Origin of the sequence: Leeuwenhoekiella palythoae (genome assembly GCF_900130045.1) — a bacterium.
Lineage (GTDB): Bacteria > Bacteroidota > Bacteroidia > Flavobacteriales > Flavobacteriaceae > Leeuwenhoekiella > Leeuwenhoekiella palythoae.
Window position 1 is genome coordinate 1 of the sequence record NZ_FQXT01000004.1, and the last position, 57,671, is coordinate 57,671.

The 57,671-nt window shown below is 41.3% G+C and carries 36 protein-coding genes (1 of these 36 running past the window's edge); 21 read left to right on the top strand and 15 right to left on the bottom strand.

The annotated features are described in order from the left end of the window. On the bottom strand, nucleotides 1-25,772 hold a 25,772-nt coding region (locus tag BUA96_RS10500), incomplete at its 3' end, for an Ig-like domain-containing protein (protein WP_072982921.1). 488 nt (nucleotides 25,773-26,260) lie between these two features. Then, a complete protein-coding gene (gene brnQ, locus BUA96_RS10505; RefSeq protein ID WP_072982923.1) occupies nucleotides 26,261-27,535 on the bottom strand; it encodes a branched-chain amino acid transport system II carrier protein in 1,275 nt (424 codons plus the stop codon). A 39-nt stretch (nucleotides 27,536-27,574) separates the two neighbouring features. Here brnQ and BUA96_RS10510 point away from each other — a divergent pair, with 39 nt between their 5' ends. Together BUA96_RS10510 and BUA96_RS10515 are read left to right on the top strand one after the other, a co-directional pair. After that, nucleotides 27,575-28,339: an alpha/beta fold hydrolase gene (locus BUA96_RS10510; protein WP_072982925.1), complete on the top strand. Its 765-nt coding sequence runs from the start codon at nucleotides 27,575-27,577 to the stop codon at nucleotides 28,337-28,339. 202 nt (nucleotides 28,340-28,541) lie between these two features. Beyond that, entirely contained in the window at nucleotides 28,542-28,787 is a 246-nt protein-coding gene (locus BUA96_RS10515; RefSeq protein ID WP_072982926.1) for a hypothetical protein, read from the top strand. Between the two features lie 6 nt (nucleotides 28,788-28,793). Here the strand turns inward: BUA96_RS10515 and thiL are convergent, their stop codons facing one another. Next, complete coding sequence (thiL, locus tag BUA96_RS10520) at nucleotides 28,794-29,846, bottom strand: thiamine-phosphate kinase (RefSeq protein ID WP_072982928.1); 1,053 nt, start codon at nucleotides 29,844-29,846, stop codon at nucleotides 28,794-28,796. Nucleotides 29,847-30,092: 246 nt separating this feature from the next. Here thiL and BUA96_RS10525 point away from each other — a divergent pair, with 246 nt between their 5' ends. The 11 genes from BUA96_RS10525 (at nucleotide 30,093) to BUA96_RS10575 (ending at nucleotide 38,556) form a co-directional block, all read left to right on the top strand. Next, on the top strand, nucleotides 30,093-30,422 hold the full coding sequence (locus BUA96_RS10525; protein WP_072982930.1) for a HesB/IscA family protein: 330 nt from the start codon (nucleotides 30,093-30,095) through the stop codon (nucleotides 30,420-30,422). A 40-nt stretch (nucleotides 30,423-30,462) separates the two neighbouring features. Further along, on the top strand, nucleotides 30,463-31,908 hold the full coding sequence (sufB, locus tag BUA96_RS10530; RefSeq protein ID WP_072982932.1) for a Fe-S cluster assembly protein SufB: 1,446 nt from the start codon (nucleotides 30,463-30,465) through the stop codon (nucleotides 31,906-31,908). A gap of 51 nt (nucleotides 31,909-31,959) precedes the next feature. Beyond that, entirely contained in the window at nucleotides 31,960-32,712 is a 753-nt protein-coding gene (gene sufC, locus BUA96_RS10535) for a Fe-S cluster assembly ATPase SufC (RefSeq protein WP_072982934.1), read from the top strand. Nucleotides 32,713-32,810: 98 nt separating this feature from the next. Then, complete coding sequence (gene sufD / locus BUA96_RS10540; protein ID WP_072982935.1) at nucleotides 32,811-34,124, top strand: Fe-S cluster assembly protein SufD; 1,314 nt, start codon at nucleotides 32,811-32,813, stop codon at nucleotides 34,122-34,124. Nucleotides 34,125-34,169: 45 nt separating this feature from the next. Next, nucleotides 34,170-35,408: an aminotransferase class V-fold PLP-dependent enzyme gene (locus BUA96_RS10545; RefSeq protein WP_072982937.1), complete on the top strand. Its 1,239-nt coding sequence runs from the start codon at nucleotides 34,170-34,172 to the stop codon at nucleotides 35,406-35,408. 66 nt (nucleotides 35,409-35,474) lie between these two features. Then, on the top strand, nucleotides 35,475-35,870 hold the full coding sequence (locus BUA96_RS10550; protein ID WP_072982938.1) for an META domain-containing protein: 396 nt from the start codon (nucleotides 35,475-35,477) through the stop codon (nucleotides 35,868-35,870). A gap of 12 nt (nucleotides 35,871-35,882) precedes the next feature. Continuing rightward, nucleotides 35,883-36,311, top strand: a complete 429-nt coding sequence (locus BUA96_RS10555; RefSeq protein ID WP_072982940.1) for a SufE family protein — start codon at nucleotides 35,883-35,885, stop codon at nucleotides 36,309-36,311. After that, complete coding sequence (locus BUA96_RS10560) at nucleotides 36,311-36,664, top strand: SdpI family protein (protein ID WP_072982942.1); 354 nt, start codon at nucleotides 36,311-36,313, stop codon at nucleotides 36,662-36,664. Before BUA96_RS10555 ends, BUA96_RS10560 begins: the two co-directional genes overlap by 1 nt. Before the next feature lie 4 nt (nucleotides 36,665-36,668). Further along, the gene (locus BUA96_RS10565) at nucleotides 36,669-36,998 is read left to right on the top strand and encodes a DUF59 domain-containing protein (protein WP_072982943.1); all 330 of its coding nucleotides are present in this window, start codon (nucleotides 36,669-36,671) and stop codon (nucleotides 36,996-36,998) included. Nucleotides 36,999-37,010: 12 nt separating this feature from the next. Continuing rightward, nucleotides 37,011-37,514, top strand: coding sequence for a DUF2480 family protein (locus tag BUA96_RS10570; protein ID WP_072982945.1), 504 nt, complete (start codon nucleotides 37,011-37,013; stop codon nucleotides 37,512-37,514). A gap of 94 nt (nucleotides 37,515-37,608) precedes the next feature. Beyond that, nucleotides 37,609-38,556 carry a DUF3078 domain-containing protein gene (locus BUA96_RS10575; RefSeq protein ID WP_072982946.1) on the top strand — a complete coding sequence of 316 codons (948 nt, stop codon included), beginning with the start codon at nucleotides 37,609-37,611 and terminating at the stop codon, nucleotides 38,554-38,556. A 71-nt stretch (nucleotides 38,557-38,627) separates the two neighbouring features. Here BUA96_RS10575 and hflX read toward each other — a convergent pair whose 3' ends face one another. Beyond that, nucleotides 38,628-39,848 carry a GTPase HflX gene (hflX, locus tag BUA96_RS10580; protein ID WP_072982948.1) on the bottom strand — a complete coding sequence of 407 codons (1,221 nt, stop codon included), beginning with the start codon at nucleotides 39,846-39,848 and terminating at the stop codon, nucleotides 38,628-38,630. 78 nt (nucleotides 39,849-39,926) lie between these two features. On the opposite strand from hflX, the gene BUA96_RS10585 reads away from it, so the two are divergent. Beyond that, nucleotides 39,927-40,874, top strand: a complete 948-nt coding sequence (locus tag BUA96_RS10585; protein WP_072982950.1) for an endonuclease/exonuclease/phosphatase family protein — start codon at nucleotides 39,927-39,929, stop codon at nucleotides 40,872-40,874. Here BUA96_RS10585 and BUA96_RS10590 read toward each other — a convergent pair. From BUA96_RS10590 to BUA96_RS10620, 7 genes are all read right to left on the bottom strand, one after another. Beyond that, a complete protein-coding gene (locus BUA96_RS10590; protein WP_072982952.1) occupies nucleotides 40,871-41,185 on the bottom strand; it encodes a DUF1456 family protein in 315 nt (104 codons plus the stop codon). The genes BUA96_RS10585 and BUA96_RS10590 overlap by 4 nt on opposite strands. 99 nt (nucleotides 41,186-41,284) lie before the next feature. Further along, nucleotides 41,285-41,911, bottom strand: a complete 627-nt coding sequence (locus BUA96_RS10595) for a response regulator (protein WP_072982954.1) — start codon at nucleotides 41,909-41,911, stop codon at nucleotides 41,285-41,287. Next, complete coding sequence (locus BUA96_RS10600; protein WP_072982955.1) at nucleotides 41,908-43,770, bottom strand: sensor histidine kinase; 1,863 nt, start codon at nucleotides 43,768-43,770, stop codon at nucleotides 41,908-41,910. The genes BUA96_RS10595 and BUA96_RS10600 overlap by 4 nt, the downstream gene beginning before the upstream one ends. Further along, a complete protein-coding gene (locus tag BUA96_RS10605; protein ID WP_072982957.1) occupies nucleotides 43,770-44,348 on the bottom strand; it encodes a hypothetical protein in 579 nt (192 codons plus the stop codon). The genes BUA96_RS10600 and BUA96_RS10605 overlap by 1 nt, the downstream gene beginning before the upstream one ends. A gap of 69 nt (nucleotides 44,349-44,417) precedes the next feature. Further along, nucleotides 44,418-44,963, bottom strand: coding sequence for a peptide deformylase (locus BUA96_RS10610; protein WP_233430637.1), 546 nt, complete (start codon nucleotides 44,961-44,963; stop codon nucleotides 44,418-44,420). A 206-nt stretch (nucleotides 44,964-45,169) separates the two neighbouring features. Then, a complete protein-coding gene (locus tag BUA96_RS10615) occupies nucleotides 45,170-46,573 on the bottom strand; it encodes a DUF5689 domain-containing protein (protein WP_072982961.1) in 1,404 nt (467 codons plus the stop codon). A gap of 33 nt (nucleotides 46,574-46,606) precedes the next feature. Beyond that, a complete protein-coding gene (locus BUA96_RS10620; protein WP_072983817.1) occupies nucleotides 46,607-49,423 on the bottom strand; it encodes a carboxypeptidase regulatory-like domain-containing protein in 2,817 nt (938 codons plus the stop codon). Between the two features lie 110 nt (nucleotides 49,424-49,533). Here BUA96_RS10620 and BUA96_RS10625 point away from each other — a divergent pair, with 110 nt between their 5' ends. After that, a complete protein-coding gene (locus tag BUA96_RS10625; RefSeq protein ID WP_072982963.1) occupies nucleotides 49,534-50,592 on the top strand; it encodes an endonuclease/exonuclease/phosphatase family protein in 1,059 nt (352 codons plus the stop codon). On the opposite strand, the gene BUA96_RS10630 is transcribed toward BUA96_RS10625, so the two are convergent. Further along, nucleotides 50,589-51,593 (bottom strand): YihY/virulence factor BrkB family protein, encoded by a 1,005-nt coding sequence (locus BUA96_RS10630; RefSeq protein WP_072982964.1) that lies wholly within the window; start codon nucleotides 51,591-51,593, stop codon nucleotides 50,589-50,591. The two genes, BUA96_RS10625 and BUA96_RS10630, sit on opposite strands and share 4 nt — an antisense overlap. Beyond that, entirely contained in the window at nucleotides 51,586-52,032 is a 447-nt protein-coding gene (locus BUA96_RS10635) for a hypothetical protein (RefSeq protein ID WP_072982966.1), read from the bottom strand. The genes BUA96_RS10630 and BUA96_RS10635 overlap by 8 nt, the downstream gene beginning before the upstream one ends. 127 nt (nucleotides 52,033-52,159) lie before the next feature. Between BUA96_RS10635 and BUA96_RS10640 the strand changes: the two genes are divergently transcribed. The 4 genes from BUA96_RS10640 to BUA96_RS10655 all read left to right on the top strand — a co-directional run bounded on the left by BUA96_RS10640 (nucleotide 52,160) and on the right by BUA96_RS10655 (nucleotide 55,158). Continuing rightward, nucleotides 52,160-52,744: a HupE/UreJ family protein gene (locus tag BUA96_RS10640; protein ID WP_072982967.1), complete on the top strand. Its 585-nt coding sequence runs from the start codon at nucleotides 52,160-52,162 to the stop codon at nucleotides 52,742-52,744. A gap of 87 nt (nucleotides 52,745-52,831) precedes the next feature. Beyond that, nucleotides 52,832-53,272 carry a deoxycytidylate deaminase gene (locus BUA96_RS10645; RefSeq protein WP_072982969.1) on the top strand — a complete coding sequence of 147 codons (441 nt, stop codon included), beginning with the start codon at nucleotides 52,832-52,834 and terminating at the stop codon, nucleotides 53,270-53,272. Continuing rightward, the gene (locus tag BUA96_RS10650; RefSeq protein WP_072982972.1) at nucleotides 53,273-54,859 is read left to right on the top strand and encodes a S41 family peptidase; all 1,587 of its coding nucleotides are present in this window, start codon (nucleotides 53,273-53,275) and stop codon (nucleotides 54,857-54,859) included. Nucleotides 54,860-54,864: 5 nt separating this feature from the next. Further along, nucleotides 54,865-55,158: a hypothetical protein gene (locus BUA96_RS10655; protein ID WP_072982974.1), complete on the top strand. Its 294-nt coding sequence runs from the start codon at nucleotides 54,865-54,867 to the stop codon at nucleotides 55,156-55,158. Here the strand turns inward: BUA96_RS10655 and BUA96_RS10660 are convergent. Then, complete coding sequence (locus BUA96_RS10660; RefSeq protein ID WP_072982975.1) at nucleotides 55,153-55,383, bottom strand: hypothetical protein; 231 nt, start codon at nucleotides 55,381-55,383, stop codon at nucleotides 55,153-55,155. The two genes, BUA96_RS10655 and BUA96_RS10660, sit on opposite strands and share 6 nt — an antisense overlap. A gap of 9 nt (nucleotides 55,384-55,392) precedes the next feature. Next, entirely contained in the window at nucleotides 55,393-55,965 is a 573-nt protein-coding gene (locus BUA96_RS10665) for a MarC family protein (RefSeq protein ID WP_072982977.1), read from the bottom strand. A 204-nt stretch (nucleotides 55,966-56,169) separates the two neighbouring features. Here BUA96_RS10665 and BUA96_RS10670 point away from each other — a divergent pair, with 204 nt between their 5' ends. Both BUA96_RS10670 and BUA96_RS10675 read left to right on the top strand, forming a co-directional pair. Further along, nucleotides 56,170-56,751, top strand: coding sequence for a DUF3109 family protein (locus tag BUA96_RS10670; protein ID WP_072983818.1), 582 nt, complete (start codon nucleotides 56,170-56,172; stop codon nucleotides 56,749-56,751). Further along, nucleotides 56,741-57,671: the 5' portion of a methionine aminotransferase gene (locus tag BUA96_RS10675; protein ID WP_072982979.1), read on the top strand. 206 nt of this gene lie beyond the right edge of the window; the window shows 931 of its 1,137 coding nt (coding positions 1-931); the start codon lies at nucleotides 56,741-56,743; the stop codon falls past the right edge of the window. The genes BUA96_RS10670 and BUA96_RS10675 overlap by 11 nt, the downstream gene beginning before the upstream one ends.

The following is a 57,671-nucleotide window of genomic DNA, read 5'->3' on the forward strand; positions in this document are numbered from 1 at the left end:
AGTACATTACCCGGGATACCACCGTTTCTTCCGCTGATAGGTGTTGCGCTAAAGTCATCATCAGTAAGTGCAATATTAGAAGCTCCTACTAAAATAGTAGCACTATTAGTATCACAATTGCCTGGATTCAGATTCTCACAAATAGAATATGTGATCACATAGTTTCCGTTAGGTGTAAGTGGTGGGACGTTGATTGTTCCATCATTATTCAATTCAACACCATTAAGTCCACCGGTACTGATCAAACTAATATCAATATCATCATCATTCACTAATGCGCCGTTAAGAAAGTCATTAGCGGTTACATCGCCAGCAATTCCTCCGGTCTGACCATTAACTGCAGTACCTGTAAAGTCGTCTATAGTAGCGGTAATAGTAGGTGCTATAATTCGGAGTTCTACGGTAGTTGATGAACAATTTGAAGGATTAATCACACCACAAATTCTATACTGGAGTGTGTAATCTCCTGCCGGTACACCTGCCGGAACTGTAATCGTTCCGTCAGAATTCACCTGTAGCCCATTAATTCCACCAGAATTAATCAATCTGATCGTAACATTTGCTGGTGTAATAGGATCTCCATTTACTAAATCATTACTAATGATATTAGGTGTTGTACCGCCCACGAATCCATTGATAGGAGTGCCCGTATAATCATCCGGTACGGCGGTAAGTTCAGGAAGATCAACCACAATAGTAATTGTCGCGCTATCACATTCACCGGTATTGATTTGATCACATATTTGATAGATCACACTATATGAACCGGCCGCTGTTCCTGAAGGAACGGTTACGGTACCATCAGGATTAAGGGTTAATCCATTGATTCCACCATTGTTGATTAAACTTAGATTGACATTAGCAGTAGTGGCTGGATTTCCATTAATTAGATCGTTTACTAAAACATTAGGTAGTGTTGCTCCTTCATATCCGTCAACAGGTGTTAAACTATAATCATCATTATTAGCATTAACATCACCTCCACCAACATTAACAAGAGCAGTAGCGGTATCACAATTTGCAGGATTTAGGACGTCACAAATTTGATAGGTTACCGTGTATGTTGCAATAGCAGTACCAGCCGGTACTTCTAAAATTCCGTTACTATTAATTGTTACACCCGTTAATCCGCCTTCGTCGACCACTGTTACCGCTACATAAGTAGCGTTGGCCATGCGTGTATTTACAAGGTCATTGCTGAAGACATTTCCGGCTGAACCGCCATCAAGACCATTAATGGTTGTAGCTGAAAAATCATCATTCACCGCGTCAACAACCGGACTGTTGATCAATAAGGTTACTTGAGCGGTATCACAGTTACCCGCATTAAGGCTTTCGCAGATCTGATAAGTAATAGTATAGGTTCCTGGAGGAGTTTGCATCGGAATAACTAAAGTACCATCACTTAAAATATCAAGATCAGTAATGCCATCATTATCTATAATAGACGGAGTCACTTTAGTGTTACCGAATGAATTTCCGTTTAAAGTATCATTACTGTACACCGAAGCAGTGCTTCCACCATCAAAACCATCAACAGGGATTGCAGTAAAGTCATCATCAACGGCATCAATAGTTGCTGCTCCTACCGCTACGGTTATTGGTGCAGAACCACAGTTGCCCGGATTTAAATTCTCGCAGATTGTATATACAATGGTGTAAGAACCTGCCGGTGTATTTGGTGGAATTATTAAGTTTCCGTCATCATCAATACTTGCGCCGGCTAATCCGCCATCATCAGTAATAAAGATGTCATCGTCATTAACAGGAGCTCCGTTGAATGTATCGTTAGCCGTAACGTCTCCAGCGATACCTCCGGTTAAACCGTTGACTGGTGAACCGCTAAAATCATCAGGAATCGCTGCAATGGTTGCAGGATCTACCACTACCGTTGCAGTTGCAGTCTCGCAGTTGCTTAGATTTAGATTTTCGCAGATACGATAAACAATGTTATACGTTCCTGCAGGAGTTGCTGAAGGAATCATTAATGTACCATCATTATCAATGGTTACACCGTTTAATCCATCAGGATCTACAATAGAAATAGTGATATCACCATCTTCTACTGCAACACCATTAAGTGTGTCATTAATAGTCACGTCTCCTGCGTTACCTCCGGTTTGTCCTGCAATCGGAGTACCACTAAAGTCATCATCATTGGCAGTAATCGTTGCAGCATTTACAAGTACCGTAATGCTTGCAGTATCGCAATTGCCTGAATTTAAGTTTTCACAGATCTGGTATACGATAGTATAGGTTCCCGCAGGTGTCCCAGCCGGAATGATAAGTATACCGTCATTATCAATAGTTACTCCAGACAGGCCATCAGGATCTTGTACCGTAATTGTAATGTCACCATCCTCAACAGCCACACCGTTAAGCGTGTCGTTAGCAGTAACATCTCCGGCATTACCACCATTTTGTCCTGCAATTGGAGTAGCGCTAAAGTCATCGCTATTGGCTACTAGCGTAGCAGCATTAACCACTACCGTAGCAGTTGCAGTCTCACAATTACTAAGATTCAGATTTTCACAGATTTGATAAACGATATTATACGTTCCTGCAGGTGTGCCCGCCGGAATGATCAAAGTACCGTCATTGTCAATAGTTGCACCAGACAAGCCGTCTAGATCTTGTATTGAGATGGTAATATCACCATCTTCTACAGCTACGCCATTAAGCGTATCATTAGCAGTAACGTCACTAGCGTTTCCACCATTTTGACCAGATACCGGAGTAGTGGTAAAGTCGTCATCGTTGGCTGCGAGTGTTGCAGCACTTACGACAACTGTGGCGGTTCCTGTTTCACAGTTTCCTGAGTTTAGGTTTTCGCAAATTTGGTAAACAATGTTATACGTTCCTGCTACAGTACCAGCCGGAATAATTACGGTACCATCATTATCAATAGTAACGCCAGTTAATCCGTCAGGATCTGCTACGGTGATTGTAATATCTCCATCTTCAACAGCCACACCGTTGAGCGTGTCATTTGCTGTAACATCACCAGCGTTTCCACCATTTTGTCCAGAAACCGGAGTTGCGCTAAAGTCATCGTCGCTAGCTACCAGCGTAGCAGCATTAACCACTACCGTAGCAGTTGCAGTCTCACAGTTGCTTGGATTAAGATTTTCACAGATTTGATAAACGATATTATAAGTTCCTTCCGGAGTATTCGCTGGAATAATCACGGTACCATCATTGTCAATGGTTACACCGGTTAATCCGTCAGGGTCTGCTATTGAAATGGTAATATCTCCGTCTTCGACAGCTACTCCATTTAAAGTGTCATTAGTAGTTACATCTCCAGCATTTCCGCCATTTTGGCCTAAAATTGGAGTTGCACTAAAGTCATCGTCATTGGCTACGAGAGCTGCAGGATTTACAACTATTGTTGCGGTTCCTGTTTCGCAATTTCCTGGATTAAGGTTTTCACAGATCTGGTAAACGACATTATACGTTCCTGCCGGAGTACCTGCCGGAATAATTACTGTACCATCATTTTCTATTGTTAAACCTGCTAAACCATCAGAATCTGCTACCGTGATTGTAATATCACCATCTTCAACGGCAACGCCATTAAAGGTATCATTAGCAGTGACATCGCCTGCGTTTCCACCTGCTTGTCCTGTTATAGGAGTTGCACTGAAGTCATCGTTATTAGCTACTAAAGTAGCGGCATTTACTACTACAGTGGCGGTTGCGGTCTCACAATTATCTAGATTAAGGTTTTCACAGATTTGATAAACAATGTTATACGTTCCTGCTGGTGTACCCGCCGGAATCATAAGCGTTCCATCATTATCTATAGTCACACCGCTTAGTCCGTCTGGATCACTAATGCTGATTGTGATGTCGCCATCTTCAATAGCGACGCCGTTAAGCGTGTCATTAGTGGTTACATCTCCTGCGTCACCACCCGTTTGTCCGGTGATCGGATTGCCGCTAAAATCATCGTCATTGGCAACAAGTGTCGCAGCGTTCACTACTACTGTAGCAGTTGCAGTCTCACAGTTGTCAGGATTCAGATTTTCGCAGATTTGATAAACAATGTTATAAGTTCCTGCCGGAGTACCAACAGGAATGTTAAGTACGCCATCATTGTCTATGGTAATACCTGTTAACCCATCTGGATCATTTACTGTAATTGTAATGTCTCCATCTTCTACGGCAGCACCATTGAGCGTGTCATTTGCTGTAACATCACCAGCGTTTCCACCATTTCGTCCTGAAACAGGAGTAGCGCTAAAGTCATCATCATTTGCAGCCAAAGTTGCAGCATCCACAACAACTGTAGCAGTTGCAGTCTCACAGTTACTTAGATTTAGGTTTTCGCAGATTTGGTAAACAATATTGTACGTTCCTGCTGGGGTACCCGCCGGAATCATAAGCGTACCATCATTGTCTACTGTAATACCTGATAATCCATCTGGGTCTACAACGGTGATTGTGATGTCTCCATCTTCAACCGGAACACCATTAAGCGTGTCATTTGTAGTTACATCACCTGCGTCCCCACCAGTTTGACCTGAAATTGGCGTGGTGCTGAAATCATCATCATTGGCTACAAGTGCTGCAGGAGCAACAACTACTGTAGCTGTTCCTGTTTCACAGTTTCCTGGATTTAGGTTTTCACAGATTTGATAAACAATATTATACGTACCTGCTACAGTGCCTGCCGGAATGATAAGGACACCGTCATTGTCTACCGTCACACCTGATAACCCGTTTGGATCTGTTACTGTAATGGTGATGTCACCATCTTCAACAGCAACGCCGTTAAGGGTGTCATTAATGGTTACATCACCAGCGTTTCCACCATCTTGTCCAGAAACCGGAGTAGCACTAAAGTCATCATCATTAGCTGCGAGCGTTGCTGCGTTTACGACTACAGTAGCCGTCGCAGTTTCACAATTATCAAGATTTAAGTTTTCACAGATTTGGTAAACAATATTATAGGTTCCTGCCGGAGCATTTGCCGGAACTATAATAGTTCCATCATTGTCTACCGTCACACCTGACAGTCCGCCTGGATCTGTTACTGTAATGGTGATATCACCATCCTCAACAGCAACACCATTTAAGGTATCATTTGTAGTTACATCACCAGCGTTTCCACCGGTTTGTCCTGTTACAGGAGTAGCACTAAAATCATCATCGTTAGCTACTAGTGCAGCAGCATTCACTACTACTGTAGCAGTTCCTGTCTCACAATTATCTGGATTTAGATTTTCGCAGATTCGATAAACGATGTTATACGTTCCAGCCGGAGTACCTGCCGGAATGTTAAGTACGCCATCATTGTCTATGGTTACGCCAGTAAGTCCGTCTTGATCGTTTACGGTAATCGTAATATCTCCATCTTCAACAGCTACACCATTCAGTGTATCATTAGTGGTAACATCACCTGCATTACCTCCTGTTTGTCCTGTAATTGGAGTAGCGCTAAAGTCATCATCATTGGCTACAAGCGCTGCAGCATTGACAACTACTGTTGCAGTTGCCGTCTCACAATTACTTGGATTTAATTTTTCGCAAATACTGTAAACCAGATTATAGGTTCCTGCCGGAGCATTTGCCGGAATGATAAGCGTACCGTCGTTATCGATACTTGCTCCGGAAAGTCCATTAGGATCTACGATGGTAATTTCAATATCTCCATCTTCTACAGCAATTCCGTTTAGGGTGTCGTTAGCCGTTACATCACCAGCGGTTCCACCAATTTGTCCCGTGATCGGAGTAGCGCTAAAGTCATCATCGTTGGCTACAAGTGTAGCAGCATTTACTACAATAGTAGCAGTTCCGGTCTCACAATTATCAAGATTTAAGTTTTCACAGATTTGGTAAACGATATTATACGTTCCTGCCGGAGTTCCTGCCGGAATAACTAACGTACCATCATTATCAATTGAAGCACCGGTTATTCCATCAAAATCTTCGATAGTGATTGTGATATCACCATCCTCAACAGCAACGCCATTTAGAGTATCGTTTGCAGTAACATCGCCCGCATTTCCACCAGTAAATCCGTTAATTGGGGTAGTGCTGAAGTCATCATCGTTAGCTACAAGAGCTGCAGCGTTTATGACTACTGTCGCAGTTGCCGTATCGCAGTTATCTGTATTTAACTTTTCACAAATTTGATAAACGATGTTATAAGTTCTTGCCGGAGTATTAGCCGGAATGATCAGCGTACCATCAGCATCAATAGATGCACCAGACAGACCATCAAAGTCTTGAATTGTGATTGTGATATCACCGTCTTCAACAGCAACGCCATTTAGCGTGTCATTTGCAGTAACATCGCCTGCGTTTCCTCCGGTCGTACCTGTGATAGGAGTCGCACTAAAGTCATCATCATTTGCTACTATAGCTGCAGCATTTACTACTACTGTGGCAGTTCCTGTTTCACAATTATCTGGATTGAGGTTTTCACAAATCTGATAAACAAAGTTGTAGGTTCCTGCCGGTGTTCCCGCCGGAATGATCAATGTGCCGTCAGCATCTATTGATGCTCCGGTTATACCGTCAAAGTCTTGGATCGTGATTGTAATATCACCGTCTTCAACAGCAACACCATTTAAGGTGTCATTAGCGGTAACATCACCAGCATTTCCACCAGTAAATCCGTTCACCGGAGTAGCGCTGAAGTCATCGTCATCAGCTGCCAGCGCAGCAGCATTAACAACTACGGTTACGGTTGCAGTATCACAATTATCAGTATTTAGGTTTTCGCAAATAGTATAAACCAGGTTGTAAGTTCCTGCCGGAGCATTAGCCGGAATGATGACTGTACCATCATTTTCGATACTTGCACCTGAAAGTCCATCGCGATCAATCAAAATGATCGAAATATCTCCATCATCTACTGCAACACCATTGAGCGTATCGTTAGTAGTTACATCACCTGCGTTGCCACCCGTTTGTCCTGTGATAGGAGTAGCGCTAAAGTCGTCGTCGTTAGCTACAAGAGCAGCCGCTTCTACAACAATAGTAACTGTAGCGGTATCACAGTTTGTAGGGTTTAAGTTTTCACAAATTCTATAAACGATGTCATACGTTCCTGCCGGAGTATTAGCGGGAATGATAACCGTACCATTTGTCTCTATTGAAGCGCCGGTTAGTCCGTCAAAGTCTTCGATAGCAATTGCAATATCTCCATCATCTACTGCGACACCATTGAGCGTATCATTTAGTGTTACATCTCCCGCATTTCCGCCGGTAAATCCATTAACCGGAGTAGCGCTAAAGTCATCGTCGTTAGCTAGAAGCGCAGCAGGATTTACTACCACAGTAGCAGTCGCTGTATCGCAATTTCCAGGATTTAAGTTTTCACAGATTTGATATACGATGTTATAGGTTCCTGCCGGAGTATTTGCCGGAACGATTATAGTACCATCATCTTCAATACTTACACCTGCGAGACCACCATTGTTTTGAAGTGTGATCGCAATATCATCATCATTAACTGTAATACCATTTAGCGTATCGTTAGTAGTAACATCACCTGCATTACCACCGGTTTGTCCTGTAATCGGTGTTGCGCTAAAGTCATCGTCGTTGGCTACAAGTACAGCAGCACTGATTTCTACAGTAGCTGTCGCAGTTTCACAATTATCAGGATTTAGGTTTTCGCAGATTTGATAAACAATGTTATACGTTCCTGCCGGAGTTCCTGCCGGAATAATCAACGTACCGTCATTATTTACCTGAAGTCCATCAATTCCATTATCATCAGTTATTGAAATAGCAATATCTTCATCCGCTACAGCAACACCATTTAAGGTATCATTTGCTGTAATATCGCCGATGCTTCCACCGGTAAATCCGTTGATCGGAGTAGCGGTTAGGTCATCGTCATTAGCAACCAGTGCAGCACCTGCAACTTGAACAGTTACCGTAGCAGTATCACAATTAGAACCATTTGCTAGTTCGCAAACTGAATAAGTTATAGAATAAATTCCCGCAGGAGTATTAGGACTTACATCTACTGTTCCATCAGCATTTACAGTAAGTGGACCTGCAGATACCGGAGTAATTACAACTTCAGCCGGATCAACAGGATTGTTATTGATAAGGTCATTATCCAGGACGTTAACAACTGCTGTTGCGCCAATATCACCACGTACCGGAGTAGCGCTAATATCATCGTCAGTAGCGACTAAGACAGCGGTTTCTACGGTTACGGTAACCACCGCAGTATTACAACCGCCATTATTGTCACAAATCGCATAGCTGAACGTGTCATCCCCAAAGAAATCTGCATCAGGAGTATACAAAATGGTATCATCGCTTGGGTCTCCCGGTGTACCGTTATCTAATACTGTTGCAGTCCCATTATTAGGAGCAGTTGAAACTGAAAGGCTACCTGCTGTAGGAACTTCAAAGTCGTTTTCAAGAACGTCAATTTCTACAGGAGTTTCATTAGCAGTCGTAGCAGTATCATCCACAGCATCAGCAACTGCAAGAACAGTAATGTTAACCGTCGCAGTACTTGCATCTCCATTCACATCAATTACGGAATAGGTATAAGAATCGCTTCCGTTAAAGTCTGCGTTAGGAGTGTAGGTGATGGTTCCGTCAGGATTGATCACCACAGAACCATTTGATGGATCTGTTGCAGCTACAATATTGTAATCTGTTCCATATACACCTTGGAAGGTATCATTGTCTAACACGCTTGTAGTAACAGGGTCATCTTCTAAAGTCGTATCAGTATCATTATTAATATCAGAAACCGGATTCACAGTAACAGTTACCGTTGCTGTACTCTCAGCACCATTAGCATCTGTAATGGTATAAGTGAAGCTATCTACACCGTTAAAATCAGGGTCAGGAGTGTAGGTATAGTTTCCATTAGGATTCACAAAGGCAGCACCATTTGCAGCATCTGTAAGTAAAGCAGCAGTGGTAGGTTCGCTTCCTAGATCGTCAGCTCCGTTTCCATTATCTACAAATAAGTTTCCTGAAACTAAAGTGTCTTCATCGGTTGTTACACTATCATCAATAGCATCAGGTGTAGCTGTTACTGTAATAGTAACCGAAACAGTTTCGGTTGTATTGTTAACGTCTGTTACCGTATAGGTGAAAGTTTCCTCACCAGCAAAATCAGGAGCCGGAGTATAGTCAAAACTACCATCAGAATTCATAACGACCGTACCGCCATTATTGGTGTCTCCGTTAAACACATAGGTGGCATCATCAGAGTACGTGTCATTAGTGCTCACATTATCGCTGAGCACAGTGTCCTCATTTGTTGTAAACGTATCTGCCACCGCATCGTTGATAGGATTCACCGTAATAGTGACCGAAACCGTTTCGGTAGCACCGTAAAAATCCGTTACGGTGTAGGTGAATGTTTCCTCACCGGCAAAATCAGGAGCCGGAGTATATTCAAATGTTCCGTCAGGGTCCATAACGACCGTGCCGCCATTATTGGTGTCTCCATTAAACACATAGGTAGCATCATCAGAATAGGTATCATTGGCGCTTACGTCATCATTAAGCACTGTATCCTCGTCTATAGTATAAGTATCTGCTACAGCATCGGTCACAGGATTGACTGTAATGGTAACCGAAACGGTTTCGGTTGCTCCATTTACATCAGTCACAGTGTAGGTAAAGGTCTCGTCACCTACAAAATCAAAGGCCGGAGTATATTCAAATGTTCCGTCAGAATTCATTGCGATGCTACCACCATTAGAAGCATCGTCGTTATAAGCATACGAGACAACTCCGGTGTAAGTATCATTAGTGCTTACATCTGCATTTAGAACAGTGTCTTCGTCAGTTGTGAACGTATCAGCAACGGCATCTGCAATAGGATCAACTGTGATGGTTACTGAAACCGTTTCGGTAGTACCATTAATATCGGTTACGGTGTATGTGAACGTTTCGTCACCCACAAAATCAGCCGCAGGTGTATAGACGAAAGTACCGTTAGGGTTCATAGCTACAATACCTCCATTATCGGTATCTCCATTGAATATATACGTTGCGTTAGCAGAGTAGGTGTCATTGGTACTAACATCTGCATTTAAAGCCGTGTCTTCATCAGTGTTGAATGTATCAGCAACGGCGTCATTAACAGGATCAACTGTAATTGTAACAGTTACCGTTTCTGTAGTTCCATTAATATCTGTTGCCGTGTAAGTAAAGGTTTCGTCACCTACAAAGTCAGCAGCAGGAGTATATTCAAAAGTACCATCTGTTTGCATGGTGATGCTTCCGCCATTATCAGCGTCATTATTGTAAACGTAAGTAGCATCATCAGCGTAGGTGTCGTTTGCACTCACATCTGCATTTAGAACCGTGTCTTCATCGGTTGTGAATGTATCAGCAACTGCATCATCAACCGGATCAACGGTAATAGTAACCGTAACTGTTTCCGTAGTTCCATTAACATCTGTTGCCGTATAAGTAAAGGTTTCGTCACCTACAAAGTCGGCAGCAGGAGTATACTCAAAAGTACCGTCTGTTTGCATAGTGATGCTTCCGCCATTATCAGCGTCGTTATTGTAAACATAAGTAGCATCATCAGAATAAGTGTCGTTTGCACTTACATCGGCGTTTAAAACCGTGTCTTCATCAGTTGTGAACGCATCAGCAACCGCATCATTAACTGGATTAACGGTAATGGTAACCGAAACAGTTTCCGTAGTTCCATTAACATCAGTTACCGTGTATGTGAAAGTTTCGTCCCCAGCAAAATCAGGAGCTGGTGTATATTCAAATGCTCCACTAGTAATCATACTAATGCTTCCGCCGTTATCTGCGTCATTATTGTAGACATAGGTCGCATCATCAGCGTAGGTGTCGTTTGCACTTACATCAGCGTTTAAAACCGTGTCTTCATTAGTTGTGAACGTGTCAGCAACGGCATCTGCAATAGGATTAACCGTGATGGTTACCGTAACGGTTTCGGTAGCACCATTAACATCTGTTACGGTATAGGTGAACGTTTCATCACCTACAAAATCAGCCGCAGGGGTGTAGTCAAATGATCCATCTGTATCCATCGCTACACTACCACCATTGTTGGTATCGCCATTAAATACATAGCTTGCAGCAGCAGTATAGGTGTCATTAGCACTTACATCTGCACTGAGTACGGTGTCTTCATCAGTTGTGAACGTATCAGCAACTGCATCTGCAATAGGATTAACCGTGATAGTTACCGTTTCTGTGCTGGTATCACCATTTACATCAGTAACGGTGTAGGTATACGAATCTGTACCGTTAAAGTCTGAATTTGGAGTGTAGGTAATTGTGCCATCTCCATTTTCTGTAACTGTTCCGTTTGCCGGATCAGTAGTTGCAGTGATCTCATAATCGGTACCATAAACTCCTTGGAAAGTGTCGTTATCCACTACATCAGTAGTTACTGCTACATCTTCGTCTGTGGTGTCTGCATCGGCTACAATATCAACTATCGGATTAACCGTGATGGTAACTGTTGCAGTTTCGGTATCTCCATTTACATCAGTAACGGTATAGGTATACGAATCTGTACCGTTAAAGTCCGGATCAGGCGTATACGTAATAGTACCATCTCCATTTTCTGTGATTGTTCCGTCTGCCGGATCGGTAGTAGCAGTGATCTCATAGTCGGTACCATAAACTCCTTGGAAGGTGTCATTATCTACTACGTTAGTAGTTACCGCCACATCTTCGTCTGTTGTATCTGAATCCGGTACAATATCAGCTACCGGATTAACGGTGATTGTTACAGTTGTAGTTTCGGTATCCCCATTTACATCAGTCACAGTGTAGGTATACGAATCTGTACCGTTAAAGTCCGGATCAGGCGTATATGTAATAGTACCATCTCCATTATCTGTAATTGTTCCGTCTGCCGGATCAGTAGTTGCAGTGATCTCATAGTCGGTACCATAAGTTCCTTGGAAGGTATCATTATCTACTACATTAGTAGTTACTGCTACATCTTCGTCTGTTGTATCTGAATCCGGTACAATATCAGCGACTGGGTTGACTGTTATGGTAACCGTAACTGTTTCGTCTGTATCATTAACATCTGTTACCGTATAGGTAAATGTTTCTTCGCCAGCGAAATCAGCTGCAGGAGTATATTCAAACGATCCATCTGGATTCATGTCCACACTACCGCCATTGCTGGTATCACCATTAAATACATAGTTTGCAGCAGCGGAGTAGGTGTCGTTTAAGCTAACATTAGCATTTAATACGGTGTCTTCATCTGTTGTGAACGTATCAGCAACCGCATCTGCAATAGGATTGACCGTGATGGTTACCGTTTCTGTGCTGGTATCACCATTTACATCAGTAACGGTGTAGGTATACGAATCTGTACCGTTAAAGTCTGAATTTGGAGTGTAGGTAATTGTGCCATCTCCATTTTCTGTAACTGTTCCGTTCGCTGGATCAGTAGTTGCAGTGATCTCATAATCGGTACCATAAGTTCCTTGGAAGGTATCGTTGTCCACTACGTTAGTAGTTACTGCTACATCTTCATCTGTGGTGTCTGCATCGGCTACAATATCAACTATCGGATTCACCGTTATGTTTACTGTTGTTGTTTCGGTATCTCCATTTACATCAGTAACGGTGTAGGTATACGAATCAGTACCGTTAAAGTCCGGATCAGGCGTATAGGTGATGGTACCATCTCCATTTTCTGTGATTGTTCCGTCTGCCGGATCAGTAGTTGCGGTGATCTCATAATCGGTGCCATACGTTCCTTGGAAGGTATCATTATCTACTACATTAGTAGTTACCGCTACATCTTCGTCTGTTGTATCTGCATCGGCTACAATATCAGCTACCGGATTAACGGTGATAGTTACAGTTGTAGTTTCGGTATCCCCATTTACATCAGTAACGGTGTAGGTATACGAATCAGTACCGTTAAAGTCTGGATCAGGCGTATATGTAATAGTACCATCTCCATTATCTGTGATTGTTCCGTTTGCCGGATCAGTAGTTGCAGTGATCGCATAGTCGGTACCATAAGTTCCTTGGAAGGTATCATTATCTACTACATTAGTAGTTACTGCTACATCTTCGTTTGTTGTATCTGAATCCGGTACAATATCAGCTACCGGGTTGACTGTGATGGTAACCGAAACAGTTTCGGTAGCGCTGTTAATATCTGTTACCGTATATGTGAAGGTTTCATCACCTACAAAATCCGGAGCAGGGGTATAGACAAAGCTGCCATCGTTGTTCATAGAGACACTTCCGCCATTGTCTGTATCATTATTATATACATAAGTGGCCGTACCCGTATACGTATCATTAGTGCTTACATCAGCATTAAGCGTTGTGTCTTCATCAGTTGTAAATGTATCAGCAACCGCATCAGCGATAGGATTAAGAGTTATGGTTGCTGTGGCAGTACTTGTATTCCCATTATCATCAGTGATGGTATAGGTAAAACTATCAGTACCATTAAAATCTGCATCCGGGGTATATGTGAAAGTACCATTAGTATTGAAAATGATCGCACCATTGGCAGGACTTGTTGTAAGCGCAGCCGTAGTTGGAGCTGTGCCTAGGTCATCTGCGCCATTTTCATTATTAGCAAATACACTATCGGTTAGTACTTCATCTTCATCTATCGTGAACTCATCGTTAAATGCATCTGGAGTGGAAACAATGGTTATAAATACTGTAGCAGTGCTCGTGTTTCCATTATCATCAGTGATGGTATAGGTAAAGCTGTCGCTTCCATTGTAATTTGCATTTGGCGTATAAGTATAGGTTCCGTCAGTATTTACTATTGCATTTCCATTAGCTCCATTTGTGAGTAAAGTTGCAGTAGTTGGCGTGCTACCTAAATCATCTGCACCAAAACCGTTATCATCAAATAGATTTCCGGATACTGCTGCATCTTCAAAGGTTGTGAACTCATCATCAAGTGCATCAGGAGTAGAAACTACGGTTACTGTAGCAGTGGCAGTACTTGTTATACCGTTATTATCAGTTAGCGTGTAGGTAAAACTATCTGTACCGTTAAAGTCAGTATTCGGAGTATACGTAAAGGTTCCATCAGAGTTGACCACTACTGAACCATTTGTTGCATTGGTGTCAAGTGCTGCTGCGGTAGGTTCAGAACCTAAATCGTCAGCTCCATTACCATTATCGGCAATTAAATTTCCTGAAACCGCTGTGTCTTCATCCGTTGTAAATGCATCATCTACAGCATCAGGGGTAGCAACGATCGTGATAGTAGCTGTTGCCGTACTTTCCGCTCCATTCGTATCGGTAATTGTATATGTAAAACTATCTGTACCATTAAAGTCAGTATTAGGCGTATAGGTAAAGGTTCCGTTAGGATTTACAGTTACCGAACCGTTTTCAGCATTTGTTTCAAGAGCAGCAGTTGTAGGCTCAGAACCTAAATCGTCAGCTCCACTGCCGTTGCCAGCATACAGATTTCCTGAAACCGCTGTGTCTTCATTTGTTGTAAATGCATCATCAACTGCATCAGGAGTCGATATAACAGCTACTGTAGCGGTCGCAGTACTGGTTGCACCGTTATTGTCAGTGATCGTATAAGTAAAACTATCTGTACCGTTAAAGTCGGCATTAGGAGTATAGGTAAAGGTTCCGTTAGTATTTACAGTTACCGAACCGTTGGCTGCATTCGTTTCAAGAGCAGCTGAAGTAGGTGCTACCCCCAGATCGTCTGTACCATTGCCATTATCTGCTAAAAGATCACCAGAAACTGCAGTATCTTCTGAAGTTGTAAATGCATCGTCAACTGCGTCAGGAGTGGCTATTACAGTTACTGAAACTGAAGCAGTACTTGATACACCATTGGCATCTGTGATGGTATAGGTGAAACTATCCGTTCCATTAAAGTTGGCATTTGGCGTATAGGTAAAAGTTCCATCCGGATTGATCGTAACCGAACCGTTAGCAGCATTAGTTGCAAGTGCAACAGCTGTAGGTTCAGAGCCTAAATCATCAGGCCCGTTTCCGTTATCAGCCAATAGATTTCCAGAAACAGAAGCGTCTTCATTTACAGTGAATACGTCATCAACCGCATCAGGTGTTGAAGTGATCGTAATGTTGGCAGTAGCTGTACTTGACTGACCATTGGCGTCAGTGATCGTGTATGTAAAACTATCTGTGCCATTGTAGTCAGGATTCGGAGTATAGGTAAAGGTACCATTAGTATTTACAGTTACCGAACCGTAAGTTGCATTCGTTTCAAGAGCAGCTGTAGTAGGTGTTATCCCTAAATCATCAGGCCCGTTTCCATTATCTGCAAATAAGTCATCAGTTATAGCGGTATCTTCATTAGTAGTGAAGTTATCATCATAAGCATCAGGAGTAGAAACCACATTGATATTCTGACTTGCAGTTGCTGTACCGCCTTGACCATCTGAAATAGTATAGGTAAACGTGATTGGGCCGTTGTAATCATCCGCAGGAACAAAAGTAATAGTGCCATCTGTGGCAATAGTCACCTGACCGTTAGTAACGGCGATATTTTGTGCTACACCGGGAGTGACCGCAGTACCATTTATACTTTGTACGGTAAGTGGGTCTCCATCAACATCTGTGTCCCCTGTGAGTGGTGTTAAAATCACCGACTCATCTTCGTTCACCGTATAAGCATCATCTACAGCAACCGGATCATCGTTAACCGAATTTACTGTGATTAATTGATCAGCAGTTGCAGTGGCTCCATTTCCATCGTTGATAACGTATGGGAAACTTACTGGACCATTATAATTAGCATCAGGTGTAAATGTGATTATTCCACCGGCATCTATAGTTACGGTACCATTAGTTACAGGTATCGTCTGTGCACCTCCGGCAATTAGAGTGCCATTGATACTTTCAATAGTTAGACCATCTCCGTCAATGTCTGAATCACCTGTGAGTGGCGTTAGGACTACTGAATCATCTTCGTCTACTGAATAGGAATCATCAACAGCAACCGGTGGGTCATTTACTGCATTAACAGTAATGATCTGATTTGCAGTCGCTGTGCCACCATTTCCGTCAGAAATTGTATAAGGGATTGTAACCGAACCATTAAAGTCATCATCCGGAGTAAATGTGATTATTCCACCAGCATCAATGCGCACAACTCCGTTATCTACTGCGATAGTTTGCTCACCGCCGGTAAATGTGGTTCCGTTGATACTTTGAATTGAAAGTACATCTCCATCCACATCTGTATCATCGTCTAATGGAGTTAGTACTACTGAATCATCTTCGTCAACACTATACGTATCGTCAACCGCTACCGGATCGTCATTGATAGGATTCACCGTAATCACTAATTCTCCAACATCTGTAGCAGTACCGTCGGTTATCGTATAGGTGATGGTAGGTACGGTACCATTGTAATTCTCAGCCGGACTGAACGTATAACTTCCATCTGAATTGATCTGAAGATCGCCAACATTAGGTATTGAAGCTACTTGTCCCGAGGTATAAGGATTTCCATTAAAGGTAAATGAAGTAATTGTTAATACATCGCCGTCTGCATCAGTATCATTCAATAATAAATCACCAGCGTTGCCATCTCCTACTGATAAATCAACATCTTCGTCTGTTGAATTAGAATCATCTACAGCAACAGGATTTCCATTTACATTTAAGGTTGCAGCATTAGAAGTAGTTATGTCACAAATGTAGGTAGCATCAGAAATAACAACCGCATATTGATACCCATCGTTAGCATACGCTACTGCGGTTAAGTTAAGGGTTGCAGTCGTTGCCCCGGAGTAAATTCCACCATCAGTAATGTCTGAGAAGGTGCTTCCTCCATCTGTGCTTACTTGCCATTGATAGCTTAAGGTAGTACCTGTCGCATCAACAGTGAATGAAGTGTTTTCTCCTTCATTTACAGAACTATCAGCAGGTTGTGTGGTAATTGTAGGAGCAGCGCCCGGTGTAGTCACATTTGCATTTGTACCTGGGTAGCTTGCAGCGGTTACTGTACCGTCTGAATTTACTGCCGGCGGATTTCCGGTACCGTAATATCCGTTTCCGTCTGCATCAGCATTTGGATCGTTGTATGCTTCATTAGCGTCACTACAATTATCACCATCAGAATCGGTGTCGAACTGATCTATAATTCCGTCAAGATCAGTATCAAAACGGTCGTCAACGCCATCTGTATTTGTGTCAACAAAACCTGCAGTATCGGCATCTCTGTAATCTAAAATACCATCATTATCTGAATCTACTGTTGGGTCAGTTCCTCCGTTTTCAACGCTGTCTAGGATACCGTCATTATCGTCATCAAGGTCGTCTGCATCAGCTACCCCATCATTATCGTTATCTAAGGTATCACGGTAGTCAACATCACCACCGGTGTTTACGTCGTTATCCGCATCTGGGAAGTCGGTTTGAGGGTTGTCGTAAATACCATTAAAGTCTAGATAGGCATCACCATTATCATAGGTATTATCAAAACCGTTTACGCCAACGGTATTATTTGTTCTTCCGTCAGCATCAGTGTCAGCCGTAGGATTTCCTGCTTCAACAATATCAAAAAGCGAATCATTATCAGAATCCAGGTCTAAATAATCTGGAGTTCCATCACCATCTGTATCTACCGGTTGAATACCTGTTCCTACACCTCCTGAAGAATCATAATTATCATCAAGACCATCTTCATCAGTGTCATTATCAGATCTATAAACATAACCTAAAGTGGTTTGAGCTTCGACATTATCAGGTATGGTATCGTCATCAGAATCTAAATCTAAATGATTAGGAATAGAATCCCCGTCAGTGTCTGGTATGACTAATGGGGTTCCTGCTGTTGGAAATGGAGTGTCTGTATTACCTTGAACGTCATCATATGGGTCTAAAGCATCAGCAAGGCCATCAGCATCTTCATCGTTCAATGTTCCGGCACCATATTCTCCATCTCCGTCGGGATCAAAACCACCGGCCTCAATGGTATCTGGGACCCCGTCATTGTCAGAATCTAGATCCACAAAATCTGCATTAGCACTTCCAGAAGTATTTATAGGAACAATAATAGATTCTGTTTCGGTTGCACCAACCACAGCCAGAGGAATACCGTTATCATTAACTTCTGTGTTATCTAATACACCGGTACCTGGTTGTCCATTTCCGTCAGGATCGTCTGTGCCTCCAGACTCAGCATAATCTGTGATACCGTCATTATCTGAGTCTAAATCAAAATAATTAGGAATACCGTCTCCATCTTTATCCGAAGGATTGGTTCTGGGATTTCCATCTCCGTCTTCGTTAAAATCTTCATAGATATCTAAAATACCATCATTGTCGTCATCTAAGTCATCGGTATCAGCAACGCCATCTCCGTCTTTATCTTGGTTATTCAACTCTCTCCAATCTCTATCCCCACCTACATCATCAACATCAGGCATATCTGTGGGGAGTTGTCCATTGTTTGTTGCGTTTAATGGATTTGTAGTGTCAAAAATTCCATTTTCAAAATCATCGTGAAGACCATCTCCATCAATATCTATGAAATTACTTGGGTCTACAATACCGTTATTATCAGCATCAAGAGGTAAATCAATACTATCATCAGTTGCATTTTCAGAAATATCGTAAGGATCTACACCCTCATTATCTTCAGAATCAGCATTAGTATCTGCATAATCCGGCGCCGAGCCTCCGTCTGTATTGATAGTACCAATGGCGACACCACCATTATTCACATCGTACGCATCATCTATACCATCATTGTCCGTATCAACACCAGAAGGTGCTCTGTATCCTGTCGTAGGCTGCCCTTCTATATTATCAATGATACCGTCGTTGTCAATATCAATATCAATCACATTCTTAACCCCATCTCCATCACGGTCTGCATTGAAGCCAAAACCAAATCCAGGGATTACACCATCATTAGTATCTGCTAAACCGTCTTGATCTGCGTCTGCAGGTGTTCCAGAACCTACAATCCCGTCATTTTCACCGTCTACAACCTCGAAGTTACCTTCATAAGTATCTGGGATACCATCGCCGTCAGAATCTAAGTCTAAGTAGTTAGGTAAGCTGTCTGCATCTGAATTTCTAAGCGTTGGGAAAGTAGCTTCGGTATCAATAGGGTCGTGCCATCCGTTATTGTCAGCATCCACAAATCCATCAATTACACCATCATTGTCCGTGTCGTTATAAGAAGGATTATTTGAAAACGCTTCTTCAGTATCAGAAAGTCCGTCGTTGTCTGAATCTCTATCAAGGAAATTGTAAATGTTAGGAACGATATCTGAATTAGCGTCAGTATTTCGAGGCGTGTAATTGGCCACACCGCTGTCTGCTGAAGTTTCAAGTTCGTCTGCAAAACCATTAGTTCCATAACCTGCAGTATCCACTAACCCATCATTATCAGCATCTGTGAGTCCGACTTCTAAAACATCTGGGATCGCGTCATTATCAGCATCAAGGTCTAAATGGTTAGCAATACCATCACCGTCTAGATCATACGCCGCTGCCGGAAGACCGTCAGCATCGCCAATCGCAGCATCTGTAGAATCATCATCAAGATAATTTACAACACCGTCACCATCTGCATCAGCATTAGGATCAAGTCCGGCTAAATTTTCAGCAGTATCAAGGATACCATCATTGTCATCATCAAGGTCAATACTATCTGTTATACCATCACCATCACTGTCAACATCGATAAAACAGTGTGTTAAATCATAGATAGCAAACCCAGGAGCCGAACCAGCATTGTAAGTTCCACCTGAAACAATACCATAAGAAATCACAATACGATCTACCGGTGTGCTAAAGCTTGCGTAGACCACACCAAAAGCGGCATCAGCACCAGTTTGTGGAGCGTCAAAAGCATCACTAGTTACGGTGTTTCCAGCAATAGTGTGTATAGGAGTTCCTTGGAGAATTGGGTTAACGGTTGTGCCTCCTAGGTAACCGGTAATGGTAACAGTCTCTTGATAATTTACAGAGCCGCTAGAACCATCAATATCAAATAATTTAAACTGTACTCCATCAAGACCAGTATTAGATTCTCCTAGAAGAATTTCAGTAGAAATAACATCACCATCAATATTAGATGCAAGAGCTGATAAAATTAATTGACTTGCATCTGAAGGACTACTGCCTAGATCTCCTTCATAAAAAGCAGCATTAACGGGAGTAGGGGACTCTAAACCACCTGCTGGAGGAGTAATATTGAATGCATAAGAAGTATTATTCTTATTGTTGTACGTATTAGAAGTCGAGCCAGGAGCCCAAGTCACCGTATCCCAATTGAAGGTGCTTTCAGTAGCACAAGGATCTGCAGTAACCGAAATTGTAAGCGTGCTTGAAGCAGTGCCGCCATTACTATCAGAGATCGTATAATTTGCAGCAGGAACAGCGCCATTGAATCCTGGAGCAGGAATAAACTTATAGCTTCCGTCAGCATAAATGGTAAGTTCGCCTTGAGCTGCAGCAACACTGTTTCCTGCAGTTACTGTGGTTCCGCCAAAGGTGAATTCCGTTACATTAAGTGTGTTGCCGTCAGCATCAGTATCATTGATTAAAACCCCTTCGTCTGCACCAATAAACAGCGTTACATCTTCATAAGTAGTATCAGTGTCAGGGTTTGCAATAGGATCATCATTAACTGCATTGATCGTAAGCGTTAAATTACCCACGTCAGTAAGTGCCCCATCTGTCACTGTATAAGTGATGGCAGGAACAGCGCCATTATAATTGGAAGCCGGTACAAAAGTGTAGCTTCCATTGGCATTTATGGTAAGATCACCAACACCTGCTATAGATGCTGTTTGGCCGGCAGTATAATTCGTGACATCAAAGGTAAACTCACTAATACTTAGCGCATCGCCATCGAGATCTGTATCATTCTGTAGTAAATCATCGAGGCTACCATCGGCCACAGTTAAGGTAGTGTCTTCATTAGTACTATTCGCATCATCAATGGCTACCGGAGGATCGTTAACCGGATCTACAGTAAGCGTTAAGCTGCCTACATCTGTAAGAGTTCCATCGCTTACGGTAAAAGTAATTGCTGGAACCGGACCATTATAATTTGCAGCGGGTGTAAAGGTGTAGCTTCCATTTGAATTAATAACTAATGTACCAACTCCAGTTACTGTTGCAGACTGCCCGGCATTGTAGTTAACTCCATTAAAGGAGAATCTTGTAATAGAAATAGGATCACCATCAACATCAGTCTCTACAGGAAGTAAGTCATCTGCGCTTCCGTTGGCAACGTTAAGTACGGTATTTTCATCAGTACTATTGGTGTAATCACCAGCTACCGGAGGGTCGTTAACAGGAGTTACTGTTATAGCTAAATTTGCCGTAGCGGTAAGTGAGCCATCGCTTACTGTGTAAGAAATAGCCGGAACAGTACCGTTGTAATTTGCCGCAGGGGCAAATGTGTAACTTCCGTTAGCATTTATTGTAAGTGCGCCTACGTTGGCCACTGTAATGGTGGTGCCGGCACTTTGAGTAGTTCCATCGAAGGTGAAGTTGGTAATATTCAGCGCATCGCCATCAACATCAGAATCATTATTTAATAAATCTCTGGCAGCACCGTCTGCTACAGTAATCGTTACATCTTCGGGAGTAGTATTACTATCATTAACAGCAACCGGAGGGTCGTTTACAGGTGTTACCGATAGTGTCAATGTAGAACTTGCGGTTCCGCCATTTCCGTCAGTAATTCTGTAGGTGATTACAGGAACCGAACCATTAAAATTGGCTGCGGGTGTAAAGGTATAACTACCGTTAGTATTCAACGTAAAAATACCAACTCCAGAGATCGGAGCACTATTTCCAGGAGTGTAATTCGTTCCGTTTATGGTGAACCGGTTTACAGTTAAGGTGTTACCATCAGCATCCGTGTCATTAATAAGCACACCATTGGCTGCATTAACATTAAGCGCAGTGTCCTCTGGCGTACTGTTAGTGTCAGGATTAGCTACAGGAACCCCGTTTACAGTAAGAATTGCTGCTGCTGAGGTAATTGTGCTACAAACATAAGAAGCATCGGTTACCACAACTCTGTATCTGTAGGTGTTATACGAGTAGGGCACATTGGTTAAAGTCAAAGTATTGGTTGTGGCACCAGAATATACACCGCCATTAGCCACATTACTATAACTTCCCCCGCCATTAGTACTTACTTGCCATTGATAACTTAAAGTGGTACCTGTAGCGGTAACAGCAAACGTGGTATTGGCACCTTGATTTATAGTTTTATTAGTAGGTTGTATACTTATAGTTGGTGCGACATTTACAGTAGTGACATTGCTATTGGTTCCGGGATAGGTTGCACCTACAACAGTACCATCAGGATTTACTGCAGGAGGATTACCTGTGCCATAAAAACGGTTGTCTCCACCATCAGCATTAGGGTTATTGTATGCTTCGTTCGCATCAGAACAGCCGTCATTATCACTGTCTGTATCACGAGAATCAGATGCAGCATCACCGTCAGTATCTCTTGGTAAGCATTCTAAGAACACACCAAATGCAAAGGCTTGACCACCTTGCGCACCATTTTGGCCAGCAGTATTGATTTCAACAGAAAGTCTGGTTGCATCTACTGTACGTAAGATAGGCACACCTTCCCCTGTATTATTGTATTGAACTCTTCTGGATCCGTTTCCTGTTAAATTATAACCTGTTCCACCAACGCTTTCAATAATTTCCCAGTTTCTACCATTGGTACTAACACGTTGATATTCATCAGCGGGGAATCCTAAATTATTTGTTTCTTCGGTATCGGCAAAAATCAGGTCAGGAGTATAAACAGTTCCTGATGCTGTACGGGCGGTAAAGGTGACGTCAAAACTTATATCATTGTTGTTTCCGGTACCACCACCATTGGCATATATTGATGCACCTGCTAAATTATAATCAGATTTTAATTGAGCTCCTCCAAAGGTGTTAAAATCACTTAAAAAATAATCTGAAGGACCGTTTCCATTGTCAGAACCATAAGTTCTTGGATTAGTAAGATTAAGATCTCTTACATTGGTAAATGTCGCAGTGATAGAGCCACCGCCCGGAAGATTAAGAGTGGCGGTGTCGTTCTCATCAATACCGTCAGCTATTGAAGTTCCTGTCCAAGATAACCAAAATATGTTCTGAGCAAAGTCACCGTTTCTTGTTGTTGAATTACCGTTATTAAGGGTAGCGCAATTTTGTTCATTTGTATCTAAGATTCCATCATTGTCATCATCACGATCACAACTGTCAGGAACACCGTCTCCGTCAAAATCTATTGTGTCATCAGAACCCGGACATCGGTCATTTCCATTTATGACTCCGTCACCATCGTCATCACAATTGGTTCCGGTAATTGAAGGATTTTTACTACTTAAATCATTTTGGCCACTACTTACTAACGTTGGTACACCACGACTACTTACAGTACCGTTTAAACTGGTGTCAGTTTTAAGATTAGCTCTTGTTATGCTAGTATTACTTCCTTCTAAAGCATCAGGGCAACCATCATTGTCACTGTTTAGGTCAAGATAATCTGGAGTGCCATCAGTGTCTGAGTCTAAAACAGAACATGAAAGAGCGCTAAATGGTATTTGTCTTTTACTTATTGAGGGTCCTTGGTAGCTTACTGTTAGAACTTCGCCTCCGGTATTCTCAAAAAAGGTTACTTGAAATTTGTGATGACCTACGGGTAAACTTATAGAACCACTCCTTTCTTGGTCACCGTGTAAACCATCATTGTTTACAACTTGAATATCATCAATGAAAAGTTTTGAACCATCATCTGAACTTGTAAAAAATGTATAATTTCCGGCTGTTGATATAAATATTGTTCCGGTGTACCGTATACTGAAGGTTTCACCATCTCCTGGAGTGACAAATGCATATAAGGCATCAACATCAAAATCATTAACACGACCTATTGAGGTTGCTCCAGTTCGAGGTATATTATCTACCGTATTTCCCGAGGGTACACTATTATAAAATTCATAATTTAAAGTTCCGACACAATGTGAAGTTAGGTTTTCGTTTTGATCTAGAATACCATCATTATCGGAGTCCAAGTCATACTGATTTATAACTCCGTCAAGATCTTTATCATAATTATCATTTACTCCATCAAAATTTGAATCAATAAAATCTGGTAGATCAGTATCTATAAAGTTTGGTATGCCATCATTGTCGGCATCCGCGTTGGCGTCTGGGTAACCATTGTTTTCAATGGCATCTGCGATTCCATCATTGTCGTCGTCTAGATCAATTGTATCAGCCACGCCATCTCCATCGTAATCACATCTTGGAACCTCAAAAGTTCTAGAAGAAGATTCACTACTAATTGCATAAAACCAAGTATTAATAGTTCTATTATTTCCAAAATCATCACAGAGATTGGCGTTTGTTGCTGAACCTCCTCCATTTGCTGGAGCTGGTACAGCGGTAGTAGGGTTTGGACCATCCCAAGCGTGTACAGGGCCTAAAACTCCTTGACCAAGTAGGCTTGAAGAAACTCCAGCACCAGTAGTATTATTATTGGGATTGGAGCAATCGGTGCCAATATTTGTAAGTTGAGTGTCATCCCAGTAAAGTCTTCTGTTTGGTGTAGAAGGAAATATACCCACTACAGATAAACCATTCTTATTCTGTTCAGCATCGACCATTGGTATGTTGGTTCGCCCTTGATAAAGAGTGAGTAGAACTTGAACGGAAGCACCTTCATTAACTGGGTTACCCAGACCATCAAGACCGTTCCACGACATAATATGGTTACCAGGAGTGATTGAATATGCCTCTAAGATGCGGTCTCTAGTACCAGATTGAAAACCAGGTGTGCCATTCAAGTCTAATAATAGTCCAACATCTCCGGCTTGATCTGTGTAGTAAGGAATGTCATAGTCTCCGGGGCACCCAAAAATTCCTGCACTATCAAAAGAAGGGACACCCACTTCACCATTAGGATAAATGGCGCTATCGGGACGTGTCAAAAATGTTGGGTAACCGTTGTTTATGTTTACGGATCCATTGACAGATCTTCTATCTTGTATAAAATTGCCAGTGCTATTTACGCCAGTACTATTAAATGCTAATTGAAACCCAAACGGTCGAAAACCTTCTGAAAACTGTACCTGAATAGTAAAACCATCAGGGGTATAAGTAAAAAAGGTTCCCTTGAAATCGTTATTGATTTGAGGAGTGAAATTTGATGGGTTATAGGTAATGAAACCCCATTTTTTTGAAAATAAACGCCCTCTTCTTTTAGCGGTTGTCCCAGATATTACACTAAAATCAAAATACGGTAATAATGCCGCCTCAGGGCCAGTATATGGGCTTACTCCACCATCCGTACTTAAATATATTTCAATGTAGTAATCTCCAGAGCCTGAATTGGGGTTGAAAACTATGGGAGTATACCCCGATGGAGTAGAGCCAGCAACGTTTGGACCAGCTACTGCTCTTTGATATGTATTAATAAATCCTGGAGCACCATTGGTCCGCGAAAAAGCAGATGGACCTGCAACAACTGTCCCATTTGGATTTTTAATACGATAATAAACTTGTGTGGAAGCATTAGGATTGCCATCAGTTCCTCTAAAGTACGGGTTAACTCCAAAGTACAAATTTTCATTGACGTCATCTGCAATATGAAAATATAATCTTTGGGATTCTGGGGAATTATAGCCGGGACCATAGGTATTTTGATCGATAAACATAGCCACTCCGTCATTTGGGTCAGGCATTACTTGCGCGGTACCTTCTTGCCCAAATAGTTTGGAAGTGATCAATCCTATAATAATAGATATTGAAAGTAAATGAAAAAATTTAGGGGTAATTTTATTCATATAAGCGTCGATTTTATTGCTCGTAATATTTTTCTTACAAAAGCCTTATTCAAACATTAAAGCTATTAATATTTGTTGACAATCTTTTGCTTTTTGTTGATAAACAAGCTTTTTCTGTCGGTTAATTTACGTAATGTGTCGGTGAATGGTTTTGAGCTGGCTTTATTTGATAAGAAGAAATAATGGAATAAAATAGGTTTTTCTTACAAAAAAAATGAGGTTAATTGCCTTTAGGTGTATATTTTGTATGAATACAACTACATTTTTACCGTAAAACCTGTAGCTTTTAAAAAAGTGTTAAATTTTGCAGGGTTTTCTAAAATAAAAGCAAAAATTATTTTTTACTTGTAAAAAATAACAATAGCAACCTAAGTTATTATATTATAGCTTGTTAAAAGTGTGTTTGATACCTTTAATCTGTAAAACGTTTTACGAAATCTTACAATAAATGCATTAAAATCGGTATTTGTAACGTTTGGGTATATAACTTAGCTGGGTTTCATCGCCAGTTGTGCCACGCTACCTAGTGCATAAAAAACTATGGTAGGAATAAACCATGCCACTCCATAATCAGATAATGGTAAAAGTTGTTGTAGGGGAGTAAGGGTTTCGATATTTATGCTTTGTAAAAATTCGGGGATACTAAAAAGAATACATCCCAATACTGTAACTCTAAACACCAAAGTTGAGGCATATCGTTCAGGCAAGGCATTCAGTAATATTAAAGTAATTACTAGAGGATAAATAAAAGCAAGTATTGGAACTCCAATTGTAATGATATAGGAGACTCCGGTCTGCCCGATAATGATACCGGCAATGCAGGCTAATGTTACTGTTAGCGGGTAGATGGTTTTATTGCTTCGATTTAAACCTTGAAAGAAATCTGCAGTTCCGGTAACTACCCCTACAGCAGTTGTAAAACAGGCAAGAGCTACTAAAATGGAGAGTACAATATTTCCGGAGCTTCCCAAAGATTCATAACTTAAAAGAGTAAGTAAATCTGTGCGCGACGGTTCTTCAGTTAAATTTGAAAACAGAGAACCGGCATAGATCAGCCCGGTATAAATAAGAAGCAAACCTATTCCGGCTATGAATGCAGCTTTAAAAAGGACTTTTCTTTTTTCGGTCACCGAACTTCCTTTGAACTTTATTTTTAGAGAGATTATGGCTAGTGCACCAATAACAATGGCGCCAATCGCATCATAGGTTTGATAACCTTCGAGAATCCCGGTGCTTACTACGTTAGTAATATGTTTATCATTCGCAATCGGTATTTCGGCAAGACAAAGGATTGCGATAATGGTGACTAAGATTAGCAAAAGCAGAGGCGTAAGATATTTACCCAGAAGGTCTAGCAGTTTTGACCGATTTAAAGCGCTTAGTAGGACCAATCCAAAATATATTGCGCTAGAAGTAAGCGAATTGATCTCAAAATAGGGCTCAATGGCCATTTCATAGGTCACAGAAGCTGTTCGAGGGCCGGGCAGTGTAACCGAAACCAGATACACTAGAATGCAAAATACGGTGCTGAATACCGGGTGAATTTTAGTCGCAAAATCTAGCATCGTTCCTTGTAAGCGTGCGTGGGCTATAACACCTAGTATAGGTATAAATACTGCGGAAATGAAAAAACCTAGAGTAACCAGAAGCCAGTGGGTGCCGCTTAAATAGCCTAAATAGGGCGGAAGGATTAAATTTCCTGCTCCAAAAAATAATGAGAATATTGCAAAACCTGTAACGAGTACTTCTTTGTTAAAACGCATATTGCTTGTAACTTTCAAACCGAAAGATAAAATAAAACGATGCCAAATATAATTGAAAACACCCTATTTTATGAGGAATTTGGGAATGGACCTGCGATGCTCTTACTTCACGGATTTTTAGAAAACCGAAAGATGTGGATGCCGTTTGTGCCTGAATTATCTAAGAAGCATCGGTTGGTTTTAATTGATTTGCCGGGACATGGTAAAAGTGATGTTTTAAAGGGAGCGCAAAACTTAGTACTAATGGCTGCGGAAATAAAAAAGCTAGTTGATCATCTTCAATTGAAAGATCTAAAATTTGTGGGACATTCTATGGGTGGTTATGTAGCCTTGGCCTACGCGGAACGGTTTCCGGAAGATATAAGCGGAATTTGTTTGCTCAATTCGACACCTAAAGCAGATACCGCCGAGCGCGTTGCATTGCGTGAACATGGAATTACTGTAGCTCAAAAAAACTATCACGCTTTAGTATCTATGTCAGTGGCTAACCTATTTTCACAGCATTTAAGAAGTCGGTTAACCGAAGTGATACAAATTACAAAGCAAGAAGCGCTACAGACTCCACTTGAGGGGTATATCAATTCTCAAAAGGCGATGGCCATAAGAGACGATTCCACAGAATTCTGGAAAAACGGGAGTTTTAAAAAAATGATGATTTTAGGCGCTCATGATACTTTGATTCGTGCTGAAGATTTGAAATGTGAGTTTACGGAATACGATGTGCAAATAGACGTTTTAGAGGGCGGTCATATGCTTGCCATTGAAAATTTTGAGGGGGTATTGGCAATATTGAAGCAATTTTAAGGTTGTAAACGTGTATTGTTTCTTATAAAGTTCTGAATATGAGGTCAAAATTTTAACAGATTAAAGATATACCGCTTCCATTTTAAGAATTTTTCAAATAAATGACGTAATGCAGAAAATAGGTCTTTTAAACGTATAAAAAATGCTTTTTGACGTTTATTTTGTTAAATTCGTCAAGCTAACTTCATAAAATTCCCTTAAAATGAATTTACAAAGCCCTACGAGAAATCCATTAAAGCGATTACGATGTAAACTTTTTGGTCACAATTATAATTTATTGCGCCAGTATCAAACCAATAAAAAGGAATATGAATGCTCTTGTTGTAAACAGCAATTTACAGAAGATGAGCACGGTTATCTTGCCCCATTAACCCCAAAGTTGCGCCGCATCAATGAGGTTATGGAGAAGTTTTATCTATTCAAGCACGCGCGTAGGCAGTCTGCTTAAAATAAATTATTCTTCATTTTTAAGTGCATTCCATCCCCTGGCTACAATAGGTATTGAGGTGTTTGCTCTCGTAATTAAATTCATTCCGTCGTGCTCCGGCGTCACGTGGCCGATCACTGTAAGGTGTGGGTTTCCTTTAATCTTATCATAATCCTCCTGATTGATGGTGAATAAGAGTTCGTAATCTTCACCACCGCTCAAGGCTACCGTGGTACTATCAAGTTCAAACTCCTCGCAAGTCTGAATGAGTTGCGGATCAAGTGGAATTTTCTCTTCATAAAGCCTGATTCCGGTCTTAGAGCTTTTACACAGATGAATAATCTCAGAAGAGAGTCCGTCACTGATGTCGATCATTGAAGTAGGCTGCACCTTAATTTTCTTCAGTAGTTCTACAATGTCTTTACGCGCTTCCGGTTTTAATTGACGTTCTACCAAATAAGCGTAGGGTTCTAAATCAGGCTGCGCATTAGGATTAACTTTATATACTTGTTTTTCTCGCTCTAAAACCTGGAGTCCCATATACGAGGCACCTAAATCACCTGAAACAACGAGCAGATCTCCGTCTTTTGCGCCGCTTCTTTTTACGAGCTGTTTTGGTTCTGCTTGACCTAATGCGGTTACACTGATTAAAAGTCCCGTCGTGCTTGATGTGGTGTCGCCACCTATTAGATCTACGTTGTAGATAGAGCAAGCGAGTTCAATTCCTGCGTAAAGTTCTTCAAGCGCTTCCAATGGAAACCGATTAGATACTGCAATTGAAACGGTGATCTGAGTAGCTTCGGCATTCATAGCATAGACGTCAGATAAATTTACCATAACAGCCTTGTAGCCTAAATGTTTCAGCGGCATAAAACTCAAATCAAAATGCACACCTTCAACCAGCAGATCAGTAGTGACTACAAGTTGGTTCTCCTTTGGGTTAATTACCGCGGCATCATCCCCAATGCCGGTTACGGTGCTTGATTGTTTGATTTTAAACGTTTGGGTAAGGTGATTTATTAAACCAAATTCTCCCAGATCGCTTAGTGAAGTGCGTGATTCATCTTTATTTTCAAACATAACAGTTTCTTTAAAAGCGCAAATTTAATGGGAATATGTCAAAAGCAAGCATGAGACTGCTTTAAATAATCGAAGTGCGTTTTTGTAATATTTTAATCCAATCTGGATTTTGAATAGAAGTTTACCGTGATGTGCTGCCATGGCGAATTATATATATTTAGTCTATAAAAGCATAAAATAGTTTAATGTAAGGATGTATGGTAAAACCCTACTTAAATGGTATATTTGCAACAAGTAAAATGAATTATGATTAAAGTAAGTGAAAGCGCAAAAAAGAAGATAGCTGTTCTTATGACTGAGGATGGTTATGATCCTAGCACAGACTATGTTAGGGTTGGCGTGAAGAGTGGTGGATGCAGTGGCTTATCATATGATTTGAAATTCGATAAGAGTAAAGCTGAAGAAGACAAACTCTTTGAAGATAACAACATAAAGTTAATAGTAGATAAGCGCAGTTTTCTCTACTTGATTGGTACCACGCTTGAATATAGCGGTGGGTTAAATGGTAAGGGTTTTGTTTTTAATAACCCTAACGCACAACGTACCTGCGGTTGTGGAGAAAGTTTTTCATTGTAATTAGATTAAACCTGTTTTTATAACAGATTAGATAAAGTATATGGCGTACACAGAAGACGACTTAGAGAAAGAATTAGCCACCAAAGAATATAAATACGGCTTTTATACAGATATTGAATCTGAAACTTTTCCGGTTGGGCTTAACGAGGATATTGTGAGAGCGATTTCTAAGAAAAAAGAAGAGCCTGAATGGATGACTGAATGGCGTATTGAAGCTTTCAGGTATTGGCAAACCCTTGAGGAGCCAGAATGGGCAAATGTGCATTATGAGAAACCTGATTTTCAGAACATCTCTTACTATTCTGCGCCTTCAAAAAAGCCTAAATATGATAGTCTAGATGAGGTGGATCCAGAATTGTTAGATACGTTTAAACGTTTAGGTATTTCTATCGATGAGCAAAAGAAACTTGCCGGTGTGGCAGTTGATGTTGTGATGGATTCTGTTTCGGTAACTACTACTTTCAAGAAAACACTAGCGGAAAAGGGAATTATTTTCTGTTCTATTTCTGAAGCGATTAAGGAACACCCTGAGCTGGTAAAGAAATACATTGGTACAGTAGTTCCTAAAAAGGATAACTTCTATGCTGCTTTAAATAGTGCTGTTTTTAGTGATGGTTCATTCTGTTATATCCCTAAAGGCGTCCGTTGCCCAATGGAACTTTCAACGTATTTCAGAATTAACCAAGCAGGAACTGGTCAATTTGAACGCACGCTTGTAGTTGCAGATGAAGGCAGTTATGTGAGTTACTTAGAAGGCTGTACGGCGCCATCACGTGACGAGAATCAATTGCACGCTGCAGTTGTTGAACTGATCGCGCTAGATGATGCTGAAATTAAATATTCTACTGTACAAAACTGGTATCCTGGTAATGATGAAGGAAAAGGTGGTGTTTACAATTTTGTGACCAAGCGTGGACTTTGTGAAAAAAATGCGAAGATCTCTTGGACACAAGTTGAAACCGGTAGTGCTGTAACTTGGAAATATCCAAGTTGTGTGTTGAAAGGAGATAACTCGATTGGTGAATTTTACTCGATCGCGGTTACTAACAATTTTCAGCAGGCAGATACGGGTACTAAGATGATTCACTTAGGTAAGAATACTAAGAGTACGATCATTTCTAAAGGTATTTCGGCGGGGCAATCTCAAAACAGTTATCGCGGTTTGGTTCAAATCAATAGCAGAGCAGAAAATGCGCGTAACTTCTCGCAGTGTGATTCACTATTGATGGGGAATAAATGTGGTGCACATACCTTCCCGTACATCGAAGCTAAAAATAAATCGGCTAAAGTAGAGCACGAGGCAACTACCAGTAAAATTGGTGAAGACCAAATCTTTTACTGTAACCAACGTGGAATTGACACTGAAAAAGCAATTGCGTTGATCGTTAATGGTTTTAGTAAAGAAGTGCTAAACAAACTTCCGATGGAGTTTGCGGTAGAAGCTCAAAAATTATTGGAAATTTCACTCGAAGGTTCCGTAGGATAAAACAAAATAAGAACATCAGAAAAAGGCATTGAAGCCCAAAGAATATAGAATATGTTAGAGATAAAAAATCTGAATGCAGGTATAGAAGATAAAGACATTCTAAAAGGAATTGATCTTAAAGTTAACGCAGGTGAAGTGCACGCTATTATGGGGCCTAACGGGTCAGGTAAAAGTACCTTGTCGTCTGTTATTGCCGGTAAAGAGGAATATGAGGTAAACGGTGGAGATATTATTTTTGAGGGTGAGTCTATGCTCGAGTTAGATGCTGAAGAGCGTGCGCACAAAGGTGTGTTCTTATCTTTTCAGTATCCTGTAGAGATCCCGGGAGTATCGGTTACCAATTTTATCAAAACAGCGATCAACGAAACGCGTAAAGCTAAAGGTCTTGAAGATATGCCGGCGAGCGATATGCTAAAAATGATTCGTGAGAAATCTGAACTTTTAGAGATTGATCGTAAGTTTTTATCACGCTCATTAAACGAAGGTTTTTCGGGTGGAGAGAAAAAACGTAACGAGATCTTTCAGATGGCGATGTTAGAGCCAAAATTGGCTATTCTTGACGAGACTGATTCAGGATTAGATATTGATGCATTACGTATCGTTTCTAATGGTGTGAATAAATTACGCAGTAAAGATAACGCAGTGGTGGTGATCACGCACTATCAGCGTCTTTTAGAGTACATTGTTCCTGATTTCGTACACGTTTTAGTAGATGGAAAGATCGTAAAATCCGGCGGAAAAGAGTTAGCGCTTGAGTTAGAAGAAAAAGGATACGATTGGGTAAAAGCTGAGCTTACTGCTTAGTGCGTTCAAGTTTAAATACGCTTGAACATTAAAATGTATAAAGTTGTTAGAGTAAAAGTGACTTTTGACTTTTTCAACTTTGAATATTAAATTGAATTATGAGTTTAAAAGATAAATTATTATCATCATACTTGACTTTTCAAGAGAATACATCTTTTGATAACAGTATTCTTGATATTAAAGATCAGGCTATAAAAGTTTTTGAGACTGAAGGTTTTCCGAGTAAAAAAGATGAAAACTGGAAGTATACCTCATTAAATTCAGTTACAAAGCCTGATTATAGCTTGGCAGCAACCGGTGATGATGCGATTGAATTTAAAGATGTAAAACAATATTTTCTAAATGATATTGACACCTTTAAGATCGTATTTATTGATGGTGTTTACAGTTCGTATCTTTCTGAAACTACACACGATGGTGTTGATGTTTGTCTCTTGAGTTCAGCGCTTACTAAGCCTAAGTTCAAGCAGGTTATTGATGTGTATTTTAATAAAATTGCCAAGAACGAAAGTCTTACTGCTTTAAATACTGCTTTTGCTAAAGAGGGTGCTTACATCTATGTACCTAAGAGTATGGCGGTAAACAAACCTATACAGATCGTGCATTTATCAACCGGTAATGAGGCAAATCTTATGCTTCAGCCGCGTAACTTGATTGTTGCTGAAGAGAATGCCGAAGTACAAGTGATTGAGCGTCACCAGAGTTTGAGTTCAAATGCTGTATTTACCAATTCTGTTACTGAAATTTATGCGGGTAAACACGCTCGTGTAGACTATTATAAGATCCAAAATGACAAAGAAAATGCGTCATTAATTGATAATTCGCATATTGATCAGCAGGAGTCTAGTGAGGTTTCGGTGCATACCTTTTCTTTTGGTGGAAAGCTTACCCGTAATAATTTGAATTATTACCAAAATGGTGAGCACATCAACTCTATTCTAAAAGGGGTTACCATCATTGAAGATAAGCAACACGTAGATCACAATACTTTAGTACACCACAAGCAGCCTAACTGCGAAAGTCATCAAGATTACAAAGGTATTTTTGATGATAAATCTACCGGGGTTTTCAACGGTAAGGTGGTTGTAGATGCTATTGCGCAAAAGATCAATGCATACCAATCTAATAATAACATTTTGGTTAGCGATAAAGCTTCGATCAACTCAAAACCTCAGTTGGAGATTTTTGCCGATGATGTTCGTTGTTCACACGGTTGTACCATTGGTCAGCTTGATGAAGATGCTTTATTCTATATGCGTACCCGTGGAATTGGTAAGAAAGAAGGTAGAGCATTATTGATGTATGCCTTTGCTAACAATGTTTTAGAAAGTGTGAAAATTCCACAGTTAAAAGCACGCATCACTAATCTTATTGCCGAAAAACTAGGCGTTAATATTGGTTTTGATCTCTAGACAAGACTTTTTTGTCTTGTAAGTAACTCGTCAAAAATTGTACATATGGCTACTGCTAGTACTACATCAACCTTAGATGTCTTAAGAATACGCAAAGATTTTCCTATTCTAAACCGAAAGGTTAACGGGCAGCCATTGGTTTATTTTGATAATGCTGCGACTTCTCAGACGCCACAGCAAGTGATCGATGTGATCGTTGATTATTATTCTAACTATAACGCAAATATACACCGAGGGGTGCACGCCTTATCGCAAGAAGCTACCGATGCTTATGAGCAGGCGCGTATAAAATTGCAAAAACATTTTAATATACCTAACGCGTATCAAACGCTTTTTACTTCGGGAACTACACACGGGATCAATATCGTAGCTTCAGGGTTTGCTGAGATTTTAAAAGCGGGAGACGAGATTATTGTTTCGGCATTAGAGCATCACTCGAATATTGTGCCGTGGCAAATGCTTTGCGAAAAAACCGGTGCGACGCTTAAAGTCATCCCAATGACTACAAGTGGCGAACTTGACATGGAAGGATTTGATGCAATACTTTCGGAGAAGACTAAATTGGTTTTTGTCAATCACGTGAGCAATGCTTTAGGAACTGTAAATCCTATTGAAGAAATCATTACCAAAACCCACCAAGTTGGTGGTGCTGTATTAGTTGATGGGGCGCAAGCTTCACCACATATTAAAGCAAATGTTCAAGCTTTGGATGTAGATTTCTACGTCGTTTCCGGGCATAAAATGTGCGGTCCTACCGGAATAGGAATGCTTTATGGAAAGGAAAAATGGCTTGAAAAACTTCCCCCGTATCAAGGAGGAGGGGAAATGATTGACCAAGTTACCTTTGAGAAAACTACTTATGCAGGATTACCTCATAAATTTGAAGCGGGGACTCCCAATATTTGTGGTGGAATAGCTTTTGGTGCGGCCATTGATTATATGAATGCCATAGGTTTTGAGCATATTGCTGCTTATGAGCACGAGTTGCTCACTTACGCAACACAAAAACTTCAAGAGATCGAAGGATTGCGCATCTATGGTGAATCTAAACATAAAACGGCTGTAATCTCATTTAATATTGGTGATATTCACCCGTATGATATCGGCACTATCTTAGACAAGTTGGGTGTTGCGGTGCGTACCGGTCATCATTGTGCACAACCTATTATGGACTTCTACAAAATTCCCGGAACGGTAAGAGCTTCGTTTTCTTTCTACAACACTAAAGAGGAAATAGATATTTTTGTGAATGCTGTGCGCAAGGCAAAAAGTATGTTGGGCTAAATTTAACCTTTAGTCTGGTGCATGTTTAAGCGATTACTAGTAATTTCACTCTTAAAACGTTAAGATATGAAAACATTTGCAGTGATGTTGCTTCTAGTATTTGTAAGTTTTAATGCTTGTAAATCAACCGATAAGAAGATTAAAGGACCTAAAGGAGAATATATTGTAGCCTCTATCAAAAAAGATACGGTTGCAGGGAAAGAGATTCAATTGATCTTTGATGAAGAAAAAGGTCAAGTGAGTGGTAAAGCCGTTTGTAACTCCTATAGCGCCACATATGTGGTTAGCGGAAATAATATTAAGTTTTCACCGGCAGTGTCGACTAAGATGATGTGCCCTGAAGGAACTTCTATTGAATATAATTTTTTTCAGGCTTTATTAAATGCGAAAACCTTTAGTCTTAAAAGCAATAAATTAAGTCTTTTAGATGCTGAAGAGCAACCTATATTGATTGCAAAATAAGTTTAAACACCTATGAGTAGTATTCAAGATATACAACAAGAGATTATTGAAGAGTTTGAAATGTTTGACGACTGGATGCAGCGTTATGAATATATGATCGAGTTGGGAAAATCACTGCCGCTGATAGATGAAAAATACAAAACCGAAGAATATATCATTAAAGGATGTCAAAGTAAGGTTTGGGTCCACGCAGATTTAAAGGATGATAAAATAGAATTTACGGCAGATAGTGATGCGATCATCACAAAAGGGATCATCGCTATTTTAATTCGTTCTTTTTCTGGCCAGCCGCCGCAAGCGATTTTAGATGCTGATACTTCTTTCATTGATAAGATCGGGTTAAAAGAACACTTGTCGCCAACGCGTGCTAACGGTTTGGTGAGTATGATCAAGCAGATAAAATTATACGCAGTGGCCTATCAGGCAAAAGCAGAATCCTGATGCATTGGGAAAACGCTTTAACATTAACCGGCGGGATTTGCGGACTCGTGTTTGTTGTCGTTGGAATTTTAATGTACCGTTTTCCACCTAAAAAGATCAACCATTTTTACGGGTATCGAACTTCAAAATCCATGAAATCTCAAGACCGGTGGGATTTTGCGCAAAAGTTCTCTTCTGTAAAAATGATTAAGGCTGGGGTTGCGTTACTCATATTGGCCGTTCTGGGAGCTTTTGTCAATTTAGATTTTAACCCGAAGGTTCAAATGTTTTTAATCCTATTGTTGATTATAGGTTCCGTTATATATTTACTTTTAGGCACCGAAAAAGCCTTAGACAAACGATTTAAAGAATAATACCATGAGCGATACAAATGAAATAGACACTCAAGAATTGGGAGAGAAAGTAGTACGTGTGCTTAAAACGATCTATGACCCAGAGATTCCTGTAGATATTTATGAGTTAGGATTGATCTATGATGTTTTTGTTAATGAAGATTACGAGACTAAGATCTTGATGACTTTAACGACGCCTAACTGTCCGGTGGCAGAAACTTTACCGGTTGAAGTTGAAGAAAAAGTAAAGACCATTGATATGGTTAAAGATTGTGAGGTTGAGATCACCTTTGATCCACCTTGGAGTCAAGATTTGATGAGTGATGAAGCAAAGCTAGAATTAGGCTTGCTTTAAAACCTAATAGCTATGGAAGAAATCATAAACAGAGTCGCAAACAGTAAGCTTAAAACCTTTGATCTTGAAGATCTTTATCCTTCAGGACGCAGAGCGACACTAGATATCTCGCAATGGCTGTTAGAAGGATTTATTCTGAAAGAAAAAGAATTTAGAGCAAGTCTTAAGGATTATGACTGGTCTGCTTATGAACATGCATTTGTCGCGCTACATTGCAACACAGATGCAATCGTGCCGGCTTGGGCGTATATGTTAGTGACTACTTATCTTCAGCCGGTTGCAAAAAAAGTGATTGTAGGTACGCTAGAAGATCTTGAAAGTTTGTTATATACCGAGATCATTGCTGAATTAGATGTAGCTCCTTACGAGAATCAACTGGTAATCGTTAAAGGTTGTTCTAATAAACCGGTGCCTCAAAATGCTTATATATTGCTTACGCAAAAACTACAAAAAGTAGCAAAAAGCCTGATGTTTGGAGAGGCATGCTCTTCAGTACCGCTGTATAAAGCAAAATAACTAATTTTCGGTTTTAGTCTTTTTTCTCAAATGTAGTGACCACCTATGTTTTTTGGGTGAAGTATATTTGCTTCAAATCTGAAAAATCAGCACTATGAGAAAATTATTATTCCTATTCTTTTTAGCCTGCTCTGTAAGCGGAGTAGTTGCTCAGGAGAAAACAGAACAAGAGCTTAAAGAAGAGATCGCTCCTAAAAAAGCCGAAATCGCAAAACTTCAAAAAGAAGTCAACGCACTGCAATCGCAAATAGACAATCTTCCCGGTTGGAAATTTGGTGCTTTCGGTACTATTGGGGCTAATTTCAGCTGGTTCAATAGTTGGTACTCTCAGGGAAATCCTAATGTATCTTCGGCAACCATTGGTGCTACTGTAAATGCTTTCGCCAATAAAAAAGATGAAAAGTATTTCTGGAGAAATGCAATGAATCTCAATCTGGGTTGGGTAAAGTTTGATGATCGCGATGATCCGGACGATGATGATAGCTTCCGCAACGCGACAGATGTATTTAATATCAGTTCGTTATACGGTTACAAGCTAAGTGAAAAACTAGCAGTATCAGGTCTTGGTGAATATAGAACCACAATACTTGACAATTTTAATGATCCGGGTTATCTAGACTTGGGTGTCGGTATGACTTGGACGCCGATTACAAATCTTACGGTAGTTGTACATCCTATCAACTACAACTTTGTGTTTAGCGATGAAGACACCATTTTTGAATCCTCTTTAGGGGCGAAGATCGTGGCAGATTATACGCGTCAGATCGGTAAGATTGCATTTAAATCTAATCTTTCTGCTTTTCAAAGCTACAAGAGCAGTAATTATTCAAACTTCACTTGGATCAACTCGTTCAACTATAAGCTATTTGGTAAAGTTGGTGTAGGTTTTGAGTTTGGTTTAAGAGGAAACAAACAAGAAAACCTAGATTACGCATTAGGAGAATATGTTGATAACGGAAGCACAGGTACTGAGCCTACGTTTGACAATTTAGACAGCCAGCTTCAATCTTATTATCTATTAGGATTGACCTATGCATTCTAAAATACATTCATCTGTATAAAAAAACCCGATGTCTTTGGCATCGGGTTTTTTTATTTAAAATCTAAAATACGCTATTCTTCTTCGCCGTAAGCGTCGTACTCGGGATATAAGAAGTTATTATAAGGGAAACGCGTAATGTGAATTTCACGAACGCGATCATAAACCTTTTTGCGAAAAGCTTCCATATTATCTTTATTCAATGCTGAGATAAAAATCGCATCGCCGTCTACACGGGACATCCATGTACGTTCCCATTCTTCTAAAGTAAAATGCTCTTCGGTACGTTCGGTAACCAGATCATCTTCATCGATGGTTTTATGCGTGTATTGATCTATTTTATTAAAGACCATCAGCATCGGCTTATCTGAACCACCTATTTCATCCATAATTTGGTTCACCGAAGCGATATGATCTTCAAATTGTGGGTGCGAGATATCAACAACGTGCAGTAAAAGATCAGCTTCGCGCACCTCGTCTAAGGTACTTTTAAACGATTCTACCAGCTGCGTAGGCAGTTTTCTAATAAATCCTACGGTATCACTCAATAAAAACGGAAGGTTGCGAATAACTACTTTTCTCACGGTAGTATCAAGGGTAGCAAAAAGTTTGTTTTCTGCGAAAACCTCACTTTTGCTTATCGTGTTCATCAACGTAGATTTCCCAACGTTGGTGTATCCTACCAAAGCGACACGCACCAAAGCGCCGCGGTTTCCTCGCTGTATGGCTTGTTGCTTATCTATCTTTTCGAGTTTCTTTTTGAGCAACGAAATACGGTCACGCACAATACGACGGTCGGTTTCAATTTCGGTTTCACCCGGTCCGCGCATCCCGATACCTCCTCGTTGACGCTCAAGGTGCGTCCACATCCCGGCAAGGCGTGGCAGCAAATATTCATATTGCGCCAGCTCTACTTGAGTACGCGCATAACTCGTTTGAGCGCGTTGCGCAAAAATATCAAGGATCAGGTTGGTTCGGTCAATGACCTTACACTTTAAGATCTTTTCAATATTCTTCTGCTGGGCAGGGCTCAATTCATCATCAAAAATTGCAGTTCCTATTTCATACTGGTCTACATACGCTCGTACTTCTTCCATCTTCCCGGTACCAATAAATGTTTTGGGATTGGGCGTATCCATCTTTTGGGTAAAGCGTTTGAGAACTTCGCCACCTGCCGTGTACGCAAGAAACTCGAGTTCGTCAAGATATTCCGTCGCTTTCTCCTCGTCCTGAAACTGAGTAATTAAACCGATTAATACGGTTTTTTCATATTCTATTTTAGTCTCTTCAATCATAAATAAAAGTAAGCTGCAAAGATACGGATTTAGAAGCTAAGGCTTTCTTAAATTGCTGTTTACAAAATATGTTTCAAAATGCCCCAAACCAAACTTACCCTTGCCTTTTACAATCTTGAAAATCTTTTTGATACCCTAAATGATCCTAACATTCTAGATGATGATTTTACGCCCCAAGGCGACCTCAAATGGAATCAAGAGCGCTATACGCAAAAGTTAAACGGACTCGCAAAAACGATTGCTGAAGTGGGCAAAGCCGAAACAGGACAAGCGCCTGCATTTATAGGTGTAGCCGAAGTAGAAAATAAAAAAGTGCTTAACGATCTTCTACAAACCGAAGCTTTACACGTACTGAATTATGATTTTATACACCACAATTCACCGGATGAGCGCGGTATTGACACGGCGTTAGTTTATGATAAAAACCGCTTTGAAGTAATTGAAAGTAGGAGCTACTCATTACATCTTCAAACGGCTCAAGGGGTACGCGATTTTACGCGCGATATTCTTTATGTAGAAGGAAAACTCGCCGGCGTCTCTGTTTTTGTTTTAGTCAATCACTGGCCTTCGCGTAGAGAAGGTGTAACGATCTCTGAACCCAAACGCGTTGCGGCTGCGGAGCGTAACCGTGAAATTATTCGAGATATTCAGTCACGCGATCCTGAAGCGCGTATTATTATAATGGGAGATTTTAACGACGACCCGCAAAGTATAGCAGTGCGCGATCATCTGGTTTCCACCGATTTTTACAACCCTATGGTCTTTTTATTAACGCGTTATGCAGGCTCCTTAACCCATCGTGGCGATTGGTATTTGTTTGATCAGATCATCTTGTCGCCCAACTGGATGAAAGCCTATGACAATCCGCTGGAGTATGAGAAATCTGCGATCTATAATCCGGAGTATTTAAAAGAGCAGGAAGGCAAATACCGCGGCAATCCATTACGTACATATGCCGGTGATAAGTATTTGGGTGGCTTTAGTGATCACTTTCCGGTGTACACCATTTTTAAAGTGGAAGATTAATCTGGTTTTTTTGGAGAATCTTTCTGCTTAGTATTTTTCTTTTTATTCCCGTCTTTTTTAAGTGCCGGTTTACCGGTCTTCTTTTCGGGCATAGGGCCGCGCATATGAATAACGAGTCCGTTGAGGAAATTCCGAAGAAATTGATCTCCGCATTCTACATACTTAGGATGGTTTTCATTTCTGAAAATAGCGCCCAATTCACTCTTGGTCACTGCAAAATCAACCAACGCACATATTTTTACAATATCGTCATCACGCAGTTTTAGCGCTACACGTAGTTTTTTAAAGATGTCGTTGTTAGATAAAGCCATAGTAGAAAATTAGGAGGTAAAGTTAGAAATAAAAAACGCTTCAGAACTACCGAAGCGTTTTTTATAAGAATGACACAAAAAGAGCCTGTTGCTTGCTGTTTAAAAATCATACTTTCGATCTAACGCATACCGAAGCAATTCGCCTTTTCCTTTGAGTTCAAGAATACGCATCATATTTTTACGGTGGGTGTCTACCGTATGCACCCCGATAAAGAGTTCGTCTGCGATCTCGCGTGAAGTTTTTCCGTGAGCTATGAGGCGTAATATTTCAAGTTGGCGTTTAGTAAGCAAACCGTTTTTTGAAGTGGCCGTATGATCATCTTCAAAATTATTGAGCTCAATTTGAGAGTCAAAAAAGGGTGTTCCTTCAGCTACAGTTTCTATAGCTTTTTTTAAAGTTTGTAAACTTGAATTCTTCAAAATATATCCCGATGCTCCGGCATCAAGCATTTGCTGCACTGCATCTTGCTGATCAAACATGGTAAAAGCGATCACCGCAATCTCAGGAAACTCTTTTTTGATGATTTCCGTAGCTTGAATCCCGTCCATCTTCGGCATACGTATATCAGTGATGATCACATCGGGTTGATATTTACGTACGGCTTGAACGAGTTCTAAGCCATTAGTTGCGCTGCAAACAAGTTGAATATGCGCTTCATCTCTGATCAACAGTGCGATGCCGTCAATTAAAGATTGGTGATCTTCTCCTATTGCTATACGTATCATAAAGGTATATCTATAATTATAGTTGCTCCTTCGCCCGGAGCCGACTCTATAGTGAGGCTTCCGTCTAGGTGGTTTACACGTTTGTCAATACTGCTGATGCCCATTCCCTGACTGCGCAGACTTATGTGCTTAGGGTCAAACCCTAAGCCATCATCTTCAACCATAATATTGAGCGAATCTCCGTGATTGATCACGTGAATAGTTGCGGTTGTGGCCTGTGCGTGCTTGATGATGTTAGCGATGAGTTCTTGAATGATTCTGAAAATACTCAGTTCAAGGCTGTTTTCAAGTCGGTTAGTCATCCCGTGATGCACTACTTGTATTTCTAAAGCGTTGAGTTGTGATACTTTTTTTGCCAGATCTTTTACTGCCTTTAAAAGACCCTGATTGGCAATAACTCCTGAATTTTTAGCGTGTGCTATACTGCGTACTTTTTGATAGGCTTCGTGAAGCAGAGCATCGGTTTTATCAAAGAGTTCGGGAGCTTGAGAAGATTTAAGTGATTCAAAATGCATACGCACATTAGTCATTAGGGCACCCAGATCGTCGTGTAATTCACCGGCAATGCGCGAACGTTCTTTTTCCTGACCGGCGATCATTGCATCTATACTGGCAAGTTCTTGATCTTTTAAGAGATTGGCTACGCGTTCTTTTTCTAGCTCCCGTTCTTGTTCGGCTAATTTGCGCCGTTTTCTGCTGTTGTTAAGAATAAGATAGGCTATCAATAAAAGAATAACGAGCGCTACTAAAAGTCCCACGGTTAAAACCAGGATGCGTTTCTTTTCTTGTTTTTCCAGCAGGAGGTCATTGGCCTTTTTTTCAGTTTCCAGTTCTACCTGTAACCGGGATATTTCTAACGAATTATCTCTGAAATTGATATTGTGTCCTGCTTCAACATAGGTTTTGTAATGTGCCAGCGCTAATGAATCTGCCCCTAGACCTTCATAAAAAAGGGAAGTATAATATTCTACAAAAAAGGTGTTTTTTAAGGAGTCCTGCGGATTGAAACAACAAGATACTTCTTCTAATTTTTTGAGGGCTTCCTGAGAGTTTCCTTTTAGGTGCTGTAGGTAGGCCAATTTGGTAATGGCAGAAAACCTACTGTCGTTATAATAGGGAATGTCTTTACCTTCATCAAATACTTTTTGATAATAGTAAGCTGCCCGGTCATATTCTTTGATCAATTCGTGATATAAAGCGATCTCCAGATACAGCTTCGGTAGTAATTTGCTGTCGGGCGCTAACTGAGAGATTAAGCCTTCAAGCAGCGGCGCTTTAGTATAATAAACCGATTTAATATCGATTTCTGAAGAGTGAAAAATGACTTCATAGATCTGAAAATAAACCTGATCGTTACTATCCAGAATAAGGTCTTGATATTGATCTAGAAATATCTGGTAGTTATTATTGTTACGTGCGATCTCGTGATGAAAGTACTGTAAAATGGCTCGTAAAACCCTACGCTGAAGCGGCGCGTAGGCGAGCTGATTTGCGCTTTTTAATGCTTTGTAAAAATGAGGATATGCCGCGGTGCGGTCTTGTAAAAAGTAAAACTTATAATAGCCGGTATTCAGCCGGTAAACTGCATTTAAAAAAGGGTCATCGCTTGTGCGCAGCACACACTCGGCTTTAAAGTTTTCGGGACTGCCGGAAAATCCTTGATACGTGAGCTGTGCAAAGGTGTTTAAAGGCTGAGAATACAGCGTGTCTTCAATAGTGCTGAGCTGGGTTAAGGCCTCTTGGTGTTCAAGTGTTTTTAAAGCTTGAAAATAGGTGTCAAATTTAGAGAGGTCATTTTCCTGACCAAAAGCAAGGCTAAAACTTAAAAACCCTATGACATGCCACAGCACCCACCGCATTAAGTCAAAATTTTCAATTCAGACATCATGCACCGTCCGCCGGGGGCAAGGTCGGCTTTCTCAATGGAGTCAAGTTCAAAAGGTACTTTCGTTTCAATACAACGCTGAATAGCATCACAGTTAGTATTATTCAGCAGATCGTAAGGGGGCCTTTTCATTTTGAAATTACCATCTCGGTAATAAAACTCATCATCGTGAAGGTACTTGCGGCTCTTTTTAGTTCCTATCTGATCTAGTTTCCTGATGAACTTCAATTGTCTAGTTGGGTCGATATCGATGCAACTTATTGACTTTTCTTTGTTCTTTTTTAAAGCTTTAATTTTAAGTTTAAATTCTTGAAGGTCAGAATCAAATGTGACTTTTCGTAGTCCCAAATCTAATATGCCTTTGTAGTTTTTCAATCTGAAAGTTGCGCTCTTAATGTGTATTTTGTTTGCTCCCTTCTGTTCAACTACAAACGTTCCATAAACTGTAAAAAAGGTGCCGTAAAGTGATGAAGCATATACCAGTTGTTCATAATCCTCAGCTTTGCTGCCTAGGTAAATAAGACCTTCTATTCCTTTGTGTTCAAGCGACATATATTTTAGTTTTTAGAAATTAAAATTAAATAAAGGCAGTAAATGGATTAATACCCGTTACCCGGTATTTTAATTAGAAAGCGTATCTAAGGTCATCAAGCCTTCGGCGTCTTTAACTTCTTGTTTTAGGTGATCTAAATACAGAATTCCGTTAAGATGATCAATCTCATGCTGAAAGACGACTGCTGTAAAATCTTCAACCATTTCGATCTCGTGAGAAGCATCGGGAGTATCATATTCCACTAAAATCGCATACGCGCGGGAAGACAAGGTATCCCGACGTCCGGGAATCGACAAACAACCTTCGGGACAGTCTTGTTTTTTCTTTGAATACTGCCTGATCACGGGATTGATGATCACTTCAAAAGGAAAACCTTCCTTGTCAAAACGTTGCACCCAAGCTATGTTTTTTAGAATACCCACTTGAGGCGCAGCAATACCTGCACCCAGAGATAGGCTATCGCGTACTGTAGCATACATTCGGTTGATGAGGTTCATCAGTACAGTATCTTTTGGGTCTACATTTACGTGCTCACTGGGCGTACGCAGCAAAAGGGAATCTTGTTTGTTAGTGATCTTAAAAACACGCATAGGGGTCACAGAATCGGCAGCCATAATGAGGCTGGTTTGTTCTTCGCTAAATTGGGAAGGAGTCTGTTTTTGCTCGTTTGTAGAACTGCATGCAATCAAGCAAATAAACAGAAGACTGAAAAGGGTAGTTTTGATCAAGATGATTGGTTTTTAGTTTCTTAAAAATACCAATTTAATTGGCGCCACCAAATGGTAGAATCTCTCGCAAACTGGCCCGAGGTAGTTTAGGTTTAGTCTGCAGTGATGCTAATGTTGTCTAACTGGTAGGTGCCGTCAAAGGCTTCTTGAGTGCTTCCGGTGTATTTAAATGCGATATAGCCGTTATTTGCAGGAGAGCACGAAAGGTTCACAATTCCACTACTGTACCAATCACCAAAAAAGTCAAGATCTCTAATCACAAAAGCTTCGTCCAGAATTGCCCAGCTGGCCAGTGTGATCGTTGTGGGATCACCATCCCAATCGCTGCTAAACAATACCTCAAGATCACTACCGTCTGCAAAACTGCTGCTGGTTTCAAAACGTAAACGTACGTTAGTTGTGGTTGCTAAATCAATAGCCGGAGTGATCAGCCAGCAAACACTAAGCGCATCTCCTGATTGATACGAATCTATGCGTGCCGAAATACCCTGAGAAGCGTTGGTGCCGGTAGCGGTATAAGCTTCCCAAGCTTGAACTCCGTATTCTACATAGTTGGTCCAGCCGTTACCTTCAATGGGATTGTTACGCGACTGTTCACTAAAGTCATCTGCAAACAGTACCGTTGTGCCTTCGGCTTCTGCCAGACCACAACGGTACAATTCAGGGTCGCAGCGACTCGTATCTTCAAAAGCGACAGCTTCGGTGGTATTGATTCTCAAAATATAGAAGTCATCATAAAAATCCCGACTTAGAATGCCTGAAATGGTTCCGGAACCGGTGGGAAGTGCAACCGATTTGAACTTCGAAAAGGTACTGGTGCTTACTAAAGTTCTTCCGCGGGGTTCACAAGTTTCAAGCAAGCGTATCCCATCATATTCATCAGTGGGCTCTCCGGCATAGGTTTTAATCGAAGAACCTAGAACCTCATTTCGGTTAAATTGCGCGCGATCAAGCTGAATGAGGATATTCTCATAAGCCTCAGAAAATTCCGAAATGGCTATAGGCAAAGGAACCAGTTGCGCTACTTCCGCATCGCGTAAAATATGATTCCCAATAACCGAATTAGGAATCTCTGTAATGCCGTTTCCGTCACGGATGCCCAATTGCAGCACCCCATTTTCTGTGGTAAGCGCAAGACCGTCAAGATAAACATAGATTTTTCTGCCCGGCTCATACTGTGTGTACAGCGCATTAGCATTCAATTGAAGCGTGATACCGGCCGTGGGATTTTCAGCAGCATCTTGCACGATGAGTTCGTGGTAAAAATTACCGGCGACATCGCTACTGATCACATAGCCTGTAAAGTAAGTGTCAGTGGCGTCGAAACTTATGATGGATTCGCTACTTTGCCGCAGGCTGTTGAGTACTGCGGTAATACTGATTTCAGTGCCTTCAGGAGTGACCGATGCACTTTCAGTTTCCGGAATTTCAAATTCTGAAGTCACACAGCCTAGAAGCAAAAAGGATGTGATGAGGTATATACAAGGTAGTTTCATAATATATTCTATTAATGAGGCCGAAGCGAATTATTAAAACCGCACATAAAAGTTTAAATAAAATGTAGCGCCATATCCCAGAAAATACCTGTTGCCAAATAGCGGAGTATCCCGGGCACGTTCTTCTAATAAACTTCTGTAATCTCCTATACGCGAATCTTCAAAACCGCCGGTTTTATAGCGGGTGTTCAACGCATTGTTCAGTAGCCCGAAAAACCCCAAAGTATAGCTTTTTACACGCCAGGATTTACCGCCTACGATGTTGACTAGATAATAGGCGTCTAGCTGCTCTTGCTTTAAAAGTTCTTGTGCCACTTTAGCAGTGTAATCATTAAAAGCTTGTCCGTCATAGTCGCTGCTGAAAGCTCCTGATCGCCGTAAATAGCTTACATCTACATAAGCGTTGGAGAATCTATTTACACTGGCGCCCAACCACCAGAAATCAGGATCTCGATAGTCAAAACCCAGTTGATAGGCACGTTCAGGGCCTCCTGCGACGTGATAGTTTTTAAGTTTGGCACTGCCATCTCCAAAACGAATGGGAGTTTCAGCAAGCGTGGTGGTGTAGTATACCTGAGCATCTTGAGTATACATATTTTGGCCAAAGGCAGCCGCCGCTTTTAAAGTCAACGTAGGGAGTATGCTGTAAGACGCACCAAATTCTAAACCTAGATTTTGTCTTGCAATATGAGTAGTGCTCTCTTGCACAAGTGCATTGCCTTGATCAATCAGCGGGGTTTGCATCGACTGGGTATAGAAATAAGAAACCTCACTTCCTTGAGTGAAATTAAGCAGGTAACCGGTCAAGCGCAGTTTAAGATCAGAACCTCGATAAATATAACTGGCATCCAAATCGATCAACCGCTCTGATTGCGGATTTTCAAGTATTGCATTATGTTGCCTGGCGTTGGTAAAAACGGTGTTGAAGCCAGGAGGTTGTTCTAGAAATCCGGCATTTAGTAACGCAAAATGCTTACTGTTGAATTTATACGTGATTCCGGCTTTGGCGCCCAAACTCGTAAAGCGCACCGGTTCACTCTTACCTAAAGACAAGGCGCCCGGGTAATAACCGTTTTCGTAATATCCTTCCCGCTGATAAGAGGTTTGTTCTGCATTTAGGGCAGCATAGAAATCCAGATGATTATAAGTGGCTTCTAGTTGCGCAAAAGTGCCTATTTGCCTGGCGGCAATTCCGTAATTGTATTTATACCGGTCTCCGGGTTGTACCAGTCGGTTGCGGTTTTGCAAATCACTTTGTGCTAGATCTCCGCCGGTTGTGTTATCGTCTTCCGCAAAACTGTCTATATCCAACCAGACGTTTCCGCCAAGAAGATCATCTAGTTCCGCATACTGCTCGCTTTGTAATGCCGAACCGTAAATTCCAAAATTGACATCAAAATGTTCTGACATTTGTGCTTTGTACCTAATATTTCCTGTGAAGAGTTGGTCTTGATTTACGTCTTGTTGTATCGCATAGATGGTATTCAGTCCGGAACGCACTGCTGTTTCATTTGCTTCATATAAAGCCTGCCATTCGAGTTGCCCGTCGTTTCTAAATTCTTGTTCAGCTAAATACGCTTGCTGGTATTGCACTGCTGATGGATTGGGGTAGCGCAAAAAATAGCTGGGAAGGTTTTGGTAATAATTGGGAGCCGGATTTCTTGCGCCACCTACAAAATGCTCTTGCTCGTTAGGGTTGCTAATCAAAGTGCTTCCGGTGTAATCAATACGCGAATTTTTAGTGGTTCCCCATTGATACCCCAGATTGGTATGCAAGCTTGCTTGTTTCCCTAGTTGCCAATGATGGGAAAGCAACACTAAGGGTTCTTCAATGGCACGCACGCGTGCATTGCGTGCTTCATTATTTTGAAATCCCCAGTTGGGATTATACGTGTAGCCTTTCAGATCGATTACTTCTTGAGTTAATGCGGTGCTTCGGCCTCTGCGATTAGGCGTATAGAGGAATGAAAGATTGATACGGTGTGTTTCTGAAAGTATTTTTTCCGCAGCAAAGAACAACGAATTGGCGTCATAAAAGGTGCCGTCTATAGCGCCTTCTTGTCCAAATCTTCGTGATACTAAAACAGAATACGCCCAGTTATCAGCCGTGACCCCGCTGTTGTAACTTGCCATAACTCTGCCGGTATAGGTGCGATTTGCGGTAGCGTACGAAATACGACCTCCGGGCCGATACGATGATGCGTGCATATTAAAATGTAAGGTGCCTGCCGGCGCGCCAAAGCTGTAATCACTGGCGGTCAAACCCATACTAAATTCCCTGTTGCGCATCACATCGTTGAGTCCGCCCCAGTTGCTCCACTGCGGTCTGCCGGTATTGAATTTATTCAGTACGAGTCCGTTGATGATGACCCGGCTGTATTTGCTGTCTAAGCCTCGAGGTCTAAAAAACGTGCTGCTAAAATCAAAAGCAGCAGCATTGCTAAATACATCATTTGTGGCGCCTAGTAGTCCTGATACGGCATTGTCGCGTTGCTCATTGTCATCGTTGAGTTGTACGTCAGAAAGACTGATGAGGGTAATTTGCTCATTGGCTTCAGCAAGATCAATTTCTAAGGGTAGGTATTCTAGAACCAGTTCTTGATCAGGAATAAGATTCACCGGGATCGTGAGCGAGAGATAGCCAGATTTACGCAATACGAGTGTATAGCTGCCCGGCGGTACTTGAGGGGTGAAGTCAAAATTTCCGTCAGCATCGGTTTGGGTGGTGTAGTTGGTTTTTTGCACAAAAACCTCAACTTCAGGAAGTGCACTTGAAGTAGCTGCATCTTTAACTGTGCCGCGTATGCGGGCATATTGTGCAATTGCAGAAGCACTATAAAGAAACAGCATTAAGACCGTAGCAAATTTGTACACGAAGCGTCCAGATTTAAAATTTTCTAGGGGCGTACGTATCTAAAGTAGAAAATAATGTATCTTAACTATTTGATTTTAGGTGTGTTATGCGAAATATTCGATTAAGTGTTCTAGTAGTGTGCTTTTTTATCCCATTTCTGTGTGTTTTTGGTCAGGAAGTGCAACAGTATCAAATGCTTACGCTGGCATTTTACAATCTTGAGAATCTTTTTGATACCGAAAATGATCCCATAACTTACGATGACGATCGTACCCCTGATGGAAAAGACCGCTGGACGCAGGAAATCTATACCGATAAACTAGCAAAAATGGCTGAGGTCATTGCGCAGATTGGTCCGGAGGAAGCTCAAGGGCCGCCCGCAATACTCGGTGTGGCTGAAATTGAAAACCTAAAAGTGCTTCAAGAGCTTACCGGCCAGGAAGTATTGCGCTCAGCGCATTATGGGATTGTTCATTACGACTCTCCTGATCGGCGCGGAATTGATGTAGGACTGCTCTATAATACGCAAGTCTTTCAAGTCATCAATAGCAAAGTTTTTGAACTGGAATTGTACGATACCGAGCGTGAAGACAAACGTATTTATACGCGAGACCAACTTCTGGTAACCGGTAATTTGGCCGGAGAGCGTATGCACGTGATCGTCAATCACTGGCCGTCGCGAAGCGGAGGAGAAGCACGCACCCGACCACGACGTATGGCGGCCGCAGCCTTGAATAAAAAGATTATGGATTCTATATTAAGTCAGGAACCCTATGCTAAAATCGTGAGTATGGGGGATCTTAATGATGACCCTAAAGACAAAAGCTTAAAGAAGGTATTGAAAACCAAAGCTCGTGTAGAAGCAGTAGGTTTGCGCGAGATTTATAACCCTATGGAACGTATGGCCAAACGCGGTCAGGGTACGCTGGCATATCGGGACAGCTGGAACTTATTTGATCAGATCTTGCTTTCTGCCGCTTGGCTTTCTAAAGACTACGAGACTTTTCAGTTTTATAAAGCAGGAATATTCAATAAACGCTTTTTGCAAACTCCAGAAGGGCCTTACAAAGGCTATCCTTTTCGCAGTTTCGCTAACGGAAATTACACAGGAGGCTACAGCGATCACTTTCCTGTATACATCGCTCTAATACGGAAAACGGATTAGGTTTTTGGCGGTTCTTCAGGATTGGTCGCTAATTCTATGGCTTTTTTTTTATCAGCTTCTATTTGTTTTTCCTTTTCGCGAAGCGCAGCCATTTCTTCGGAATGCGCCAGTTTTGCGTGGCTGCTAGGTACGATCTTGTGCTTTTTGACCAAGGCATATTGCACAGTGATTTCTGCACCAAAAAACAAGATCAAACAGGTATAGTTTACCCAAAGTAAAATCAATACGATCGAAGCAGCGCCTCCATAAACCGAAGCCGGATTGCTGCTGGCAAAGTAATAGCCGAGAATGCTTTCCCCAACCAAGAATAAAATTGCAGTTATGCTGGCGCCAAGTACGGTGGTTTTATATCCCATTTTTACATCGGGGAGAATTTTAAAAATTGCAGCAAAGAGGCCGGCGATGAACGCAAAAGAGATGAGAAATCGCAAGGCATCGGCAAACACGACGGTGATAGTCGGCGCAAATTGTGATAAGTAATCTGTGAGCAGATTAAGCAGTACGGTAATCACAAAGGCTACCAGCAGCATAAATCCTAAAACCAAGACCATCCCAAAAGCGATCGCCCGGTTGATGAGCATCCGTTTAAAGTTGTCGTTCTTTTCGGTAACATTCCAGATGGTGTTCATAGTTTTTTTCATCTGAAAAAACACTCCGGTAGCACCATAGATCAATGCTCCTATACTGATGATCAAAGTGATCCAATTGTCATTTTGTAAGGTGACTTTGCCAATCATTTGTTCAATGGCGATAGCGACCTCAGGAGAAATAAATCTTGAGATCTCATCGTGAATGCGTCCCTGTACAGCTTCGGGACCTACAAATGCACTGGCGATCGAGGTGACGATCATCAGCAGTGAAGGCAACGAGAATAAGGTGTAATACGCAATGATCGCACTTTTAGCAAACGGGTCATTCCGATCCCAAGCCACATAAGTTTTCTTAAGAAACTGAAACAGCGTAAAGCCTTGTCTTAATATGGGATTCTTGGGTTTATTCATCGTTTAGAAAGGGCTTGATCACATAATCGAGTTCGTCTACTGCTTCGATGCTCAAGTCTATGCTTTGCGTTTCAAGACTGTCTTTACGGGTAAGCGTAGGAATCGCATATCCCGTATAGTTGGCAGGTAATTCTTTTTGTGTAGTATTCAGTTGCCGTTCACATTCCGCAGCCATTTTAGTATAATCGTTCAACTCAATATTCAGTTCCAGATAGCGTCCTTCATCATCCAGGCCATCAATGGTATTATCTGCTGAGACTGGTTCGTAGATCAGTTTCTTTGAGGAGATCGAGTATACATTGCCTTTGGTATCTATGTACGTGTACAATGGGGCGTTAGGTAATTGTTTTTTGGTAGTGGTAATTCCGGGTGTAGCGCCACAAGCCACTACAACGAGCAGCCCCAGAGCAGCTGTAAAAACATAAAGAAAACGGCGCATATGTAAATTTTGAAATTGAAATTACAAAAGCGGCATTTTGTGGTAAATCTGTTTAGACATAGTTTAACGTTTAACAGCGCAACTTTGGGAAATAATTGTAGTTTTGAGAAAATACTAAGTTTCCCCTATGTCAGATTTCTGGTTCTATTTTAAAATTGGTCTTGATCACGTTTTAGATTACACGGCATACGACCACGTTTTATTTCTTATCGTTTTATCAGTACCCTATGTGTTTAAAGATTGGCGCAGGGTGTTATTGATGGTGACCTTATTCACTTTAGGGCATACCACCTCATTATTGCTTGCAGTATATGATGTAGTCCGCATCAACCGCGGTCTTATTGAGTTTTTAATACCGGTGACCATTTTTATTGCAGCATTGTACAATGTGTTTACTGCAGGTAGGGGAGCGCACAAAGACAAGTTGGGCGTATTGCTCATTACGGCCTTATTTTTTGGGTTGATCCACGGCTTAGGCTTTTCAGGCTTTTTTGAGCAGTTAACGGCTCATTTGTCTAATAAGTTACTGCCGCTGGCAGAATTCGCATTAGGTATCGAAGCTGCGCAGATCATCATTACACTTATCGTATTGATCATTGGGTTTATCTGCCAAACCATTTTCAGGTTCTCTCGCAGAGATTGGGTGATGTTCATATCTGCGGTTGTTATTGGTATGGTAATTCCGATGTTAATAGCAAATTATCCGTGGTAAAGCAGTTTTTGTGGGATGAGAAGCGACGCAAGTTTTTTATCTTCGCAAACTTAACGACTTGTATTTCAGCTTCGGGATTTTAGATTTATGTCTTCAATAACTTCAGATAAACAATTGACCTACGATATCGCCTATTTACGTATGGCGCAGGAGTGGGCAAAACTTTCTTACTGTAAAAGAAAACAAGTAGGCGCTTTGATCGTTAAGGATAAGATGATTATTTCAGACGGTTATAACGGGACGCCCACAGGTTTTGAAAACATATGTGAAGACGATGAAGGTTACACCAAGTGGTATGTGCTTCACGCAGAGGCTAATGCGATCTTAAAAGTAGCTTCTTCTACCCAGTCTTGTGAAGGAGCAACCTTATATATCACGCTTTCTCCATGTACCGAATGCAGTAAACTCATACATCAGGCCGGTATCAAACGTGTGGTTTTTCACAAAGCCTATAAAGACCCTAGCGGAATCGAATTTCTACGTCGCGCCGGAGTACAAGTAGACTGTATTGAAAATATTGAAGAATAAATGGGCGGTTACCAAAAAAAATACCTTCCTATCTTTTTCTGTGTGGCCGTGGCCCTGGGTATTTTTATTGGGAGCCAGCTCAACTACAGCAGCAATCCTACCAATATTTTAGGCGGAAATGCCAAAAAAGAAAAACTTAACCGACTCATTGACTACATAGATTATGAGTATGTAGATCCTATAAATACAGACAGTATTGTTGAGGTTACCGTAAACGGAATACTCGAAAATCTCGATCCGCATTCCGTGTATATTCCTCCGAGTGAATTGCAGGAAGTGAGTGAGAGTATGAAAGGGGATTTTGTAGGTATAGGGATCAGTTTTTACAACTTTAGAGATACCATTGCAGTCATTCAAGCCATTCCCGGAGGTCCAAGTGAAAAGGCCGGCATACGCGGTGGCGATCGCATCGTGGCGGCAGATAACCAGTCGTTAACCGGTGCTGTGGTGCGTGATGATACGATCACCAATCAGTTAAAAGGCCAGATCAATACTAAAGTAGCGCTCAAAGTCAAACGCCCGGGAGTAGAAGGTTTGCTCGATTTTAAAGTTACCCGAGCAGTAGTGCCGCTCAAAAGTGTTGACGCTTCGTATATGGCGACCGATACGTTAGGATACATCAAGATCAACCGCTTCGCCGAAAGTACCCCTCAAGAATTTGAAAAAGCTTTGGTAGCGCTAAAGCGAAAGGGCGCCACCCAACTCATTCTTGACCTGCGCGGAAATCCGGGAGGTTATATTTCGGCAGCAGAACAAATTGCCGATCAGTTTTTAAAAGAAGATAAACTCATTCTGTTCACTAAAAACAAAACCGGAAAGATCGAGAACGCCTATGCTACCGATGAAGGTGCTTTTGAAGACGGGATGGTGTATGTGTTGATCAATGAGAATTCGGCTTCTGCAAGTGAGATCGTTGCCGGAGCTATACAAGACAATGACCGCGGTGTTATCGTAGGCAGACGTTCTTTTGGTAAAGGTTTGGTGCAGCGAGAAATGCAATTGGGAGACGGTAGCGCAGTCAGACTCACCATCGCCAGATACTACACGCCTACAGGTAGAAGTATTCAGCGACCTTATGATTCGGGGAACAAAGCCTACTATGAAGATTATCTTTCGCGCTATAAAAACGGGGAGATGCAAAGCGCAGACAGCATCACCGTAGCCGATAGTCTTCGCTATGTTACTCCGGGAGGAAAAGTGGTCTATGGCGGCGGCGGAATCATCCCTGATGTATTTATCCCAAAGGATACCAATTATGAGAAAGAAGCGATAACCTACGCCTTACGCTCGGGCTTTATGTCTCGTTTTATTTTTGAGATCATTGAGCAGCGCCGCCCGTACTACAACAGCCTTTCTTTTGAAGAATTCAGTAAAACGGTAAGCATCAGTGATAAAACCATAACTGATTTTGTGAATTACATGAGTAAACGCAGTTTAAAAATCAGAGTAAGGGATTATAAAGACGATTTAAAGCGTTATCTTAAGGCCGTAATGGCACAACAGCTTTTTGGGAATACAGTTTTTGAAAAACTGATCAATGAAGAAGATCCTGCCATCATTAAAATTAAAGAACTGAGCCGCGAGTAGTGCTTATGGTAATTATAGCTTCCATATTTGTTTTTTGTGTTGCAGCAGTATTCAGATTGCTAGACAACAGTGCAGGTCTGCTCATCTCTAATGGCATATCGGTGAGTCCGTTTTATCTCAAAGCTGCAGAGATCAAAGAGCAAATGAGTCGCATTGAGAATGATGAGCTGCGTAAAAAGCTTAAGCGTACGCTAGTGTATCAAAAGCTGCACAAAGTATTTTTAATACTTGCCGTGCTCACATTTATCGCAGGGATCGTCTATGAATTCATCAATCCCTCGCTTGTCGCGCTATTATAACTGCGTTTTGGTGGTCTTGGTCTTCTGAGCCGCCTTGCTCTTTTCGGCAATTTTTCTTGAAATAAGTAAAATCACTACGAGTAACATCGCACATAAACAAGCCACCACCGAAATTACAGCAACCGTACTATCGCCGTTAAGCGGCGCGCTATAATCTACTTTGGTCAGGTTAAATATCAATAGAGCGCTTGCCAAAGCAAGAATGATATAGAGTGCAACTTTCATGAGCTGGGTTTAAAAGAGTCCTTGAATATTTGTAGTAAACAGCTTAACCGCCATCGCTAACAAAATTACACCAAAGATTTTGCGTATGATATTAATTCCTTGTTTTCCTAGAATTTTTCCGATGCGGCCAGAGGCTTTCAATACTGCATAAACGATCACAATATTGATAAAAATGGCCACGATGATATTCTCTACGGCATACTCCGCACGCAGTGAAAGCAGGGAGGTCATTGTTCCGGCTCCTGCGATCAACGGGAAGGCAAGCGGCACCACACTAGCGGTTTCAGGAGCGTCATCTTTATACAAGGAGATCCCTAGGATCATTTCTAAAGCCAGAAAAAACAGAATAAAAGCACCGGCTACGGCAAACGAATTGACGTCAATACCTATAAGGTTCAGGATTTCTTTACCTACAAAAAGAAACACAACCATCAACATAGCCGCTACGATAGAGGCCTTTTCACTTTGAATATGCCCTACCTTTTCACGCAGCCCAATGATGATCGGGATGTTACCAATGATGTCTATGATCGCAAATAGGATCATGGTCGCCGTTATGATTTCTTTAATATTAAATGCCATCGCTATCCTTTTTTTAAAGAGGGCGCAAAATTACATCTATTTCTTTGATTAATAAGCATTAAAACCCAAAGATTTAACGATTAGATAATGTGCTTCAAAGTACCTGATGGCTATAGATATTACGCACGGCTTTAGCACGTGTGCCTCTAAAACATGAATGTAGAAATACACTGCGCTCAGCGGGAGAACATGTATCTTTGCGCTATGTTTCAGATAGATCAAACCATAGTTTCAGAAGACGTTATCAACAAAGATTTTGTTTGTAACCTCGCTGCGTGTAAAGGAGAATGTTGTATCGCCGGAGAGGCAGGAGCGCCGGTTGAACCTCAGGAAGTTGAAATTTTAAAGGAAATCTACCCTAAGGTAAAGCCTTTTTTGCGCCCGGAAGGGATCGCGGCGATCGAAGCTCAAGGTACTCATATTAAAACCGATCTGGACCAACTGGAAACTCCATTGGTCAATGGTGCTGAGTGTGCTTATGTGACCTTTACCAAAGAAGGGGTGGCTTCGTGTGGGATCGAGGATGCCTACAATGCGGGCGAGGTAGATTTTAGAAAACCTATCTCGTGTCATTTGTATCCGGTGCGTTTGCAGAAGTATTCTAAATTCACAGCTGTAAACTACGAGCGCTGGCCTATTTGTGACGATGCCTGTACTTTGGGTAAAGAGCTGCAGGTGCCGGTATATAAGTTTACTAAAGATGCGCTTATTCGCAAATTTGGTGCGCCTTGGTACGAGGAATTAGAAGCGGTTGTGGAGCTTTTGAAGCAAGAAGATGCGAAGTAAACTTCCGCAGAACAAACTATCTATTTTTGCTGTGATGAGCAAAATGGCGGCGCAATACAACGCCATCAACTTATCGCAAGGCTTTCCTGATTTTAATACAGACCCGGAGTTGATTCGGTTGGTGACTCAAGCTATGCAAAATGGCGCCAATCAATATGCACCACTGGCGGGATATCTTCCGCTACGCGAAAACATTGCAGCTATGGTACAGGAGCTTCGTGGTGCAACTTACGATCCGGAACATGAGATCTGCATCACTGTAGGCGCTTCGGAAGCTTTGTATGTGGCAATCACAGCTTTTGTGCATCGCGACGATGAGGTTATCGTTTTAAAACCGGCGTACGATACGTATGAACCTACGATTGCATTGCAAGGCGGAATTCCCGTACCGGTTCAACTTGATGCACCTTACACTACGGTAGATTGGGATGCGGTAGCCGCAGCGATCACGCCCAAAACAAGAATGCTGGTTTTAAACAATCCGCATAATCCCAGCGGAATGGTGCTGAAGGATACCGACTTAAAACGCCTGGAAGAATTGGTAAAAGACACCGATATTTTAATCTTGAGCGATGAGGTCTATGAGCATATTGTATTTGATGAAAAGCAACACCGCAGTGTCGCATCATATCCCGGCTTAAAAGAACGCGCACTAGTAACGGCTTCTTTTGGAAAAACCTTTCACACCACCGGTTGGAAAATGGGTTACTGTCTTGCGCCCAAAGCGCTGATGGCAGAATTCAATAAAGTACATCAAAACACGGTGTTTTGTGTGCACCATCCTACCCAGGTGGCACTCGCTGAATACTTGAACGAACCTGAGCATTATTTAAATCTGGGTAGTTTTTATCAGCGGAAACGCGATGTGTTCCTAAACGCGATTCAAGGTTCACGTTTTCGCTTTACATCTTCTGAAGGGA

What these genes read in the sequence shown, in the direction of transcription:
- brnQ (WP_072982923.1), bottom strand. Translation starts at nt 27,535, where the DNA reads ATGCGTTTTAACAAAGAAGTACTCGTTACAGGTTTTGCAATATTCTCA.
- BUA96_RS10510 (WP_072982925.1), top strand. Translation starts at nt 27,575, where the DNA reads ATGCCAAATATAATTGAAAACACCCTATTTTATGAGGAATTTGGGAAT.
- BUA96_RS10515 (WP_072982926.1), top strand. Translation starts at nt 28,542, where the DNA reads ATGAATTTACAAAGCCCTACGAGAAATCCATTAAAGCGATTACGATGT.
- thiL (WP_072982928.1), bottom strand. Translation starts at nt 29,846, where the DNA reads ATGTTTGAAAATAAAGATGAATCACGCACTTCACTAAGCGATCTGGGA.
- BUA96_RS10525 (WP_072982930.1), top strand. Translation starts at nt 30,093, where the DNA reads ATGATTAAAGTAAGTGAAAGCGCAAAAAAGAAGATAGCTGTTCTTATG.
- sufB (WP_072982932.1), top strand. Translation starts at nt 30,463, where the DNA reads ATGGCGTACACAGAAGACGACTTAGAGAAAGAATTAGCCACCAAAGAA.
- sufC (WP_072982934.1), top strand. Translation starts at nt 31,960, where the DNA reads ATGTTAGAGATAAAAAATCTGAATGCAGGTATAGAAGATAAAGACATT.
- sufD (WP_072982935.1), top strand. Translation starts at nt 32,811, where the DNA reads ATGAGTTTAAAAGATAAATTATTATCATCATACTTGACTTTTCAAGAG.
- BUA96_RS10545 (WP_072982937.1), top strand. Translation starts at nt 34,170, where the DNA reads ATGGCTACTGCTAGTACTACATCAACCTTAGATGTCTTAAGAATACGC.
- BUA96_RS10550 (WP_072982938.1), top strand. Translation starts at nt 35,475, where the DNA reads ATGAAAACATTTGCAGTGATGTTGCTTCTAGTATTTGTAAGTTTTAAT.
- BUA96_RS10555 (WP_072982940.1), top strand. Translation starts at nt 35,883, where the DNA reads ATGAGTAGTATTCAAGATATACAACAAGAGATTATTGAAGAGTTTGAA.
- BUA96_RS10560 (WP_072982942.1), top strand. Translation starts at nt 36,311, where the DNA reads ATGCATTGGGAAAACGCTTTAACATTAACCGGCGGGATTTGCGGACTC.
- BUA96_RS10565 (WP_072982943.1), top strand. Translation starts at nt 36,669, where the DNA reads ATGAGCGATACAAATGAAATAGACACTCAAGAATTGGGAGAGAAAGTA.
- BUA96_RS10570 (WP_072982945.1), top strand. Translation starts at nt 37,011, where the DNA reads ATGGAAGAAATCATAAACAGAGTCGCAAACAGTAAGCTTAAAACCTTT.
- BUA96_RS10575 (WP_072982946.1), top strand. Translation starts at nt 37,609, where the DNA reads ATGAGAAAATTATTATTCCTATTCTTTTTAGCCTGCTCTGTAAGCGGA.
- hflX (WP_072982948.1), bottom strand. Translation starts at nt 39,848, where the DNA reads ATGATTGAAGAGACTAAAATAGAATATGAAAAAACCGTATTAATCGGT.
- BUA96_RS10585 (WP_072982950.1), top strand. Translation starts at nt 39,927, where the DNA reads ATGCCCCAAACCAAACTTACCCTTGCCTTTTACAATCTTGAAAATCTT.
- BUA96_RS10590 (WP_072982952.1), bottom strand. Translation starts at nt 41,185, where the DNA reads ATGGCTTTATCTAACAACGACATCTTTAAAAAACTACGTGTAGCGCTA.
- BUA96_RS10595 (WP_072982954.1), bottom strand. Translation starts at nt 41,911, where the DNA reads ATGATACGTATAGCAATAGGAGAAGATCACCAATCTTTAATTGACGGC.
- BUA96_RS10600 (WP_072982955.1), bottom strand. Translation starts at nt 43,770, where the DNA reads ATGCGGTGGGTGCTGTGGCATGTCATAGGGTTTTTAAGTTTTAGCCTT.
- BUA96_RS10605 (WP_072982957.1), bottom strand. Translation starts at nt 44,348, where the DNA reads ATGTCGCTTGAACACAAAGGAATAGAAGGTCTTATTTACCTAGGCAGC.
- BUA96_RS10610 (WP_233430637.1), bottom strand. Translation starts at nt 44,963, where the DNA reads ATGGCTGCCGATTCTGTGACCCCTATGCGTGTTTTTAAGATCACTAAC.
- BUA96_RS10615 (WP_072982961.1), bottom strand. Translation starts at nt 46,573, where the DNA reads ATGAAACTACCTTGTATATACCTCATCACATCCTTTTTGCTTCTAGGC.
- BUA96_RS10620 (WP_072983817.1), bottom strand. Translation starts at nt 49,423, where the DNA reads ATGCTGTTTCTTTATAGTGCTTCTGCAATTGCACAATATGCCCGCATA.
- BUA96_RS10625 (WP_072982963.1), top strand. Translation starts at nt 49,534, where the DNA reads ATGCGAAATATTCGATTAAGTGTTCTAGTAGTGTGCTTTTTTATCCCA.
- BUA96_RS10630 (WP_072982964.1), bottom strand. Translation starts at nt 51,593, where the DNA reads ATGAATAAACCCAAGAATCCCATATTAAGACAAGGCTTTACGCTGTTT.
- BUA96_RS10635 (WP_072982966.1), bottom strand. Translation starts at nt 52,032, where the DNA reads ATGCGCCGTTTTCTTTATGTTTTTACAGCTGCTCTGGGGCTGCTCGTT.
- BUA96_RS10640 (WP_072982967.1), top strand. Translation starts at nt 52,160, where the DNA reads ATGTCAGATTTCTGGTTCTATTTTAAAATTGGTCTTGATCACGTTTTA.
- BUA96_RS10645 (WP_072982969.1), top strand. Translation starts at nt 52,832, where the DNA reads ATGTCTTCAATAACTTCAGATAAACAATTGACCTACGATATCGCCTAT.
- BUA96_RS10650 (WP_072982972.1), top strand. Translation starts at nt 53,273, where the DNA reads ATGGGCGGTTACCAAAAAAAATACCTTCCTATCTTTTTCTGTGTGGCC.
- BUA96_RS10655 (WP_072982974.1), top strand. Translation starts at nt 54,865, where the DNA reads ATGGTAATTATAGCTTCCATATTTGTTTTTTGTGTTGCAGCAGTATTC.
- BUA96_RS10660 (WP_072982975.1), bottom strand. Translation starts at nt 55,383, where the DNA reads ATGAAAGTTGCACTCTATATCATTCTTGCTTTGGCAAGCGCTCTATTG.
- BUA96_RS10665 (WP_072982977.1), bottom strand. Translation starts at nt 55,965, where the DNA reads ATGGCATTTAATATTAAAGAAATCATAACGGCGACCATGATCCTATTT.
- BUA96_RS10670 (WP_072983818.1), top strand. Translation starts at nt 56,170, where the DNA reads ATGTTTCAGATAGATCAAACCATAGTTTCAGAAGACGTTATCAACAAA.